Raw genomic sequence first — 54,247 nt, 5'->3', positions numbered from 1 at the left:
GGCCGAGGGCGGCACGAGCCCGGAGTTCCGTTTCCCGGTCCTCGAATCCGGTGGCGACGGCGAGCAGTCGTCGCAGCGCGCCGGCGAGCTGCCCGGATTGCGGCGAGGGGTCGACGGCCTCGCTGATCAGCATGGCCACATCCACGCTGGACGGCGCCAGGGCCGGATGGTCGGCGGCGACCTGCCGGTACAGGGCGATCAGCGCGGTGCGTTCGGCGTCCAGCCAAGCGTGCGCGTCCGCTTCGGATTCGATGGCGGCGCCGGGATGCTCGGTCGCCGGGACATAATCGAGCCGATGCCCCGGATAGCGCAGCGCGACAATATTTTTCGCGGTCGCCAGGTAATAGTCCAGCAGGCGCGACAGTACCCGCACCCGGTCCAGCTCCGGATCGACCGTGCGCGCGTACAGGCGCAGCAGGTCGTGATACCCGTAACGATCGATTCCCGTGGATTGCAGCAGCCCGAGGTCGACCAAGGACTCACAGACCTGGGCGGCGGCCCCGATGTCCGTCCCCAGTATCGCCGCGGCGGCGGCGACCGACAGCTCGGGCGCGGCGGGGACCGCCAATTCCGCGAAGGCCCGTGCCGTCGCGGGCGGCAGGTCCCGGTATCCGAAGGCGAAGCAGGCGTCGACGGCGAGATCGCCGCACCGTAACTCCGAGAGCCGATTCCGCTCGTCGGCCAGCCGTCGCGCCGCCTCGGCGATACTCCATCGCGGTCGCACCGCGAGCCGCGCGCCGATGATCCGGATGGCCAGCGGCAGCCGTCCGCACGCCGCGATCACCGCGTCGACGGACTCCGATTCGGCGGCTGCGCGTTCTGCACCGACGATGCCCGCCATGAGGTTTCGCGCCTCATCGGTGGACAGCAGATCCAGCTGGCGGTGGGTGGCGCCCGGCAGCGGCAGTACCGCACGGCTGGTGACCAGGACCGCACAACCGGGTCCGCTCGGCAGCAGCGGCGTCACTTGATCCAGCGTGCCCGCATTGTCCAGCACGATGAGCAGGCGCCGGTCCGCCGACAGGCTGCGCAATAGGGCGGCGCGTTCGGGCTCGGTGGGTGGAATGTCGCTGTCCGGGATGGCTAGCGCGCGCAGGAAGCCGCCCAGCACACCGACGGGTTCGGCGGGCCGGTCGTCGACGCCGCGCAGGTCGGCGTAGAGCTGACCGTCCGGGAAGCGGTCTCGGATCGTCAGGGCGACGCGGGTGGCCAGGGTCGTCTTGCCGACTCCGCCCATGCCGGTGACAACCACCACCGGTGGGGCGAATCCGGTCGGAGTCAGGGCGGTGCCGAGTTCTGTCAGCAGCGTCTCGCGTCCGGTGAAATCGGCTATCCCTCTGGGTAATTGCGCGGGTCGTATGCCGTCGCGCAAGTCACCGTGCGTGCCGTGCCATCCCGCCCGCCCGGCCTCCGATGGCATCGGCATCGGCATCGGCATCGGCTGCGGCTGCGGCTGCGGCTGCGGCTGCGGCTGCGGCTGCGGCTGCGGCTGCGGGGATACAGGTAGCAGGGGCGGGAGTTCGTCGTCGAGGATTCGCCGGTGCAGCTCGGTCAGTTCGGGCCCGGGTTCGATGCCGAGTTCATCGATCAGCAGCCGACGGGTGTCGGTGTAGACGGCGAGGGCTTCGCTGCGACGGCCGGAGCGGTACAGGGCCGTCATCCACAGGGCACGCAAGCGTTCCCGGAGCGGGAATTCGGCACTCGCGGAGGCTATCTCGCCGATCACCCGGGCGTGACGGGACAGCTGCAGGTCGGTGTCGAGGCGAGCTTCGAGCAGGTTTACCCGCAGCTCGGACAGGCGTCGGCGATGATCGGTCGCGGCCGGGCCGGGCACCCCCGCCAAGGGTTCGCCGTGCCACAGCGACAGCGCCTCGGTCAGCAGGATGTGAGCATGTTCGAAATCTTGTGCAGCTCTGGCATTCTCGGCGGATTCGGCGAGCGCCTGCACGCGGAAAGCGTCGATGGAGTCGCGCCCCACGCGAAGTTCATAGCCGTCGCCGACCGACACGAGCACGGAGGGCGCGGTCCGCGGGGCGCGATCCGGCTCGACGAGCTTGCGCAGCAGCAGCGCGTGGGAGCGAAGGGAAGCGATGGGGTCGCCTGGAAGTTCCTCACCCCAGACCGCATCGACCAGCTGCGCCGCGGTGAGCGGGCGACCACCCGCGAAAAGGAGCGCGGCGAGCACGGCCTGGGTGCGCAGCCGCCCGGACGCCAAGGTCAGCGGGCCGCGCCGGACGGTGACGCGGCCCAGCACCGTAAAGCTCAGTTCCGCGGGATCCATCGGCTTCTCTCGGTAAAAACATGGGATCAGCCGATCTTATGCGGGAGGTTCAGCTCACCCGCGCGACGAGGTCCTTGACGGCGAACACGACATACAGGCCGGCCCCGTACAGCAGGACCAACATCCATTTGGCGAAACGCCGGGTCTCGGGCCAAGCGGGAGGGTTTCGATTCGTCATGCCCGGAACCGTAGGTAGCGTCCCTCACCAGCCAATTCCCCCGAATGAACACCCGATCAACGCCGCTGGTCAGCGAACCGCAGCGGCCTGGCCCTCACCGGGAGAGCCCGTCCGTATCCGGGACCTTGCCGACCCAAGCCCAACCGGCTTGTATAGCGATGCCCATGAGCTGCCGTCGCGCACTGCAGGACCGTGGTGAAGTACCCTCCCCCGCAATGCATCCCATATGCGAATGCATGAGCGCCTCCACACTCCGTGAATACTTCAGCGCGGCGACGTCCTCCGGGAAGCGTTCGTGCTTGATCTGCGAAACGATGTAAGGCATTGCGTCACCAGCCCGCTCGATGGCGGCCGTGATGCCAGCGTCCGGCTCCGCCTGAGGCGGGGACGTAGAGGTGCCCTTCGCCTTCGATATACGCGAGTCGGAGAAATCGGGCGTCCCGACCGTTTGGAATTCCAGCGAAACCCCAAATCGACAGGGCCAGTAGCGAGACTGCAAGAACGACCAATACGCATGTTTCCCAAGACATTTCGATCACCCCGACCTGGTTGTGGCGGACTCGAAGACTTCTCCAGTAGACACCTCCGGGACCTTTCATGAAACGCACACGCTGCATATTGCTCCGAAATACACTGGAATTACACGGTGACTCATTTCACGCTGAAGCAACCCGAATAGCGAGGCTAACGAAATGGTCGGATCCACCATTCCCCGAAGGGGTTTCGGTCGTTTTCTCCGCTCCCTCCGGGAGAACGCCCACAAGAGCATGCTGGCGGCGGGGCTCGCGATCGACGTGTCCTCGCCGACGATCATGCGATTGGAAGACGGTCTGCCGTCGAAGATTTCGACGCCGCAGATCGAGAAGCTGCTCGACCTCTACCAGGTGTCGGCCCAAGAGCGTTCCGATGCGCTGGAGATGTGGGCGGTCGTCAAGCAGCAGACCAAGCTGGCGAAGGCGCAGGGCCGGGGAAAGGGCTGGTGGCAGGGGTACAGCGACCTGTACGACTCGTTCTTCGATCACTATCTGCGCCTCGAGGCCGCGGCGAACCACATGACATCCCATCAGCTCGTATTGATGCCCGGCATCCTGCAATCTCCCGAATACCGGCGCGCGTTGATCGGGACGAGAGCACCCGGCCTGTCGGCGGTGGATACCGAACGCCTGCTGGAACTTTCGGCGCGCAGGCAGGAGCGCCTCACCGAAGACGGCTTCGGCTTGGACGCGCTGATCTCGGAGTCGGCCCTGCTGCATCAGCCGGGCGGCCCGCTCGTCCTCGCCGAACAGCTGCGCCAGATCGCCGAGATCGGCGAGCGTCCCAATATCTCGATCCGGGTAGTGCCGCACGGGGTCGGTAGCCATCCCGGGCTGGTGATCCAATCATTCACCCTGCTCGACTTCCCGCCCACGAGCAGCCGGCTCACCGAGCCTCCCGTGGTGTACACCGAGGGCGCGGAAGGTGCGCTCTACCTGGAGCGCGAGGACGTGATCAACCGCTACAGGGAGGCTGTCACGGGAATCCAGGCAGTAGCGTTGAGTGAAGGCGACACCCGGGATCTGGTGTCGAAGATGGCGAAGGAGTACACCCCGTGATCAGCCAGTCGCCAGCGGGTAAGTGGTTCAAGTCTTCTCGGTCCCCGACCGCGAACGAGTGCGTCGAGGTCTGTCACGAGTCCGAACGGACCGGCGTGCGCGACAGCAAGCAGCCCGGCGGGCCCGAGCTGTTCTTCTCCCCCGAGGAGTGGGCCGGGTTCGTCCGCTTCGTCAGCGAGTAGGCCCGAGACCCTCTCGCATGTAGGTGAGACGCACGGCGATGTTCGCGGGGACCGGGGATTGACAAACTGAATTCACCTTCAAGACAACGAAATTCGAAAGGTGAATGCAATGCGAATCGCAATCTTCGGAGCTACCGGGACCGTCGGCCGCAAGGTCACCGAGCAGGCTTTGCAGGCCGGGCACGAGGTCACCATTCTCACTCGGTCGGCGGGCAATTCGACTGTGTCGCATCCGAATCTGACGGTCGTCGTCGGTGATGTGCTCGATCCTTCGGCGGTCGAGCAGACCGTGCTCGGGCAGGACGCCGTGATCGTCACGCTGGGTGCGGGGCGCAAGGGGGTGCTGCGGGCCGAAGGGACCAAGACGGTCATCCAGGCCATGGAGCGGACCGGGGTGAAGCGGCTGGTGTGCATGTCCTCGCTGGGCGTGGGCGATTCCCGGGGGAACCTGAACTTCCTGTGGAAGTACATCCTGTTCGGCATGCTGCTGCGGCAAGCGTACGCCGACCACGGGGTGCAGGAAACCTATGTGCAGGCCAGCGATCTGGACTGGACCATCGTGCGGCCGGCCGCGTTCACCGACGATCCGGCCACCGGCGGCTACCACCGGGATGTGCCGGCCGGTGCCAAGGGCTTGACGCTGAAGATCTCCCGGGCCGATGTCGCCGCGTTCCTGCTGGAGCAGGTCAGCGACGCCACCTACCTGCGCCGCACCCCCGGCATCTCGAATTGAGCCGGATCAGGCGTGGGAGTGGGCATCGCCCCAGGACGGGAAGGGATCCGGGTACCGCAGCCAGGACTGCGGCCCGGATGCCAGCTCGGCATCGGTGAGCAGGGCCGAATTCAGCAGGTCGCGGACGTGCGGACGGTCCAGGTGGACGCCGATGAAAACGATCTCCTGCCCGGGTTCCATATCCAGGGCGGTCCAGTAGGCGGCCGGTTCGAAAGTCAGATTGGGGCCGGCCTGCGACCAGAGCGCGGCCAGGTCGGGACGGCTGGCCAGCCAGAAGAAACCCTTGGAACGCAGCAGGCGCTGCATTTGCGCGAGGGCATTGTTCAGACGTTCGGGATGGAACGGGCGGTCGGCGGTGAAAGTGATGCTGCTGATGCCGTATTCCTCGGTTTCAGGCGTGTGGCCGCCCGCCAGTTCCTCGTCCCAGCCCTCGAATTGGGCGGCGATATCGGGGTTGTAGAGGCCGGTGCCGAGGATGTGCTCCAGATCCACCACGCCGTGCGCGGATCGCACGATGCGGGCGTTCGGGTTCAAGCGGCGGATCGTCGCCTCCACGCTGCCCGCCGCGTTCGCGCTCACCAGGTCGGTCTTGTTGAGCACCAGCACATTCGCGAACTCCACCTGATCCACCAGTAGATCGGCGATGGTGCGGGCATCCCCGTCGCCCGCCTGCATGTTGCGTTCGGCCAGCGCCTGACCCTTCACCACTTCCACCAGGAAGGTGGAGGCGTCGACCACCGTCACCATGGTGTCGAGTTTCGCGATCTCGCCCAGTTTGAAGCCGTCCTCGAATTCCCATTCGAAGGTGGCGGCGACCGGCATGGGTTCGGAGATACCGGTGGATTCGATGACCAGATGGTCGAAGCGGCCCTCGCGCGCCAGCTTCCCGACCGATTCGATGAGGTCCTCGCGCAGCGTGCAGCAGATGCAGCCGTTGGTGAGTTCGACGAGTTTCTCCTCGGTGCGATCCAGGTGACCCTGGCCGGCGACGAGCGCGGCATCGATGTTCACCTCGCTCATGTCGTTCACGATGACCGCCACGCGGCGGCCTTCGCGATTGGCGAGCAGGTGGTTGAGCAGGGTGGTTTTGCCCGCGCCGAGGAAGCCGGAGAGCACGGTCACGGGCAGCGGGGCGGGGCGCTGGGCTGAGGTCATACCGTAATGATAATGGTTTTCATTAACTGAAGAGTTCGCGGGTCACCAGGCCGGGGCCGGACGGCTCCCGCAGGCCCGGGACACACAGGTCACACCGGCCGCCCGGCCGCGTAGGGTCACGGGCGTGGAACTGCTACCGCTCACCCCCAATGGGCAGACGCCCGTACGCGCGCTGACGATCGCCGGAACCGATTCCGGTGGCGGCGCGGGCATTCAAGCCGACTCGCGCACCATGGCGCTGTGCGGCGTGCACGCGTGCGTCGCGGTCGCCGCAGTGACGGTGCAGAACACCCTGGGCGTCAGCGGTTTTCACGAGATCCCGCCGCAGATCGTCGCCGATCAGGTGCGCACCGTGGTGAGCGATATCGGCATCGGAGCCGCCAAGACCGGCATGCTGGCCTCCACCGCCATCATCGAAGCCGTCGCGCAGGTGTGCCGGGAGGTCGGCATCGGACGCGACGGAACCATTCCGCTGGTGGTGGACCCGGTAGCGGCCTCCATGCACGGCGATCCCCTGCTGCACGCCGAAGCCCTGGACGCGGTGCGCCACACCCTGATTCCCCTCGCCACCGTCGTCACCCCCAACCTCGACGAGGTCCGCCTCATCACCGGCATCACCGTCGTCGACGACGCCAGCGCCCGCAAAGCCGCCGAAGCCCTGCACGCCCTCGGCCCGCGCTGGGCCATCGTCAAGGGCGGCCACCTGCGCACCTCCGAACAGAGCACCGACCTGCTCTTCGACGGCGAAACCTTCCACGAACTCCCCGCCCGCCGCCTCGCCACCGGCAACGACCACGGCGGCGGCGACACCCTCGCCGCCGCCATCTGCTGCGCCCTCGCCCACGGCTACACCGTCCCGGACGCAGTCGCCTTCGCCAAGGAATGGACCTTCCGCTGCCTGGAAGCCTCCTACGATCTGGGCGCCGGCCACGGCCCGGTCTCGCCGCTGTGGCGACTGCACCTCGGAGCGCGGTAGCCCGCTGCTCGCAATCGCCGGAACGGGCGATGGCGTGAACGCCTCCCAGTAACCTCCCAGGGAAGGTCCAGGTCGGCTGGAGCGTGGTCGTCGAAGTTGGACACCATGATCGATACAGCGATCGCCGTGGGGGCGGCGGAATCAGTGGAGGCAGTGACCGCGCCCATTGTGGATATTGTGGTGCCGGTCTACAACGAGGAACAGGATCTGGGGCCGTGCGTGCGGAGATTGCACGCGTTCCTGAGTACGAGTTTTCCGTTCTCGGCGCGAATCACGGTGGCGGACAACGCATCCACCGATGACACACTCGCGGTGGCGCGGATCCTCGCGGGCGAGCTGGACGGGGTGCAGGTGGTGCACCTGGATCGCAAGGGGCGCGGGCGGGCGTTGCGGGAAGTGTGGCAGCGGTCGGATGCGCAGGTCGTGGCGTACATGGACGTGGATCTGTCGACGGATCTGAACGCGCTGCTGCCGTTGGTGGCGCCGCTGGTTTCGGGGCATTCGGATCTCGCCATCGGCACTCGGCTGGCGTCGTCGGCGCGGGTGGTGCGCGGGCCGAAGCGGGAGATCATCTCGCGGTGCTACAACCTGATCTTGCGGACCTCGTTGCAGGCGCGATTCACGGACGCGCAGTGCGGGTTCAAGGCCATGCGCGGGCCGGTGGCGAAACTGGTGCTGCCGCTGGTCGAGGACGGGGAATGGTTCTTCGACACCGAGCTGCTGGTGCTGGCCGAGCGGATCGGGCTGCGGATTCACGAAGTGCCGGTGGATTGGATCGACGATCCGGACAGCCGGGTGGATATCGTCGATACCGCGCGGAAGGATCTGCGCGGGATCTGGCGGGTGGGGCGGGCGCTGGCTTCCGGGCGATTGCCGATCAATGAACTGCGGGCCGCGATCGGGAGGGAGCCGCTGGTGGAAGGCGTGCCGCTCGGGATGGTCGGGCAGCTGGTTCGATTCGGCATCGTCGGCGTTGTTTCCACGCTCGCCTATCTGGCGCTCTATGTTGCGCTGCAAGGGATTACGGGCGCCCAGGTCGCCAACTTCCTGGCCCTGCTGATCACCGCCATCGGCAATACCGCGGCCAACCGGGCCTTCACCTTCGGGGTGCGCGGGTCCACGCGGGCGGTCTCGCATCACTTCCAAGGATTGGTGATCTTCGGGGTCGGGCTGGCACTCACCAGTGGATCGCTGTTCGTGCTGCATCACTGGGCTCCGGAGGCCGAAGTGCATCTGGAACTGCTGTTCCTGGTGCTCGCGAACCTGCTCGCCACCCTGCTGCGATTCGTCGGCCTGCGCTGGGTATTCCGGCAGGCCGGAGCGCCGGAAGTCCGGAATGCGCCCGCCGCCGCGGAAGGAGCGGCGGAATGACCGCGACATTGACCGAACCGCCGCAGACCTCGCCACCCGCCGCTACCGATGCGACCGGCATGAGGGGCCGGCCGCGCTGGGAGTTGCCCGCGCTGGCGGCGCTGCTCGTCGCGACCACCGTCGCCTACCTGTGGAATCTGTCCGCCAACGGCTGGGCCAATTCGTTCTATTCCGCTGCGGTGCAGGCCGGTTCGGTGTCGTGGAAGGCGTTCTTCTTCGGCTCCTCCGATGCGGCTAATTCCATCACCGTGGACAAGACGCCGCTGTCGCTGTGGCCGATGGAGCTGTCGGTCCGGGTGTTCGGGCTGTCCTCGTGGGCAATGCTGCTGCCGCAGGTGCTGTTGGGGGTGGCGTCCGTCGCCCTGCTGTGGGCGACCGTGCGGCGCAATTTCGGCGCGGCCGCCGGACTGCTCGCCGGGCTGGTGCTCGCCGTGACACCCGTTGCAGCGCTGATGTTCCGGTTCAACAATCCCGACGCCATGCTGGTGTCCCTGATGGTCGCGGCGGCCTGGGCGATGACGCGGGCCGTGGCGGACGGGCGCTGGCGGTGGCTGGTGCTCACGGGGTTGTTCATCGGATTGGGGTTCCTGGCAAAGCAATTGCAGGTGCTGCTGGTGGTGCCGGCGCTGGCATTGACCTATCTGATCGCCGGGCCGCCGAAGCTGGGCAAGCGCATCGCGCAATTGTTCGCGGCGGGTGGGGCGATGATCCTCGGCGCGGGCTGGTGGGTACTCATCGCCGAGCTTTGGCCGGTGTCCGACCGACCGTATTTCGGTGGTTCACAGAACAATTCGATCATCGAACTGACCCTCGGCTACAACGGGCTGGGGCGGCTCAACGGTGAAGAACACGGCAGCGTCGGACCCGGCGGCGATATGCCCACCGGCGGCAACGGCATGTGGGGCAGCACCGGCATCACGCGCCTGTTCGAACCCGCCCAGGGTGGTCAGATCGCCTGGTTGATCCCGGCGGCACTGATCCTGCTCGCCGCCGCACTCCTGTTGCGCGGCAAGGCTCCTCGCACCGATGCGCGCCGCGCCTCCTTCCTCCTCTGGGGCGGGTGGCTGGTCGTCACCGGCCTGGTGTTCTCGTTCATGAAGGGGATCTTCCACCAGTACTACACCGTCGCCTTGGCTCCGGCCGTCGCCGTGGTCACCGCGACCGGCGCGGTCCTGCTCTGGCGCGAACGCGATCGAGCCTGGGTCCGCATCGCCCTCGCGGCGGCGCTCGCGGCCACCACCGCGACCGCATGGATGCTGCTGTCCCGCAGCAGCTCCTACCTGCCGTGGCTGCGCTGGACAGTACTCGTCGCGGGCATTCTCGGCACCGTCGCCCTGCTCGTGAAGCTCCCACGCAAAGCCGCCGTCGCGGCAGCCTGCACGGCGGTAATCGTCGGGCTCGCCGGACCGGTGGCCTACGTCGGCCAAACCCTCACCGCAAGTCACGAAGGCCCGATCCCCAGTGCGGGCCCCAGCGTCGGGCACGGGTTCGGCCCCGGCGGCGGGCGGTGGCCGAGCGGCGACACCACCGACGGCCGCAATGGCGGCGCACGCCCCGACGGCGGTCCCAGGAACGGAAGCAACCAGAACGGCGGCAACGGAATCGGCGGCAGCTCGACCGGCGGCAAACCCGGCGGCGGGACCATCCCAGGTGGAGCCCCCGACGGCAGCAAAACCGGCGGCGGGATGATGGGCGGCGGCCCGGTCGGCGGCGTCATGGGCGCGAGCAAACCCAGCGACCAAGTGACCGCGCTACTGAAGGACGGCGGCACCGACTACACCTGGGTCGCCGCCACCGTCAGCTCCAACAGCGCGGCCGGCTTCCAGCTCGCCACGCAATTGCCGGTAATGCCCGTCGGCGGCTTCAACGGCAGCGACCCCTCCCCCACCCTCGCGCAATTCCAGCAGTACGTGGCGGACAAGAAGATCCACTACTTCATCACCGGCAGCTCGGAGAGCGAAGACGGCGGCTTCGGCCGGTCCAGCACCAGCACCAGCGGCCAAATCGCCAGCTGGGTAAAGGAGCACTTCGCCTCCCAGGAGGTGGACGGCGTCACCCTCTACGACCTGACAACTCCCCTCTCCTGATTCACCAAGACCATCCGGTGGAAGCCGCCTTCCACCGGATGGTCCGGTCCTACCCTGAAACAAGCACCGGACCAGCGAGTTTCAGGCAGTAACCATGACCCCTCCCATGCCGCTCAGCGACGAACACCGAGAAGCCTTCTGGCGCACCGTCGGCTGGCGACCGGACCTCCCGGACCAGGAGCGCGAACGCATCGAGCGTTGCTGGGACGACCAATCCATCGAACTGGCAGAGGCTTTCGGCTTCTGAAGGAACCCTGGCGGTGACACCATTTCTTCCGGCAGGCGCCGAGGCGGGCCAATTCCTAAGATCTAGGGATTGATTCGCGTGTCGTCACGGGGGTGTCGTCGCAATGACCGAGCCAGAACAAAGCCCCGATTCCGGTTCCGCGCAGTCGCCGTGGGCGCGGCCCGGCGCCGAGCCCGAGTACGCGATCCAGATCGGGCCGCCCGCCTATGCCGAGGTGCCAAGCACCGGGAAGGCGGCCGGAGCGCGGTTTTCGAAGCGAAAGGTGGCCTTGATCCTGGGAGCGGTCGGTGCACTCGTGGTGGCGGCGGGGACGGCGGTGGTGGCAGGAACGTGGAGTTCGGACCGGACCACCACTGCCGCAGGCACTTCCGGGAGCAGGGTGGCGGGTGGGTTCGATGAGCCGGCGTCCATCGATCCGTGTTCGTTCGTGGAACCGTCGATGTTCACCGGGATCGCGGAGAGGGATTCGGGTGGTGATTTCGCGATAGGGATCGAGCCGGACAGTTTTTCCGGGTGCACCGTGAAGTTGGGGCTGCCGGGTGGTGCGCGGTCCGCCGTGACGGCGAAGTTCGATATCGCGCGGTTTCCGGCGGAATTTTTGTCCCGCAATACCGATATCCCGATGGTTCAGCGCGGGCCGGTGCAGGTCGCCGCTGTCGAGTTGGGCGGGTCCGGCAAGTGTGTGCAGCTCATCATGCGGGCCGACGGGGTCGGCGTGACCTTGGAGGTGACGTCGAAGGCGCAGGATTCGGCCGAAACACTTTGCCGGGTAAGGGATGTCATCACCGATGCGGCGGTGGCGGCATTCACCGGCAATACCGCGAAGCGCTTGGTCTATCCATCCGATTCGGTGGGCGGACGGGACCTGTGCGGGATGTTGAACGACGCCGAGCTGCGGGCCTCGACGGGTGCGGCGACCGCCCGTGCCGCAAGCGATTCGATCGCCTATCACTGCCGGTGGGAGGCGGACGGCAGCAGGATCGATCTGCATGCCACATTGATGCCGCGATCGATGCCGGGGGCGAAGGGCGACACCGAGACCATCGCGGGGCGCAGGACGATAGTGGACGATGATCACGCCGGACGGTGCCAGCTGACGCTCACCGGGCGGACCTGGGATCCGTGGCTCGGGGCCCACTACGAATACAAGGCCGACGGCGACACTTCGCGATTCACCGAGCAGATCACGATGACCGTCTACCAGGGCGTCGGCGCGTGCGATACGGCGAAAGCGCTGGCCGCGACGGCGTGGCCGAAGCTGCCGCACAGCTGATTCAGCGCGGGGCGTTCAATGCCGTGTGCAGGGTGGCGGCCCACTGCTGGACGATGTCCTTGCGGCGCAGGGAATCGTCGGTGAGGACGTCGGCGAGGCCGAGGCCGCGGGCCATGTCGAGGGTGGCTTGGACCAGGTGATGCGCCACCGGGTCCTTGTCGTCCACGCCCAGGGCTTCGACGGCCAGGCGGTGCTGGGTGCGGCCGAAGTGGGCTTCCAGGGGGACGATTCGCTCGCGCAGGACCGGGTCGGCGGAGGCGTGGGTCCAGACCTGGAGGGCGGCTTTGAAGAAGGGCGTGGTGTAGCCCTCGACCAGGGAGGAGACGACGGCTTCGGTGCGGCCGACGCCTTCGGCGATCTGGTCGAGGGACTGCGCCTCGGTCATGGCCTGCACCATGCGGGTTTCGAACATGTACTCGAGGGCGGCGGTGATCAGGTCCTCGCGGGTGGGGAAGTGATGCTGGGCCGCGCCTCGCGACACCCCGGCGCGTTCGGCGACGACGGCCACCGTGGCGGCCGCCCAGCCGTTCTCGGCCAGGCAGTCGATGGTCGCCTCCAGCAGCCGCTGCCGGGTGGCCCGGCTGCGGTCCTGCTTGGGTTCGTGGGGTGTCGCCATGGTTGCCTATTCTGCCCAGCTGGGCGGGCGGCGCTGCATGAAGGCCGTGATGCCCTCGATGACCTCGGGGGTGCCGAAGAAGCTCGCGGAACGTTTGGCCAGGTCCTCGGCGGAACGGTCGAACGCGGCGAGCAGGTCGGCATTGACGAGCTGCTTGGCCTCGGCCAGGCCCTGCGGCGCGCCCTTGCGCAGTTCACCGCACAGGCGGGCGGTCTCGGCGACCGGATCGTCGGCGGCGACGGTGATGAGGCCGATGCGTTCGGCTTCGGCGGCGTCGAAGGTCTCGCCGGTCTGGAAGTAGCGGGCGGCCGAGCGGCCGGTCATGCGCGGCAGCAGGGTCAGCGAGATCATGAACGGGGCCAGGCCGATCCGGACCTCGGTGAGGGCGAAGCTGCTGTTGCGGCCGGCGATCACCAGATCGCAGGCGGCGATGATGCCCATGCCGCCCGCGCGCACATTGCCGTCGACCTGTGCCAGTACCGGCTTCGGCATGGCGATGATGTCGCGCAGCACCGAGATCATCCAGCGGGTACGGATATCGGCGGCGGCGGCCGGGTCGGCGTCCACCGCCTCCTTGAGGTCCGCGCCCGCGCAGAAGGTATTGCCGGTGTGGGTGAGCACCACCCCGCGCACCGCGTCGTCGGCCGCCGCCCGGGCCAGGCCGTCGAGCAGTTCGGTGACCAGGCGCGAGGACAGGGCATTGCGATTGTGCGGGGAGTCCAGGGTCAGCACCGCGAACCCGTCGCGCACCTCGTAGCGCACGTACGGTGCGTCGGCGGCGGCTGTGTCGGTCATCGAATACTCCTGCTGCTGTGCGGATTTCACGTTCGGGAGGGACGGGTGGCGGTGGCCGCGCACCACCGCCACCCGGCGGCCCAGGTCAGTACGACCGGGGCAGGCCCAGCGAGTGCTGGGAGACGAAGTTGAGGATCATCTCGCGCGATACCGGGGCCACCCGGGCGATGCGGGAGGCGGCGAGCATGCCCGCCAGGCCCACATCGGAGGTGAGGCCGGAACCGCCGTGGGTCTGGATCGCCTGATCGAGGGCCTTGATACTGGCTTCCGCCGCAGCGTATTTCGCCATATTGGCGGCCTCGGCGGCGCCGAAGTCGTCACCGCTGTCGTAGAGGAACGCGGCCTTCTGCATCATCACCTTGGCGAGTTCCAGCTCGATCTTCACCTGGGCCAGCGGATGCGAAATGCCCTGGTGCGCACCGATCGGCACGCCCTTCCACACCGCGCGCTCCTTGGCGTACTGCACGGCGCGATCGATGGCGTAGCGGCCCATGCCGACCGCCATGGCCGCACCCATGATGCGCTCCGGGTTCAGCCCCGCGAACAGCTGCGCGATGGCGGCGTCCTCCTGGCCGACCAGGGCGGTGGCGGGCAGGCGCACGTCATCGAGGAACAGCGTGTACTGGTTGTCCGGTTCGATGATGTCCATCTCCTGCTTCGTCTTCACGAAGCCGGGGGCATCGGTGGGGACGATGAACAGGGCGGGCTGCAGGTTGCCGGTCTTGGCGTTCTCGGTGCGCGCCACGATCAGCACCGCCTCGGCCTGATCCACGCCGGAGATGAAGATCTTGCGTCCGGTGAGGATCCAGTCCTCGCCGTCGCGGCGGGCGGTGGTGGTGATCTTGTGCGAGTTGGAGCCGGCGTCCGGCTCGGTGATGCCGAAGACCATCTTGCCGGAACCGTCGGCCAGCTTGGTCAGCCAGTGCTGCTTCTGCGCGTCGGTGCCGTACTTGGTGATGATGGTGCCGCAGATGGCCGGCGAGACCACCATGAGCAGCAGCCCGCAGCCCTGCGCGGCGAGTTCTTCCTGCACCAGCGCGAGTTCGTAGATGCCCGCGCCACCGCCGCCGTACTCCTCGGGCAGGTTCACGCCCAGGAAGCCGAGTTTGCCCGCCTCGTCCCACAATTCGTCGAACGGCTCGTTGCGGCGCGCCTTCGGGCCCGCGTAATCCTTGAAGTTGTATTTGGCGGCGAGCTTCGCGACGGCGGCCCGCAGCGCCTTCTGTTCGTCGGTTTCGATGAAGCTCATGACCTACTCCTGATTGTCGTTCGAAGCCGCGGCGGATTCGTCGGTTTGCACGATGGCGAGCACCGCACCCACTTCGACCTGCTGTCCGGCGGTCACATTGAGTTCGGTGAGGATGCCCGCGGCGGGGGCGGCGATGGTGTGCTCCATCTTCATGGCCTCCAGCCACAGAATGGGCTGGCCCTTCTCGACCCGGCTGCCGGCCTCGGCGCCGAGCCGGATGACCGCGCCCGGCATGGGCGCCAGCAGCGAGCCCTCGGCCACCTGGTCGGCCGGATCCTCGAAGCGCGGCAGCCGGCGCACCGCGACCGGGCCGAGCGGGGAATCGACGGCCACCAGATCGCCGTAGCGGGCGATGCGGAAGGCGCGGCGCACCTTGCCGCGCTCCCCCGGCACCAGCAGGGTGACGGAATCCGGTGTGGCATCGAGCAATTCGAGACCCTCGAAGCCGTCCACCTCCAGCCCGGCGCGGGTGAGGCGGTAGCGCACCTCGTGCTTGCCGGTCAGGCGGCTGTCATAGGACTTGGTCTGGGACTGCGACGGCAGATTGCGCCAGCCGGAGGGCAGCCCGCCGCCGACCCGGGCCGAGCGCCGGTTGGCGGCGGCGTCGGCGAGCGCGGCGGCCACGATGGACAGCTTCTCGTCCGCCTCGGAAATCAAAGGCGCGGAGAGCTTTTCCAGATCGTGGGTGGCAAAGAAGGCGGTGTCGGTGTCCCCCGCCAGGAACGCCGGATGCCGCAGCACCCGCACCAGCAGATCACGGTTGGTGACCAGGCCGTGAATCTGGGCGCGCTGCAAGGCCGAGGCCAGCAGATGCGCTGCCTCGTCACGGGTTTCGGCGAAGGAGATGACCTTCGACAGCATCGGGTCGTAGTGCACGCCGACCACGGAACCGTCCACCACGCCGGTGTCCAGGCGCACGCCCGGTTCGGTCAGCACGGTGAATTCGCCCGCGGTACCCGGGATGTCGAGCTTGTGCACCGGACCGGACTGCGGCTGCCAGTCGTGCGCCGGATCCTCGGCGTACAACCGCACCTCGATGGAATGCCCGCGCATCTCTGGCTGCTTCGCGGGCAGCGGGCGACCCGCGGCCACCTGCAACTGCAACCGCACCAGATCCAGGCCGGTGACCTGCTCGGTGACCGGATGTTCCACCTGCAGACGGGTGTTCATCTCCAGGAAGAAGAAGTCGCCCTTCTCGTCGGCCAGGAATTCGACGGTGCCCGCACCCTCGTACCCGATGGCCTCGGACGCCAGCTTGGCGGCCTCGAACAGCCGCGCCCGCATCCCGTCGATCTTCTCGACCAGCGGGGAAGGCGCCTCCTCCACCACCTTCTGATGGCGGCGCTGAATCGAGCACTCGCGTTCGCCGACCGCCCACACGGTGCCGTGGGTATCGGCCATGACCTGCACCTCGATATGACGGCCGGTCTCCAGGTAGCGCTCGCAGAAAACGGTGGGATCGCCGAAGGCGGAAGCGGATTCGCGCTGCGCGGCCTCGATCTGATCGTTCAGGTCGGCCAGTTCGCGCACCACGCGCATACCGCGACCGCCACCACCGGCGGACGCCTTGATCAGCACCGGCAGCATGTCGGCGGTGACCTCGGCGGGGTCCAGCTGCTTGAGCACGGGCACGCCCGCCGCGTCCATCATCTTCTTGGACTCGACCTTGGAGCCCATCTGCTCGATGGCGGCGACCGGCGGGCCGATCCAGGTCAGCCCGGCTTCCTGCACGGCCTTGGCGAATTCGGCGTTCTCGGAGAGGAATCCGTAACCGGGGTGAATCGCGTCGGCGCCGGCGGCCAGCGCGGCCTCGATGATCAGATCGCTGCGCAGGTAGGTCTCGCCGGGCGTATTGCCCGGAAGGCGAATGGCCGCATCGGCTTCCGCCACGTGCGGGGCGTTCGCATCGGCATCCGAGTACACGGCGGTGGTGGCGATGCCCATGCGGCGACAGGTCGCGAACACCCGCCGTGCGATCTCGCCACGGTTGGCGACCAGAACATTGGTGATTTCCATATCTGGCCTCACATCCGGAAGACGCCGAAGCCCTCGGCGCCCTTGATCGGGGAATTGTGAATGGCGGACAGGGCCATTCCCAAGACCGTGCGGGTGTCGCGGGGATCGATGACGCCGTCGTCGTACAGGCGGCCCGACATGAACATGGGCAGCGATTCGGCCTCGATCTGCGCCTCGATCATGGCGCGCAGCCCGGCGTCCTGCTCCTCGTTGAACGGAATCCCGCGCGCCTCGTTGGCGGCCCGGCCCACGATGGAGATGACGCCCGCCAGCTGCGCACCGCCCATGACGGCGGATTTGGCGCTGGGCCAGGCGAATACGAAGCGCGGATCGTAGGCGCGACCGCACATGCCGTAGTGACCGGCGCCGTAGGAGGCGCCCATGAGCAGCGAGATGTGCGGCACCTTCGAATTCGACACCGCGTTGATCATCTGCGCGCCGTGCTTGATGATGCCCTTCTGCTCGTACTCCTTGCCGACCATGTACCCGGTGGTGTTGTGCAGGAACAACAGTGGCGTGTTCGACTGGTTGGCCAGCTGGATGAACTGGGTGGCCTTCTGCGCTTCCTCGCTGAACAGCACGCCGCGGGCATTGGCGAGAATGCCGACCGGGTAGCCGTGCAGCTCCGCCCAGCCGGTGACCAGGCTGGAACCGTACAGCGGCTTGAACTCGTCGAAGTCCGAACCGTCCACCACGCGGGCGATGACCTCGCGCGGATCGAACGGGATCTTGAGGTCGGTCGGCACGATGCCGAGCAGTTCCTCCTGGTCGTAGAGCGGCTCGATGATCTCTTCGAGCGGCCGCCCCGCCGGGCCCTGCTTCTGCCAGTTCAGGCGCTTGACGATATTGCGGCCGAGCCGGATCGCGTCCTGCTCGTCCACGGCCAGGTAGTCGGCGAGACCCGAAGTGCGGGCGTGCATTTCCGCGCCGCCCAGGGATTCGTCGTCGGACTCCTCACCGGTGGCCATCTTGACCAGCGGCGGGCCGCCCAGGAACACCTTGGACCGGTCCTTGATCATGACCGTGTAGTCCGACATGCCGGGGATGTACGCGCCGCCCGCGGTGGAATTGCCGAAAACCAGTGCGATGGTGGGAATTCCGGCCGCCGACAGCCGAGTCAGGTCACGGAACATGCGCCCGCCGGGGACGAACACCTCTTTCTGCGTGGGCAGATCCGCGCCGCCGGACTCCACCAGGCCGATCACCGGCAGGCGGTTCTCCAGTGCGATGTCGTTCATGCGCAGGGTCTTGCGCAGCGTCCACGGGTTGGAGGTGCCGCCGCGCACCGTCGGATCGGGCGCGGTGATCATGCATTCGACGCCCTCGACGATGCCGATGCCCGCGATGACGCTCGCGCCCACATGGAAGTCGCTGCCCCAGCCGGCCAGCGGGGCCAGCTCCAGGAACGGCGAATCCTCGTCCAGCAGCAGTTCGATGCGCTCGCGAGCGGTCAGCTTGCCGCGCTTGCGATGCCGCGCCATCTTGTCGGGTCCGCCGCCCGCGATGTTCTTGGCGTACTCGGCCTCGACCTCGGTCAGCTTGGCGGTCATGGCTTCGGCGGCCGCCCGATAGTCGGCCGAATTCGGGTCTACGGTGCTACGCAGAGTGGTCAAGACTGGAACCCCAATCGCTTGGCCGCGAGGCTGGTCAGGATCTCGTTGGTGCCGCCGCCGATGCCGAGGATGCGCACATCCCGGTAGTGGCGCTCGACCTCGGACTCACGCATGTAGCCGAGGCCGCCGAACAGCTGCACCGCCTGGTGGGCGACCCATTCCGCGGTTTCCACGGCGGTGTTCTTGGCGAAGCACACCTCGGCGATCAGATCGGTTTCGCCGTGTGCGGCGCGCTCCACCACATGGTGGGTGTAGACGCGGGCCACATCGATGCGGCGCGCCATCTCCGAGAGGGTGTTCTGCACGGCCTGGCGGGAGATGAGCGGGCGGCCGAAGGTCTCGCGGTCGCGGACCCACTGCAGGGTGAGGTCCAGGCAGCGCTGGGCGTGGCCGTACGCCTGGGCGGCGAGGCCGACGCGCTCGCTCACGAAAGCCTGGGCGATCTGGGCGAATCCGGAGTTCTCCGGGCCGACCAGGTTCGAAACCGGCACGCGCACATCGATATACGACAGCTCGGCGGTGTCGGAGCACAGCCAGCCCATCTTCTCCAGCTTGCGGGAGACCGTGAAACCGGGCGTGCCCTTCTCGACCACCAGCAGCGAAACACCGGCCGCGCCCGGGCCGCCCGTGCGCACGGCGGTCACCACGTAGTCGGCGCGCACGCCGGAGGTGATGAAGGTCTTGGAGCCGTTGACGATGAACTCGTCGCCGTCACGCACCGCGGTGGTGCGCAAGTGACCGACATCGGAACCGCCGCCGGGCTCGGTGATGGCCAGCGAACCGATCTTCTCGCCCGCCAGAGTCGGCTTCACCCAGCGCTCGATGTGCTCCGGGTTGCCCGACGCGACAATGTGCGGGACCGCGATGCCGCAGGTGAACAGCGAGGCGAACAGACCGCCCGAACCACCCGCGTAATGCATTTCCTCGCACACGATGGCGGCGTCGATGCCGTCGCCGCCGGAACCGCCGACAGCCTCCGGGAACTGGATGCCGAGCAGGCCCAGCGCGCCCGCCTTCTTGTGCAGATCGCGCGGCAGCTCGCCCTCGCGCTCCCAGCCGTCCAGGTTGGGAAGTACTTCCCGCTCCACGAAACCCCGTACGGTGGCGCGCAATTCACGCCGCTCAGGGGTGGTCCACGGGTTCACATATCCGGTGCTCACAGCAGCTCCACGGGGATATCGACGTGCCGGGCGCGGAGCCATTCCCCGAGCCCCTTGGCCTGCGGATCGAAACGGGCCTGATAGGCCACGCCCTCGCCGAGCAGGCCCTCGACAATGAAGTTCAGCGCCCGCAGATTCGGCAGCACGTGCCGGGTGACGGGCAGTTTCGCGGTTTCCGGCAGCAGCACGCGGAGTTCGTCGACGGTCAGGGTGTCGACCAGCCACGCCCACTGCTCGTCAGTGCGCACCCAGACGCCGATATTCGCGTTACCGCCCTTGTCGCCGGAGCGGGCCAGCGCGATGGCGCCCAGCGGCAGGCGCTTGGTCTCACCGGCTGGAAGCGGCGGCGGGGCAATGGGTTCCGCCACATCGGCGAGGGTCAGGGTCTCCGCTGCCGGGGCGATCGCCACCTCGGCGCCGTCGGGCAGCACGGCCGTGTGCGGAACTTCCTTCGCATCCACGTAACCGGGCTTGAACACGCCGTACGGGCCGCCGTTGCCGGGCGGTGTGGTCATCGAGAAACCCGCGTAGCTGGCCAGCGCCAATTCCACTGCCACACTGGAGAAAGCGCGGCCGACCTTGTTGGGGTCCGGGTCGCGGACCACGCAGCGCAGCAGCGCGCTGGCCTGCTCCTCGGTCTCGGCGTCCGGGCGGTCCAGGCGGGCCAGGGTCCACTCCAGCTCAGCCGGGCGCACCGGCAGCCAGGATTCCAGCTGGCGTTGCGCCAGTTCGGCTTTCGCCTCGATATCGAGACCGGTGAGAATGAACTCCATCTCGTTGCGGAAGCCGCCGATGGTGTTCATCGAGACCTTGGTCTGCGGCGGGGGCGCTTCGCCCAGCACGCCGCTGATCAGCACCCGGTCCTCGCCCTCCTGGCTGACGCGAATGCTGTCCAGGCGGGTGGTGACGTCCGGTCCGGCGTAGCGCGCGGACTGGATCTCATACATGAGCTGGGCTTTCACCGTGTCCACGGTGACCGCGCCGCCGGTACCGGCGTGCTTGGTGATGACGGTGGAGCCGTCGCGGCGGACCTCGGCGATCGGGAAACCCGGGCGGCCCAGATCCTCGATCTCGGTGAAGAAGGCGAAATTGCCGCCGGTGGCCTGGGTGCTGCATTCGATGACATGACCCGCGACCACGGCTCCGGCGAGCGCGTCGTAATCCGTACGGCTCCAGCCGAAGTGGGCGGCGGCGGGGCCGACCACCAGTGAGGCGTCGGTGACGCGGCCGGTGACGACGATGTCCGCGCCCGCGTTCAGGCATTCCGCGATGCCCCACGCGCCCAGGTAGGCGTTGGCGGTGAGCGGCGCGCCCAGGCCGAGTTCGGCGGCGCGCGGCAGCAGGTCGTCACCGGTGACATAGGCGATCTTCGGTGCGAGACCGAGCTTTTCGGCGACCTCGCGCACGCGCTGCGCCAGCCCGGCGGGGTTCAGGCCGCCCGCGTTCGCGACGATCTTCACGCCGGATTCCAGGGCCAGGCCGAGGCTGCCCTCCAGCTGCTTGACGAAGGTCTTGGCGTAGCCGAGGTTCGCGTCCTTCATGCGATCCCGGCCCAGGATCAGCATGGTGAGCTCGGCCAGATAGTCGCCGGTGAGAACGTCCAGGTCCCCGCCTTCGAGCATCTCGCGCATGGCGCTCAGCCGATCACCGTAGAAGCCGGAACAGTTGCCGATCCGAAGAAGCTCCGGATTTTCGGCGAGCTGACTCATACTGGGCCTCCCTGTGCACCCGAGTCCGGGGCGCGGCCTCTCCGCCGCGGTCGGATCAAGGGTCACATCGGGGGCAGAAAAAATCAAGCCTGCGTGCTTGTTAATTTCGGGAGGTGCAGGTCAAAGCCGGTGTACGGCGATCCGGCACGCTTCCTGCACACTTGAGCGATGTCCTCGAGCGTGATCTTCGTGCTGCTACTGGCCCTCGCCGGATTCCTGCTCGGCGGGGCCTACACGACCTGGAAAACAGCCAAGCCCCTGGCCGTGGCGCTCGCCCTCGCGGGGGCGCTCGCAGTGGCCGGGGCTTTCCTCTGGATGTGAGCCGTTACTCGGCGTCGAGACGGAAGATGCGCAGGTCTTCGGGGACTCCGCTCAGGGGGGCCGCGAAGAAGCTGCGGCGGTAGGGCTTTACGCCGAAGCCGAGTTCTTCCAGGGTTTCCGGGTCGAGGGAATCGAGGGTGGCGGCGGAGAGCATGGTGTTGCCGTTGCCGCCGGCTTCCATGACGCGGGCCGCGATGGTGACGTCCACGCCGAGCCAGTCGCCGCCGATCTCGCGGGGGGAACCGGTGTGCAGGCCCATGCGCATCTGGGGGCGGTAGCCGTCGATGCTGACGCCCGAGAGGTTCTCCTTGGCCGCCACGGCTGCCCGTACGGCCCGATCGGCGGACGGGAAGACCGCCATCACCCCGTCGCCCATCCGCTTCACCACGGAGCCGCCACGGTCCACGATGGGCGGTTCGATGGCCTTGGCCACGCGGCGCAGCAGTTCCAGGGTCGCCTCGTCACCGGCGGCGAGGGACCAGCTGGAGAAGGCCACCAGGTCGGTGAACATGATGGTGATCTCCTGGGTACCGCGGCCCCGGCCGACGCGTTCCAGCATGGCCTGCCACACCTGGAGCGCACCCAGGCCCAATTCCTTTGCCGCGCTGGGCGTATCGCCGACCAGCTTGTCCGCGGCGCGGGCCACCGCGCGGGCGCTGCCGGGACCGGAGACCGAGAGCGGGTCGCCGAAGGCCGGGTCGCCGGGCAGGTTCTCGCGGGCCTTGCGGATGGCGCCGATCAGATCGCCACGCTGATTCGCGGCCGCCATCAGAGAAGAGAGCTGACCGGGGAAGCGGCCCCGGCGCCGATTGGCCTCGTTCTCGTCGAGATCCGCCGGAACCAGCGGAATGACCACGTCCGGGTCGATGGGACGCGGTTCACGTGCGCGCGGACCGGTCGCGTCCTTCGACCGGTTGCGATCGGTGCCCAAACCTTCGGTGCGGTTCGCGTCGGACGCGCGGTCTCCGCCGTCGGAGGGTCGTTCGCTCACGCCCAGAGCGTATCTCAGGCCTTGATCCTCGGATGGATGAATGATTGCCACCTGACACCTCCCGATCGGTGCGAGCGGCCACAACGTTGAGCCCGCCGATGTTTGAGTGCTTTGGTTGCTGAGGCGATGCTACCGACGGTTCAGTTCCGCGGCTAGGCCCTTCCGGATGGAAGCGACAGTTTTCACACAGCGTTCTTCTTCCGCACAGGGTTCTCCCGGCCAACGTACCTGGAATCCCGGCCGCGACCGGGTAAAGACAGGCCACGGAAAAAGACATCGGCCCGATACGGAGGTCCGTATCGGGCCGATGGCGCTACCGGCCGGGCAGTGGCCGGCAGCTCCCCGGGCAGGGTCTAGGCGTCGCGCTGGTTGGTCACGTACAGCGCGGCGGCGAACACGATCACGACGAAGGCCGTGAAGTAGACGAGCGAGCCCCACTGGCCCCAATGCCAGGGTGCGTTCTCATCGGCCGAGAGACCGAGGAAACGGGAAGCGTTCTGGAAGGGCAGGAACACCCGGATATTGCTGCCCACCTTGCCGAACACGCTCACGATCGGCTCGATCAGGGTCGGCCAGACGATCAGCAGCGACAGTGCCGCCGCCGACTGGCGCAACAACGCGCCCAAGCCTACCGACAGGAACACCACCAGCGCGATGAAGATCGGGACGCCGTAGAAGACGCGCAGGTCGCCGCTGAGGCTCAGACCCTCACCCACATCGGACTTGGTGAGGCCCTTCAGGATGAAGAAGCTCAGGAAGGTCAGCACGGCCGAGAACACCGCCATCACCACCGCGATGAAACCGGCCTTGGCCGCCAGCACCGCCGCGCGATTCGGGACCGCCAGGAAGCTGGCCTTGATGGTGCCGAAACGGTATTCGCTGGTCACCGCCAGCGCCGCCACGATCATGACGAGGATGTAGCCGAAGCCGGGGATGAACGGCGGCACGCCGATGAAACCCAGTCCGGCGACGGCATTGTCGGCGCTCGGCGGCTCCGACATGGTCACGTTCCCGCTCGCGACCTGCTTGTTGTACTCGCTCATCTCGAAGTTGAGCAGGAAGGCGAAACCCACCGCCAGCAGCAGCGCCCAGACGGCGATCAGCACCGAACACCACCAGGGCGAACGGGTCGAGGTGAGCTTGATACGTTCCGCGGCAAGCACTCCCATCAGAGCGCACCTCCCATCACCTGTTCGAAGCCCGCGGCGTGGTACTGGACCGCGCCGCCCGTCATGCTCATGAACGCTTCCTCCAGCGAGGCCCGCTGCGGGGACAGCTCGAAGAGCGTGATGTCGTTGGCGCCGGCCAGTTTTCCGACCGCGTCGCTGCTCACGCCGACCACGATCAGCGCCGGGCCGTCGCCGTCCTCGCGCACCGTCATCCCGTTCGAGGTGAGCAGGCTGCGCAATTGATCCAGCTGCGGACTGCGCACGCGCACAGACGCTTCCGACGACTTCTCGATGAAATCCTTGGTGGGCGTGTCGGCGATCAGGCGGCCCTGGCCGATCACGATGAGATGGTCCGCGGTCTGCGCCATCTCGGCCAGCAGATGGCTCGACACCAGTACGGTGCGGCCCTCGGACGCCAGCCGCTGCATGAAACGGCGGATCCACAGAATGCCCTCGGGATCCAGGCCGTTCACCGGCTCGTCGAACAACAGCACCTGCGGATCGCCGAGCAGGGCGCCCGCCAGGCCGAGACGCTGGGACATGCCGAGCGAGAAACCGCCCGCCTTCTTGCCCGCGACCTCCGAGAGACCGACCAGGCGCAGGACTTCCTCGACCCGGTTGCCGGGGAGGTTGTTCGAGGCCGCCATCCAGCGCAGATGGGAACGAGCCGAACGGTTCGGATGCACCCACTTGGCATCCAGCAGGGCGCCCACCTTGGTGAGCGGATTCGCCAGTTCGCGGTACGGCTTGCCGTCGATCAGCGCGGTACCCGAAGTCGGCTGGTCCAGCCCGAGAATCATGCGCATGGTGGTCGATTTGCCGGCACCGTTCGGGCCCAGAAAGCCGGTCACCTGGCCCGGGCGGACCGAGAACGACAGATCCTGCACCGCGACGGTCTGGCCATAGTGTTTGGTCAGGCCCCTCAGTTCGATCATGGGGACCAGTCTTCCTCGAGAACCGGTCCCGGGCCATAGCTCACAGGTCGCGCGTCCCGTCCTCCTCGAGGATGACCCGTCCCCCACCACACACCGGGCATACCCTCACATACGAGTGACGGGGGTCACGGGTTCACCGTTCGGGGGCGATTCAGAGCGACGGGGACGACGCCTGCGCCCAGAAGCGCTTGGGGATGCGGCCCGCTTCCCTTGCCAGCCAACCGGCTTCCACCGCGTGCGCCATGGCGGCGGCCATCAGGGCGGGTTGCCGGGCGCGGGTGACGGCGGTGGCGAGCAGGACCGCGGAACAGCCGAGTTCCATGGCCAGGGCGGCGTCGCTGGCGGTGCCGATGCCCGCGTCGAGGATCACCGGGACCTGCGCGGCGGCCACGATCATCTCGATATTGTGCGGATTGCCGATGCCCAGGCCGGTGCCGATCGGCGCGCCCAGCGGCATGACGGCGGCGCAGCCGATGTCCTCCAGGCGCTTGGCCAGCACCGGATCGTCGGTGGTGTAGGGCAGGACGGTGAAACCGGCGTCCACCAGTTGCTCTGCGGCGCTGACCAATTCGATGGCGTCCGGGAGCAGGGTGCGTTCGTCGGCGATGACTTCCAGCTTCACCCAATCGGTTTCGAGCGCCTCGCGGCCCAGCTGCGCGGTCAGCACCGCCTCGGCGGCCGAACGGCAACCGGCGGTGTTCGGCAGCGGGGCGATCTCCAGGCGCTTGAGCAGATCCAGCACGCCGGTGCCGCCCGCCGCGTCCACCCGGCGCATGGCGACCGTGGTCAGCTCGGTCTTGGAGGCGACCAGGGCCTCCTCCAGCACGTGCAGATTGTCCGCGCCGCCGGTGCCCATGATCAGGCGGGAACCGAACTCGCGGCCCGCGATCACCAGCGGGCTAGCCACCCTGCACCGCCGTCAGCACCTCGAGCTCCCAGCCGCGGCCGACCGGCTCGTCCCAGCGCGACTTGGGGAACAGCGCGCCGTCCACGGCCACCGCCACGCCCTGACACGGGAGATTCAGGGTCTCGAGCACCTCGCGCACCGAGGTGTTCTCGGCGAACTCGTGATCGACACCGTTCACGGTGACACCGACCGGAATCGCGGTCATCTAGTTTCCTTCCGGAGAAGACGGGTCGGCGGTGGACCGCCGCTCCGCGGTTGCGGACAAAGCGAGCGCCTCGGCCGGGCGGGGAACCGCGGCGACCTGATCGAAACGCTGCGGGGCGGCCGCGCGGGCCTCGGGGAGTTCGGCGTCCGCGAGCAGGGCCGTCACCGCGGCGGCGGTGACGGGGGTGTCGAGAATGCCGTTGCGGCCGTGGCCGGTCGCGGCGATCACGCGGTCGTCGAGGTGGCCGATCAGCGGGAGATTGTCCGGGGAACCCGGGCGGGAACCCGCTGTGGCCTCGGCGAATTCGTATTCGCCCAGGCCGGGGAACACCGTCTCGGCATCGGTGATCAGGTCGCGCACGCCGGCCACGGTGACGGCGGTATCGAAGCCCACTTCGTATTGTGTTGCACCCAGCACGATTCCGTCGGCGCGAGGCACAAGATATATAGGACGGCCGTGCACGCGGGCGCGGATGACGTGGTTCGGCACCGGAGGCGCGCTGGGGCGACGGCGCAAGCGCAGGATCTCCCCCTTCACCGGACGCACCGGCAGGCCCGGCCACAGCTGGGCGGATGCGGCTCCGGCGGCGAGCACAACGCGATCGTGCGGGAGGTCGGCCAGCTCTTCGACCCGCTCGGCCCGGAATTCCACTCCGGACGCCGCGCAAGCAATCCGCAGGGCATCGACCAGCGCCCGATTGTCCACGGCGGGTTCAGCTTCCGACCGCAGCGCCGCCCGAATCGCCCGCCCCAGCCCCGGCTCGGCAGCCCGTACTCCGGCCCGATCCAGCAGTTCCAGCACGGAGGAGTTCGCAGGGAGTGTGTGGGCATTGACCCAATCGGCGATGGTGCGCAGATCAGCGGCGTCGGCGGCATCCAGCGCGACGGTCAACGTACGGTCGGCGGTGAAGAGCGAGGCGCCGGTGATCGCTGCCAGGTCGGCGGCGAAGGCAGGCCAGCGGGAGAGGGAGGCCGCGCCGAATTCGAGGGCGGCGTCTTCGCCAGGCCAGCCTTCGGACAAGGGGGCGAGCATGCCGCCCGCCACCCAGGAAGCCCCCGAACCCACCGCCGGGTCGTACAGCGTGACCGTCCAGCCCGATTGCGCGGTACGCCACGCCACCGACAGCCCGATCACACCGCCGCCGACGACGGCCAGAGTCCGCATTCGTATCCACCTCACTCGGTCCGGACCTACCGGACCTGCACCGATATCGCACGAGAACGCGTATCCGGCGGGGCGTCGCGCATCGTCGCGGCCAAGACGCGCCCGCGGCTCGTTTCGCCTCACCACGGTAGCGCGACTAGGTTCGGAGGCGTGCAGCCCTCCCATCCGAACCGGCCCGTACCACCGCGTGAACGTCTCGCCGACGCGCGGCTGTACCTGTGCACCGACGCCCGGCGTGAGAAGGGGGATCTGGTCGAATTCGCCGACGCGGCGCTGGCCGGGGGCGTGGACATCATCCAGCTCCGGGACAAGGGGTCGGCGGGCGAGAAGCAGTTCGGCACTCTCGAAGCCAAGGCCGAGCTGGGCGTTCTGGCCGAACTGAAGGCCGCCGCCCGCCGCCACGGGGCGCTGGTGGCCTGCAACGATCGCGCCGATATCGGCCTCGCCGCAGGCGTCGACGTCCTGCATCTGGGCCAAGGCGACCTACCGCCCTGGTACGCCCGCCGCATCCTGGGACCGGACGTCGTCATCGGCCGCTCCACCCACAACCGCGCCCAGGCCGGCCTCGCCGCCATCGACGAACACATCGACTACTTCTGCACCGGCCCCGTCTGGACCACCCCGACCAAGCCCGGCCGCACCGCCGCCGGCCTCGACCTGGTGCGCTCCACCGCCGACTCCCACACGCGCCGACCGTGGTTCGCCATCGGCGGCATCGATGACGTGCGGCTGCCGGAAGTCCTCGACGCCGGAGCCACCCGAATCGTGGTGGTGCGGGCCATTACCGACGCACGCGATCCCGAAGCCGCCGCTCGCGCGCTCAAGCAGCGGATTCTGGACAACACCGCCGGCTGAGTCGTTCAGCCGGCTGCGACCGGTTCGATGCGGACCGGGATGCCGTTGAGGTTGGACATGCCGGCGAGGCGTTCTATGTCTTCGAGGTTGGTCGAGGTCAGGTCGTTGACGTTGGCTCCGCCGGCGGCGTTGGCCAGGTGCCAGCCGCCGCGGTGGCCCCAGCCGTGGGGGATGGCGATGGTGCCGGGGGTCATGTCCTCGGTGAGGAGGATGGGGACGGTGATGGAGCCGTGGGGGGAGGTGATGCGGCAGGGGGCGCCGTCGGGGATGTTGGCGGCGGCTGCGTCTTTGGGGTGGATGCGGGCTTGCTGGCGGCGGGAGCCGCGCATGAGGGGTTCGGCGTTGTGCATCCAGGAGTTGTGGGATTTGAGTTCTCGCATGCCGATCACCCGGAGGGGGTAGGACGGGTCGGCCGGGGGTGCGGTGAGGGCTGTCAGTTCGGCGGTGATTTCGGGTGGGGCCAGGTGGACTCGGTTGTCTTTGTGTTGCACCACTTTTCGGAGGACTCCGGTGGGGATGGAGTCGGACAGCACCAGGCCGTGGGGGTGGCGGCGGAGTTTCGCCAGGGAGAGGCCGTCGCGGCGGAGGCCGAAGCGGTCGCCGTACGGGCCGGTGCGGAGGGCCAGGTCCACCAGGAGGGTGGGGGTGGGGCGGAGGGTGGAGCCGCCGGGGACTTTGCGGCGGAGGGTGCTGAAGAGGCGGCCCAGCGGGCGAGCGGGGCCGGCGGTGAAGGGGGTGACGCCGATTCGGGTGGCCAGGGCGTCGATGATCTGCCATTCCTCGCGGGCTTCACCCGCCGGTTCCAGGACCCGTTCCGTGTATTGGGTGTACGGGGTGGGAGACAGGGCGGCGAACGGGAGAGGGATGTCGTCGCGTTCCAGGAAGGTGGTGGCGGGGAGGATGTAGTCGGCTTTGCGGTTGGTGTCGTTGATGTAGAGGTCGATGGAGACGAACAGGTCGAGTTGGTCCAGGGCGGTGGACAATTCGCTCGGGTTGGGGACCGAAGAGACGGGATTGCCCGCCGAGGTGAAGAGGGCGCGGAGCTGACCGGGGCCGGGAGTGGTGATCTCCTTGGCCATGATGGCGGCGGGGAAGGTGCCCAGGACATCGGGGAAATCGCCTATGCGGGAACGGGATTTGCCGTAGCCGATCAAGCCGAGGCGGGCGTTGAGTTCGGAGACGGCGACGAGCTCCTTGCCGAAGACGGAACCGCCTGGGGCGTCGAGGTTTCCGGTGACCACGGCGAGTGCATCGATGAGGAAGGCGACCAAGGTGGCGTGGCGGCCCAGGCAGGTGCCGGTGCGGCCGTAGACGGCGGCGGAACCAGCGGTGGCCAGATCACGGGCGAGGGTGCGCACGCGGTCGGGCTGCAAGCCGGTGACCTCGGCGGTGGCTTCGGGGGTGAAACGGGCTACGGCGGCGCGTAATTCGCGCACACCGGCGGCCTGGCGGCGCAGGGCGTCCGTGTCTTCCAAGCCCTCGGCGAATATGACCTGGAGCAGCGAGGCCAGCAGCCAGGCGTCGCCGTCGGGGCGGATGCCGACATGCTCGAAGAGGCGGGCGGTCTCGGTGCGGCGCGGATCCACCACGACCACGCGGCCGCCGCGCTTGGTGATGGCAGTGAGTTTCTCGCGGATACGCGGGACGCTGATCACACTGCCGTGCGAGACAACGGGATTCGCGCCCAGCATGAGCAGGAACTCGGTGCGGTCCAGATCCGGCACGGGAACCGAGGTGAGCGAGCCGTAGAGCAGATGGCTGGCGACGAAGCGGTTGTTCACATCCTGCGACCCCGCCGAATAGACGTGGCGCAGGCCCGCGGCCAGCTGGAAACCGACTATCCAGAGGGTGTGCGAATAGGAGAAGGAGGACGGGTTGCCGAAATACCAGCCCAGACTCTCCCGGCCGTGCTCGCGCATGATCCCGCGCAGGCGCGCGCCGATATCGTCCAGGGCCTCGTCCCAGCCGACCCGTTCGAAGCCGGCGGCGGTGCGGCGCAGCGGATGCAGCACCCGGTCCGGATCGTTCTGGACGGCGGTGAACGCGATGCCCTTCGGGCAGGCATTGCCCCGGGAGAGCGGATGTTCCTTGTCGGCGCGCAACTGCAGCAGCTTGCCGTCCTCGACGGTGGCGATCAGGCCGCAGAGCGGTTCGCAGATCCGGCAGTACGTGGGAATCTCACGTGGGCTCACGCCCTCAAGACAACACCTGCGCCAGGGTGAGGAACAACACATTTCCGGTCAATCCGGCGCTGGCGGATGCCGTTTCACCCGCGCCGATCCGCACCCGGCGGCCATTGCCCAGACCCTGGGTCTGCAACCAGAGGAACCCGTCGCCCGCCAGATCCACGGTCCGCGGCAACGCCGCCGCCACGGCGTCCGGATCGGGCAGATCCTCCAGATCGATCAAGGTGGGCGTGGCGCGCAGGGCCGGCCAGGCCGCGGCGAACCCGGGATGCAGCTGCCGGGCGTCCACCTCGGCCTCCGGCACCCAGGCCAGCGCCTCGCTCTCCAGGTTGCCCTCGGTGGCCAGCTGTTCGGCCGCATCGGCGACCACCGTCGTATAGGTCCAGCCGCTCGGCGCGGTCGCCGTCACGCGGGTGCCGCGCACCCGGATCGCCCCGGCCGCGATGCCCGCTTCTTCCTCGGCCTCCCGGACCGCGGCGTGCACGGTGGTCTCGTGACTGTCGCGCGCCCCACCGGGTAATGCCCAGGTGCCGCCCTGATGGCTCCACGCCGCTCGATGCTGCAACAGCACGGCAGATCCACCACCCGCCAGCGGAGCCCGCAGCAACAGCCCGGCAGCCCCGAATCGACCCCATTGGCGCGTGCCGTCGGGGCTTTCGGACCAGCCGTCACCGTCACCACGCATGCTTCGCTCCATCCTCCGAACCGGGACGTGGCGCAACGCATCGTGTTCCCGCGTCACGGCACCGGTACGTCCACAATAAGCTCATTCGACATCAACAAGTCGATCGTTCGGTTTCGGTCAGTGGGAGGTGAGCATGGCTCGCACGGAGCAGTTGCGGCTCGACGAGCTGTCGCCTCGTGCCGCCGCGGCGGCCGTGCGCCAACGGCTGGCGACCACCGAGATGCGGGCGTTCGCGCAGTCCTCACCGGCGAAACTGATCGCCGTCGGGCTGATCCTGCTGAGCCTGTGCGTGGCCGCGGGCGTGGTCACGGCGACCGCGGTGACCAATCGGCAACACGCGCTGGACGTGCTTTTGGATCAGGCCGAGCCGGATGCCTATTCGGCCCAGCGGCTCTACACCTCGCTCTCGGTGGCCGACGCCTCGGCGGGCACCGCGTTCATCTCCGGCGGGCTGGAGCCCAAACCGGTGCGGGACCGCTACAACCAGGCGGTCGGCGAGGCGGGGGCCGAGCTGGTGACGCAATCCAATCGCAGTGACCGCGACACCGACACGCATTTGCGCACCGTGATAGCCACCGGGTTGCCGGTGTACACCGGAATCGTGGAGACCGCGCGGGCCAACAATCGCGGCGGGCAGCCGGTGGGCGCGGCATACCTGAGCGAGGCGTCCAATCTCATGCAGGCCACGCTGCTGCCGATGGCGCAGGAACTGCAGGAGCATCGCGAGAGCGCCATCGCCGCGACGCAGCACAATCACGTGCGCCCGCCGTGGCCCGCAATCGCACTGCCGCTGCTGGCGGTGGCGGCGCTGGTGGCGGCTCAGCTGTTCCTGTTCCGGCGCTGGCATCGCGTGCTGAATCTCGGTCTGCTGCTGGCCAGTACGACCATGGTGGCGCTGCTGGGCTGGACCGTGATCGCGGGCGTGATCTCGGCGGTGGCCACCACCGATTCCCGCGACAGTGGCAGCGTGCCCGCGGCCAGCCTGACCGAGAGCCGGATCCTGGCGCAGCAGGCGCGCACCGCCGAGACCCTGAAGCTGGTGCGGCGCGACACCAGCGCCGGCTACGACAACACCTACGACGCGGCCATCGCGAAGCTGCGCGGGATCCTGGCCGACTACCCTTCCGGCGCACCGGGTTCCGCCGAGGTGAAGACCGCGAACGCCGCCCTGGACCGTTGGAAGGCGGCGCATCAGCGGATGAACGACGCACTGTCCAAGGGTGATTTCATCGGGGCCGGGGCGGTCGCCACCGGCCCGGGTGCGAACGAGGCCACCGCGCAGGTGGACGCGCTGGACCGGGCGCTCGGCGACGGCATCGCCGATACCCGGAACACGCTGCGCGCCAATACCTCCCGGGCGGCTCGCGCACTGGACCTGCTCGCGCCCGGCGCACTGGTGCTGAGCACGGCGGCGGCCGTGCTCATCGCGGCCGGGCTCTGGCCTCGACTACGGGAGTACCGATGAGCCGAAGACCCGTCCGGATCGTCTCGGCCGCCGCGCTCGCCACGGTGGCGGTGGTGCTGACCGGCTGCGGCGAGGACGCCACCGCGCCGCCGGTGTCCACCCGGGCGCCGAGTTATGTGGAACCGCCGCTGCCGTCGGGCGCGGTGGCGGCGCAGACCCACGCACCGTTGCCGCCGGATACCGAGACCTGCGCGGATCCGACGGCGAGCCTGCGGCCCAACGGGATTCGCGCCGGTTCGGCCATCGATGCCATCCGGGCGCGCGGGCGGCTGGTGGTGGGGCTGGATCCGGGCAGCAATCTGTTCAGCTTCCGGGATCCGACGACGGGCGCGCTGGACGGGTTCGATGTGGACATCGCCAAGGAATTGGCGCGGGATCTGCTGGGGAATCCGGAGCTCATCGAATACCGCATTCTCGGGTCCGCGGACCGGGAGCGGGCGTTGCAGGAACACACCGTGGACGTGGTGGTGAAGACCATGACCATCACCTGTGAACGGCGGCAGCGGGTCACCTTCTCCACGTCTTATCTGCAGGCTCATCAGCGGGTGCTGACCACCCATGACTCCGGGATAGGCGGGCTCACCGATCTGGCCGGGCGGCGGGTCTGCGTGGTGCGCGGGACCACCTCGCTGGACCGGATCCGCCGGCAGCAGCCGGCCGCCTCGATTCTCACCGTGCCCAGCTGGGCCGATTGCCTGGTGGTGTTGCAGCAGCGGCAGGTCGAGGCGGTGAGCACCGATGACACCGTGCTGGCCGGGCTGGCCGTGCAGGATCCGGCGACCGAGGTGGTGGGGCCTAACCTGTCCACCGAGCAGTACGGGATCGGGATCGCGCAGGGCGCCGACGATCTGGTGCGGTTCGTGAACGGGACCTTGGAACGGATCCGGAACGACGGGACCTGGAACCGGCTGTACCGGCGCTGGCTGGCCGCCGCGCTCGGGGACGCCGCCGTGCCCCCGCTGCCGAGGTATCAGGACTGACATGACCGAGACCCCCTCCCCCGGACCCGGACCGGACCGGGACGCCGAGCCGCCGGTCCCGGATCACGCGGCGGCGCAGGATGTTCCGGCTGAGGCCGAGGACCCGACGGACACCGAGCACCCGGCGGGCACCAAGCACCCGGCCAACCCTGAGTTTCCGGCCGACTCCGAGTTTCCGGCCGACGCCGAGTACCCGGCCGACAGCACGGCGGCCTTCCATCGCCCGATCGGCACCGAGACGTTCCTGCGGACCGAGGCGCATCCGCGGGCGGGCGAAGGCGGTGCGGCGGAAGCGGATTCCGAGCACGCGCCGGGGACCGAGGCGGTCGCGGGGACGCAGGGGTGGGCCTGGACCGAGGCCGCGCCGCGCGGCACCGGGCCGAGTACGCAGGGCATCGCGGGGCCACGCCGGGGCACATGGACCGATTCCACGCCGCGAGAAGCGGTTTCGGGGCGCGGCGGCTCCGAAGGCGAGGTGCGGACGCCGACGCGGCCCTCGCAGCGGACGGCGCGGATGGCGCGGACGCGGCCGGTGGTGCGGCGGCTCGGGGCCGGGCTGGTGCAGATTCCGGCGGTGGAACCGGTCGATCCGGAAGCGGCGGTACTGGCCGATCCGATGGTGGCGGAGGGCCGGCGGTTCTGCTGGCGTTGCGGCAAGCCGGTGGGGCGGGCCACGCCCATGCACGCGGCGAACACCGTGGGCACGTGTGAGACCTGTGGCGCGCCTTACGATTTCCGGCCCTCGCTGTATCCCGGCGATCGGGTGGCAGGTCAGTACGAGATCCAGGGCTGTATCGCGCACGGCGGGCTGGGCTGGATCTACCTGGCCATCGACCGGAATGTGAGCGACCGGTGGGTGGTGCTCAAGGGCCTGTTGCACGCCGGTGACGCCGAGGCGCAAGCGGTGGCGCTGGCCGAGCGGCAGTTCCTGGCCGAGGTGGCGCATCCGAGCATCGTCAAGATCCACAATTTCGTGGAGCATCCGGGGCCGGACGGGACGCCGGTCGGGTACATCGTGATGGAGTACGTGGGCGGGCATTCACTGCGCGATCTGCTCGATCAGTACGCGAAACCGGCGCGCATGCCGGTCACCGAGGCCATCGCCTACATTCTGGAGATCCTGCCGGCGCTGGACTATCTGCATTCGGTGGGGCTGGCCTACAACGATCTCAAGCCGGACAACATCATGGTGACCACCGACCGGGTGGAGCTCATCGACCTGGGTGCGGTGGCGCAGTTCGAGGCGTACGGAAACCTGTACGGCACCAGGGGTTTCCAGGCCCCGGAGATCGCGCAGACCGGGCCCACGGTGGCCTCGGACATATACACGGTGGGCCGCACGCTCGCGGTGCTGGTGCTGAACATGCCGATGGTGAAAGGCGCGTACGTGGACGGGATCCCGGATCCCGCCACCCAGCCCGTGCTGGCGAAACACGAGTTCCTGCACCGGCTGCTGCTGCGCGCCACCGACCCGGATCCGGATCGGCGTTTCCCGTCCGCGCGGGTGCTGGCGGGACAGCTCACGGGCGTGCTGCGGGAGATTCTCGCGGTCGAGACCGGGAGCGAGCATCCGCAGCTGTCGACGCTGTTCAGCCCGCCCCGCACCAGTTTCGGGACCGGTGAGCTGGTGGCGCAGACCGACGGGCTGATCGATGGGCTCGATCGCGGGACGCTGCTGCAGCCGCGCGATGTGGTGTCGGCGCTGCCGGTGCCGATCGTCGATTCCGCCGATCCGTCCGCGCCGCTGCTGGCGGGCGCGGCGCATCCGGAACCGCGGCACGCGCTCGACGAACTGCGGCACGCGCGGCAGCGAGCGGCGGCCGAACCCGGCGGCGCGCCCGAGAGTTTCGAGCTGGAGGTGACGCTCGCCGAGGTGCGGGCGCATCTGGATCTGGACGAAGCGGCGGCGGCGCGCATGCTGCTGCGGCGGCTCGACGACCGGCCGGAACCGCCCGCCGTGGATTGGCGGATCGACTGGTATCTGGGCATGTCCGAACTGCTGGAACAGGATTACGAGCGGGCATTCAGCCGGTTCGACGCGGTCCTGGAGGCGCTGCCGGGCGAGATCGCGCCCAAGCTGGCGTTGGCGGCGACGGCGGAATTGATTCTGCAGCACTGGGATTCGGAGGATCCCGAGCAGTGGCGGTGCTATGCGGAGAAGTATTACGACACCGTGTGGCGCACCGATCGCGGCGTCGTGAGCGCGGCGTTCGGGCTGGCGCGGCAGCTGGCGGCGGCCGGGCGCACCGAGGACGCGGTGCACGCGCTGGACGAAGTGCCGCCCGCCTCACGGCATTACGCCGAGGCGCGGATGACGGCGGTGCTGATGCTGCTGGCTTCGGCCCCGGTGCATGAACTCGCGGAATCGACGCTGCACGTGGCGGCGGCCCGGGTGCAGGCGCTGCCGCCCGGGGAGAGCCGGGCCGCGCAATTGCGGGTGCTGGTGCTGGGGACGGCGCTGGGGTGGCTGCAGGCCGGGAACACGCCGAAGTCGGCCGATACCAAGCTGTTCGGCGCGCCGTTCACCGAACGGGTGCTGCGGCAGGGGATCGAGACCGGATTGCGCGGGCTGGCGCGGTCGGCGCCGGAGCGGGGGCATCGGTACAACCTGGTGGACCTGGCCAACGCGGTGCGGGCGAAATCCTGGTTCTGAGCCCGGAAGGGCCCCGTGTCGCTACCGCGGTGACCCTTGGGGGCAGCCTTCGGGTCATGGGATCGGCGAGGGAAGTTCGTTCCCACCGCGGTTGTGCGTATGCGACACGGGTTCCGGTGGACCCGGACCGGAGGAACCGGATCCGGGGACTACCTTGCCAAGCGCATCGTGATGTTTTCGTGAAGCGTCAGGCGACCAGCCGCGCCGACGCCCGGGCGATGGCGAGTTCCTCGTTGGTCGGCACCACCAGCACCTCGATCTCGGAGTCGTCGGCGGAGATGCGGCGGGCGGCACGGTCTTTCGCGGTATTGCGGGCCTCGTCCACCCGGATGCCGTAGCGCTCCAGCCCCGCCAGCGCGGCGGCCCGCACCTTGGCGTCGTTCTCCCCCACCCCGGCGGTGAAGGTGATGGCGTCCACCCGGCCCAGCTCCACCAGGTACGCCCCGATGTAGCGGCGCAGGCGGTGGATGTAGACCTCGAAGGCGAGTTTGGCGGCGGTGTCGCCGTTTTCGATGAGGCGGCCGAGCACGCGGAAGTCGTTGACGCCGGACAGGCCCTTGATGCCGGAGTGCCGGTTCAGCAGGGCATCCACATCGTTCACATCCATATCGGCGGTGCGAATCAGGTGGAAGATGATGCCCGGATCGAGATCACCGGAGCGGGTGCCCATGACCAGGCCCTCCAGCGGCGTGAGGCCCATGGTGGTGTCCACGGCGCGACCGCCGCGCACCGCCGACATGGACGCGCCGTTGCCCAGGTGCAGCACGATCTGGTTCAGGTCGGTGCGCTCCCGGCCCAGGAAATCGGCGACTTTGCCGGATACGTACTCGTGCGAGGTGCCGTGGAAGCCGTACTTGCGAACACCGTGCGCGGCGGCGACTTTCGCGTCGATGGCGTAGGTCTTGGCGGCGGCGGGCAGACGATGGAAGAAGGCGGTGTCGAACACCGCCACTTGCGGCACCCCCGGCAGCAGCGCGCGGGCGCTCTCGATGCCCACCACATTGGCCGGATTGTGCAGCGGCGCAAGCGAAGACAGATCGGAGATGGCCCGCACCACGTCGTCGGTGATCAGCGTCGGTTCGTAGAACACCTCGCCGCCGTGCACCACGCGGTGCCCGACCGCGCCCAGTCCCTCGGCGGCCAGGTCGTGCCCACTGGCGGTGAACAGCTCGAACACCGCCCGCAGCCCGGCCGCGTGATCGGCGATCTCGCCTTTGTACTCGAAAGTCTCACCGTCGCTCTGATGTTCGATGGTCACCGCGTCGGCCGGCAGGCTCTCCCCGATCCGGGACACCATGCCCGAAGCCACCACATCGGCCGAATCCGGTTCCAGCAGCTGGTATTTGATCGACGACGACCCGGAATTGATCACCAGGACCTTCACTGTGCTGCCTCCTGCTGCGCCTGGATCGCGGTGATCGCGACGGTGTTCACGATGTCGGCGACCAGCGCGCCGCGCGACAGGTCGTTGACCGGCTTGCGCAGACCCTGCAGCACGGGGCCGATGGCGACCGCGCCGGCGCTGCGCTGCACGGCCTTGTAGGTGTTATTGCCGGTATTGAGGTCCGGGAAGATGAAAACCGTTGCCTGCCCGGCCACTTCGGAGTTCGGCAGCTTGGTGCGCGCCACCGTCGGCTCGATGGCCGCGTCGTACTGGATGGGGCCTTCCACCAGCAGCTGCGGGGCGCGCTCGTGCACGTACTTGGTGGCCGCGCGCACCTTGTCCACGTCCGCGCCGGAACCGGATTCGCCGGTCGAGTAGGACAGCATGGCCACCCGCGGGTCGATGCCGAACTGGGCGGCGGTGCGGGCCGAGGAGATGGCGATATCGGCCAGCTGCTCGGCGGTCGGGTCCGGGACCACGGCGCAGTCGCCGTAGACCAGGACGCGATCGGCCAGGCACATCAGGAACACCGACGACACGGTGGAGACGCCCGGCTCGGTCTTGATGATCTCGAACGACGGGCGGATGGTGTGCGCGGTGGTGTGCGCCGCGCCCGAGACCATGCCGTCGGCGACGCCCATGTGCACCATCATGGTGCCGAAATACGAGATGTCGCTCATGAATTCGCGGGCGCGGTCGACCGTCATGCCCTTGTGGGCGCGCAGCCGCGCGTACTCCTCGGCGAATTCGTCGCGCAGCGGGCAGGTGCGCGGATCCAGCACCTCGGCGGCCTCGATGTCCACGCCCAGCTCGGCGGCCCGGCCGCGCACGGCGGCCTCGTCGCCCAGGATGGTCAGATCGGCGATCTTGCGCTGCAGCACCCGGCCGGCGGCGCGCAGGATGCGGTCGTCGTCGCCCTCGGGCAGCACGATGCGCTTGCGGTCGCCGCGCGCGCGTTCGATGAGCTGGTATTCGAACATCTGCGGGGTCACGATGTTCGGGATCGGAATCTCGATCTGCTCCAGCAGATCTCGCGGATCCACATGCTCTTCCATCAGCGCCAGCGCGGTGTCGACCTTGCGGATGCTGGACAGCGAGACCCGGCCGCGGGTGCGGGCGGCGGCCTTGGCGGTCTCGAAGGTGCCCAGGTCGGTCGACAGGATGGGCAGGCGGGGCTTGAGGCCCTCCATCAGCCGGGCGATGGTCGGCGCGGGCTGCATGCCGCCGTTCATGAGAATGCCGGCCAGCGACGGAAAGCCTTCCGCCTCATGGGCGTTCACCAGGGCGAGCAGCACGTCGGAGCGGTCGCCGGGGGTGATGACGGCGACGCCGTCGGTGAGGCGCTCCAGAATGTGCTCGGCGGTCATGCCGCCGACGATCACGTCCAGGGCTTCGCGCTGCAGCAATTCCGGGTCGCCGCTGTAGATTTCGCCGTCGATGGCCTCGCACAGCTCCGCCATGGTGGGGGCCTGCAGCAGCGGGACCTCGGGCAGGGTCCAGGACGGCACCAGCGCGACCTGCTTGAGCACGGCCGCGTCCTGCGCCATCTGCTCGGGCTCGCAGCGGTTGGCGATGACCGCGACCAGCTTGGCGTGCTCGGAGACCAGTTCGCTGCGGCACAGCTCGACCAGCTGGCCCAGTTCGGCCGGGGTGCGGTCGGATCCGCGCACCACCAGCAACACCGGCGCGCCGAGGTTCACCGCGATGCGGGCGTTGTAGCGGAGTTCGGAAGGGCTTGCGACATCGGTGTAATCGCTGCCCAGGATGAGCACGGCATCGCAGAGTTTGGCGACCGCGTGGTACCGCATCACGATCTCGCTGATGGCGGCGTCCGGGTCCGCGTGCACCTGCTCGTAGGTGACGCCGATGGCCTGGTCGTAGTCGATATCCGCGGTGGAATGCTCGAGCAGCAGTTCCAGGATGTAGTCGTGCCCGTCGGCATCACGGGTGATGGGCCGGAACACCCCGACGCGGGGCGTGGTGGCGGCCATTGCCTGCAACACGCCGAGCGCCACGGTGGACTTGCCGGTGTCGCCCTCGGGCGACGCGATGTACACACTCGATACCGGTGCGGCAGCCATGATCAGAAGACTACCGACCGCTATGTACTGATTTCCGTGGCACGCGGCATTCGTGCCGAGTGCCACAGAAACCGAGTCGGTAAACCGGTTACAGGGCGCGCAGGCGCGGGGCGATATCGGCGGCGAACAGGTCCAGGAAGCGGCGCTGGTCGTGGCCGGGGGCGTGGAAGACCAGGTGGTTCAGGCCGGCGTCCAGGTACGGCTTGATCTGGTCGACGGCCTGATCCGGATCGCTCGCCACGATCCAGCGCTTGGCGATCTGCTCGATGGGCAAAGCGTCTGCGGCGGCTTCCATTTCGATCGGGTCGGTGATCGAGTGCTTCTGCTCGGGGGTGAGCGAGAGCGGGGCCCAGAAGCGCGTGTTCTCGAGCGCCAGTTCGGGATCGGTGTCGTAGGAGATCTTGATCTCGATCATCCGGTCGATGTCCTCGACGGTGCGGCCGACCTTGGCCGCGCCCTCGGCCACCGCGGGCATCAGCTTGTCGTTGTAGAGCTCCATGCCCTTGCCCGAGGTGCAGATGAAACCGTCGCCGGCGCGCCCGGCGTACCGCGCCACCAGCGGGCCGCCCGCCGCGATGTAGATCGGGATGCCGCCCTTGGGAACGTCGTAGATCGACGCGCCGACGGTCTTGTAGTACTGGCCGTCGAAGTCGACGCGATCACCCGTCCACAGCGCGCGCATCAGATCCACCGACTCGCGCAGCCGCGCGAAACGCTCCTTGAATTCCGGCCATTCGCCCTGGAAGCCGGTGGCGATCTCGTTCAGCGCCTCGCCGGTGCCGACGCCCAGCATGATGCGGTCCGGGTACAGGCAGCCCATGGTGGCGAAGGCCTGCGCGATGACCGCGGGGTTGTAGCGGAAGGTCGGGGTCAGCACCGAGGTGCCGAGCTGAATGCGATTGGTGCGCTCGCCCACCGCCGCCATCCAGGCCAGCGAGAACGGGGCGTGCCCGCCATTGTGCCGCCAGGGCTGGAAGTGATCGCTCACCGTCGCGCTGTCGAGGCCGTGCTCCTCGACCGAAACCGCGAGTTCCACCAGTTCCCGGGGACCGAACTGCTCCGCCGACGCCTTGTATCCGAGCTTGAGGTCCTTCACGCGCCACTCCTGTCGCTGTACTGCGCTTGTGTCATGCGGGCCAACCTCCCGCCCGGATGGCCCACCCGTGGTGAACCATCTCTCATCGCACGATATGTCCAAAAGCGGGGAACGAATGTGGCAGGGGTGACTTCACCCGACAGCAACGCGAAGGCAAATTAGACTCGGGCGGGTGACCACCACAGCTGATCCCATCCTGTCCTATCTCACCGACATGGACGGCGTCCTGGTGCACGAGAACCACATGGTGCCCGGGGCCGACAAGTTCCTCGCCGAACTGCGCAGCAATGACATTCCGTTCCTGGTGCTCACCAACAACTCCATCTACACCGCGCGCGATCTGCAAGCGCGCTTGAAGCACACCGGGCTGGAGATCCCGATCGAGTCCATCTGGACCTCGGCGCTGGCCACCGCGACCTTCCTGAACGAGCAGCGGCCGGGCGGAACCGCCTATGTCGTAGGCGAATCCGGGCTCACCACCGCGCTGCACGAGATCGGGTACGTGCTCACCGACAGCGATCCGGACTACGTGGTGCTGGGCGAGACGCGGACGTACTCGTTCGAGGCCATCACCACGGCGATCCGGTTGATCGCGGCGGGGGCGCGGTTCATCGCCACCAATCCCGACGCCACCGGGCCCTCGCGCGAGGGCATCCTGCCCGCCACTGGTTCGGTGGCCGCGCTCATCACCCGGGCCACCGGCAAGGAGCCCTACTACGTGGGCAAGCCGAATCCGCTGATGATGCGGTCGGCGCTGCGGCGGATCGGGGCGCACTCGCAGTCCTCGGTGATGATCGGCGACCGGATGGACACCGACATCATCTCGGGCATGGAGGCCGGGATGCGGACGGTGCTGGTGACCACCGGCATCTCCAGCCGCGCCACCATGGAGCAGTACCCGTACCGGCCGACCCTCATCCTCGACTCCGTCGCGGAACTGGTGGGGCACACCAGGGATCCGCTCTCCTTGCTGGGCTGATACCGCGTCATCCCGGCGAACCGTGTGGATTCCGACTGAGAACATGCCGGAATGACGGGGGGTCAGTCGATTTCGGGTAGACCGACTGCGTCGAGCGCGGCCGAGAGGCGGGTGAGGGCGGCGGCGATGTCGCGCATGGCATCGACGCCGAGCTCCGCCGCCAGCCTTTTCGCGTAGGCGGCGTGCTGGGGGTTGATGCGCTCCACCGCCGCGCGGCCCTCCGGAGTGACCGCCACCAGCTTGGCGCGCTTGTGCGCGGGGTTGGGTCGGTATTCGGCGAAACCCTTGTCCACCAGCAGATCCGCCACCCGCTGCACGCTCTGGCGGGTGATGCCCATCTCCCGGGCGATGCCCGCGACCGGCAGCGGCTCGCGCAGTACCGCGCCGAGCACCATCCACCAGGCCACGGTGATACCGGCCGGGCGGGCCAATTCCTCTGCGATGGCGAGGAATTGGCCGTTCAGCTTGAACGTGGTGACCGCCGAGGTGGCGAAGAGGTCCTGCTCGGGCGGCATCATCCGGCGACCGCCGCGCGGCTCTCCTCGTATTCGGCGAGGGCGAAGAAACCGGCCGGATCGTTGTCCCTGTACAGCTTGACCCAGGCTTCGAGGACCTGCGGTTCGTAGATGTCCAGCTTCGCGAAGATCGTGGCGGCGAAATCGACCGGGGCGACGCCGCTTCCGGTGATCAGCGCGCCGTCCGCGACGGCGGGTTGGTGGACGAAGTTCGCGCCGCCCGAATAACCGCTGTAGGCAAGGTATTCCGCGGCATTGCTGGTGTGCTTGCGGTCGTCCAGCAGGCCCGCGGCGGCCAGGCCGAAGGTGGCTCCGCAGATCGCGGCGACCGGGACGCCGGCGGCGAGGAATTCGGCGGCCTTGTCCGAGAAGTCCTTCAGCGCACCGGTTTCCCAGGTGTCGGAACCCGGCAGGATCAGCAGCGCGCTGTCGGCGGGTGACAGGTCCGCGAGCGCGAGATCCGGGACGACGCGCATGCCGCCCATGGAGGTGACCGGTTCGGTCGTCAGGCCGACGGTCTTGACCTGCCAGGTTCCCGGCTCGCGATGCCACAGGCCGCGATTGAGGTGCGCGGTCGCGTGGCCGGTCTCCCAGTCGGAGAAGGTGTCGTAAACGGCGAGGTGCACTGTCTTGGTCATGACAGCATCCTGTCATCTTTGACAGGATGCTGTCAATAATGGGGGTTCGGGGGCTTGGCCCCCGCCTGCCTACCCGGGACAAAAGAAAGCCGGGACCGTCACGCGGACGGTCCCGGCTTGCGAGGTTCGATGGATCAGCCCAGCGCGCGATCCAGATCGCCGATCAGGTCCTCGACATCCTCGAGGCCGATGGAAATACGAAGCACCCCGTCGGTCAGGCCGATGGCCGCCCGCCCCTCCGGCCCCATGGCCCGGTGCGTCGTGGTGGCGGGGTGCGTGATCAGGGTCTTGGCATCGCCGAGGTTGTTGGAGATGTCGATGATGCGCAGCCCGTTCAGCACCTCGAAAGCCCGCTTCTTGCCCTCGGATTCGGGCGCCTTCAGCTCGAAGGTGATCACCGTGCCGCCGCCGGACATCTGCCGCGTGGCCAGCTCGTATTGCGGATGCGACTTCAGGAACGGGTACTTCACCCACGCCACGGCCGGATGCTGCTCCAGGAATTCCGCGATGCGCAGCGCCGAATCGACGGACTGGCGCAACCGCAACGGCATCGTCTCCAGGCCCTTGAGCAGCGTCCAGGCATTGAACGGGCTCAATGCCGGGCCGGTGTGCCGCATGAGGTTCTTGACCGGGCCGTCGATGTACTCCTGCGAACCCAGGATGGCGCCGCCGAGCACGCGGCCCTGGCCGTCGATGTGCTTGGTGCCGGAGTAGACCAGCACGTCCGCGCCGAGGTCGAAGCCCTTCTGCAGCAGCGGGGTGGCGAAGACGTTGTCCAGCACCACCTTCGCGCCGGCGGCATGCGAAAGATCCGCCACCGCACGCACATCCACCAGGGTCTGCATCGGATTGGAGGGGGTTTCGAAGAACACGGCCTGGGTGGGCACCGACAGCGCCTGCTCCCACTGGTCCAGATCCTCGCCGTCGACGAAGACGGTCTCCACGCCCCAGCGCGGCAGGATCTCGTTGGCCACCACGAAGCAGGAGCCGAAAAGCGAACGGGCGGCGACCAATCGGTCACCCGCGCCGAGCAGCGCGCCCAGCGCGGTGAAGACCGCGGACATGCCGGAGGCGGTCGCGAAGGCCGCTTCCGCGCCGTCGATCAGGCGCAGCCGCTCCTCGAACATGGCGACCGTGGGATTGCCGTAGCGCGAGTACACGAAGTGCTCGATATCGCCGGTGAACGACGCCTCGGCCGCTTCGGCGCTCTCGTAGACGAATCCGGAATTCAGGAACAGCGCTTCCGAGGTCTCCTCGAAACCCGAGCGCCGGGTGCCGCCGCGCACGCTGATCGTGGCGGGGCCGACGCCCTCGGGAAGCGGACGGTCGAACGAACCACCGGTGATCATGACTGTCTCCTATCGACCCGGACCGGTTACGACTGCCGCCAGGGCAGGCCGTCGGCACGCCAGCCGACGACGCCGCGATGGCCCTGCGCGTCCAGTGCGCCTTCGAAACCTTCGATCACATTGAACGACGGCTCGAAGCCGACGGCGGTGGCGGCGGTGGCCGCGCCTATGGAGCGCTGACCGGACCGGCAGATGAAGATGACCGGGGCGTCGGAGTCCGCGCCGCGCTCGGCCAGCACGCCCTTGAGCTGATCCACGAAGCGCGGATTGGGCGTACCGGTGACGTCCACCCACTCGATCAGCGCGGTCGGGCGGCCGATGCCGCTGGTGTCGGGCACGCCGACGAAACGCCATTCGGCTTCGGTGCGCACGTCGACCAGCACCGCATCCGGATTGTCACGCAACAGTTCCCACGCTTGCTTCGGCGTGATGTCACCCGCGTAGCTCACTTCAACCTCCTGTGAATCCGCACTTGCCGCATCGTTTTTCCGATGCACAGCCAGGTCGTCACCCGGAGCACCCCACCGCGGAGGAGGGTTGCCGACCAGCCAGCCGGGGCTTGGCGCTGGTACTCATGACCTGGGAGAAGAGTGCCGGGTACCGGGCCCGGCTGTCAAACTGTTCGCCGATCTCCGGAACCGTGTCACGAATCGCACACCAACCAGGCCGAACCCTGCTTGCTGAAGTGCCAGGTGGTGGTGGATTCCCGGTCACCGGCCCGCCAGGTGACCAGGGCGGTCGCCTTCTCGCCCTCGACCCGCGGGTCGACCAGCTTCACGTACGCGTACTTGCCGCCCTGTTCACCGGGCTTGCCCGCGAGCGGGGACTTGGCTTCGTCGAAACCCGAACAGGCCGTTGACTTGTCGATGACGTCGGTGCCGCTGCGGGAGTCGGTGAAGGTGCGGGCGGCGATGGCCAATCGATCGGAATCTGTGACATTCTTCTCAGCCGGGGACACCAGGGCGGCGATCACGATGCCGAGGATGACGAGCACGATCACCACCGCCGCCACCAGGAACGGCAGCATGGTCCGGGTTTCGTCCTGATCGATCGGAACCGGCTGGTCATCGACGTCACTCATGGGTAGATCATGCCTGCCCGGCGCGAGCGGATCGAGCACGGCACCGGCCTGTCGGATCGGCGGGCATTCGTGTGGTTCACCGCACCCTCGCGGGTACGGGTCCTTACCACCGATAGAATCAGCGCAATTCCCCCGCCGAAGCGGGAATAGCAACACCACGCAGCAACGCTGCAGCGTCGGGAGTCCCCGGGACCCCCGAACCCGGTCGCAACTTAGCCTAAGCTAAGAAAAGACCAAGACCTGAAGTATCGAATCAAAGGGTGCGCGTAAGAATGACCGAACAGAGTGCAGCGACCCGCCCGCTCCGCATTGCGATCGTGGGCGCCGGCCCGGCCGGAATCTACGCCGCCGACGCGCTGATGAAATCCGATGCCGATGTGAGCATCGACCTGTACGAGCGGATGCCCGCCCCGTTCGGTCTCATCCGCTACGGCGTCGCCCCCGACCATCCGCGCATCAAGGGCATCATCACCGCCCTGCACAAGGTGCTCGACAAGGAGCAGGTGCGCCTGCTGGGCAATATCGACTACGGCGTCGACATCACCCTCGAGGACCTGCAGCGGTTCTACGACGCGGTCATCTTCTCCACCGGCGCCAATGCCGACCGGGCCCTGGAGGTTCCGGGCATCGACCTGGACGGTTCCTACGGCGCCGCGGACTTCGTGTCCTGGTACGACGGGCACCCGGACGTGCCGCGCACCTGGCCCCTGGATGCCGAGAAGGTCGCCGTGCTCGGCGTCGGCAACGTGGCCCTGGACGTGGCGCGCGTGCTGGCCAAGACCGGTGACGAGCTGCTGCCGACCGAGATCCCGCCGAACGTCTACGAAGGCTTGAAGGCCAACAAGGCCCTCGAGGTGCACGTGTTCGGCCGTCGTGGCCCGGCGCAGGCCAAGTTCACGCCCCTCGAGCTGCGCGAGCTCGACCACTCGCCGACCATCGAAGTCATCGTCGATCCCGAGGACATCGACTACGACGAGGGCTCCGAGGCCGCGCGCCGGCACTCCAAGCAGGTCGACATGATCTGCAATACGTTGGAGCAGTGGGCGATCCGCGATGTCGGCAACCGCCCGCACAAGCTGTTCCTGCACTTCTTCGAATCCCCGTCCGAGGTGCTCGGCGAGGACGGCAAGGTCGTGGGCCTGCGCACCGAGCGCACCCAGCTCGACGGCACCGGAAACTGCAAGGGCACCGGCGAATTCAAGGACTGGGACATCCAGGCCGTGTACCGCGCGGTGGGTTACCTGTCGCAGAACATCCCGGCGCTGCCGTTCGACGACCAGGCCGGGACCGTGCCCAACGAGGCCGGGCGCGTGCTGGTGAACGAGGACGCCGACGGCGCGGATCGCTACATGCCCGCTACCTACGTGACCGGCTGGATCAAGCGCGGCCCGGTCGGCCTCATCGGCCACACCAAGGGCGACGCCAACGAGACCATCGCCTGCCTGCTCGACGACGCCGCGAACTTCACCCCGGCCGCCGAGCCGGAGCTGGACGCGGTCACCACCTTCCTCGAGGGCAAGGGCATTCCGTTCACCACCTGGGCCGGCTGGTACCGCCTCGACGCGCACGAGCGCGCCCTCGGCGAGCCGGAAGGCCGCGAGCGGGTCAAGGTCGTCGAGCGCGAGGACATGCTGCGGGCGTCGGAACCGGACAAGGTGACCAACCCGTCCTGACCGCACCAGCCTGACCAGGCTCGATCCACCAGGCGGACAAGGTCATCCACACTTGTCACCGTTCTGAGGCATGCTGATCAAGTGTTCGATGCCCATGTCCACATCATCGATCCGCGGTTCCCGCTGATCGAGAACGAGGGCTACCTGCCCGACCCGTACCCCATCTCGGCTTATCGCGACCGCATGCGGCGCTTCGATATCGACGGTGGGGCCGTGGTCAGCGGGTCGTTCCAGGGCACGGATCAGAGCTTTCTGCGGGCCGCCCTCGCCGAACTCGGCGAGGGCTGGGTCGGGGTGGCGAACCTGCACATCGACGCCACCGACGCCGAGATCATGGATCTGAATCGGGCCGGGGTGCGGGCGGTCCGGTTCAATCTCAAGCGCGGCGGCGGGGATATCGTCGGGCTGACCATGCTGGCGCTGCGGGCCTACGAGCTGGCGGGCTGGCATGTGGAGCTGTATATCGACGGGTCCATGCTGGGGTCGCTGGAACCGGTCATCACCAAACTGCCCAAGCTGTCCATCGATCACATGGGGATGAGCGACGACTGCCTGCCCTATCTGCTGAATCTGGTGGATCGCGGGGCCAAGGTGAAGGCGTCCGGGTTCGGGCGGGTGTCGATGGATGTGGGCATGGCGCTGCGCAAGATTCACGCGGTGAACCCCGAAGCGCTCATGTTCGGCTCGGATCTGCCGGGGACGCGGGCGGGACGGCCGTTCCGCAATACCGATATCGATCTGATCGCCAATGCGGTGGGCGGGGATCTGCACCGGGTGCTGGAAGACAATGCCCGGCTGTTCTACGGACTGCCCACCAAGGACCGCCGCGTCGAATCCGCGCCGGCCATGCCACTGTTCGGGCCCGAGGCGCCGACGCTGCGGCTGCATCGCTCGGAATTGCCGAAACCGCCTCCGCACGACACTCTTCCGCTGCCGATCATCGATCGCGGGCTGCGGCCGCCGATGCGCTAGACGGCGATGGCGGCGGCCAGCCAGACCCCCGCTGCCAGCAGGGCTCCCAATAGCTCGATCAGCATCGACAGCCCGACGCCTTTGAGCGCGTGCACCGTCGACTGCCACGCCGCTTTCTGCTGCTGGATGCGCTGCAGTTCCGAAAGATAAACGCCCAGTACGAATCCCAGGAACAGGCCGACCACCGGGACCACGAAGAACCCGATGATGCCGAGCACCGCGCCGATGAACAGCGAGCGGTTCGGCACCCCGGCCTCCTTGAGCTTGCGCCCCGGCCAGGTGTATTTGATCACCCCGCTGATCACCAGAAACGTTGTGCAGACCGCGAATACGGTCCAGGCCGCCGCTCCGCCGGTCATGATCGCCCAGACCAGGATGGCGCCGGCGATCAGGATCACCCCCGGCAGGATCGGCACGATCACCCCGAGCAGGCCCACCAGAATCGCGAGGCCGACCAGCACCTCACCCGACGCACTCACGTCACAGCCCTCCACTCTCGCTACCGCACATTGTGACCCAACATCCCGACACGCGGAGTCGGCGCGTTATTGTCATACCGTCAACACCGGGGTTGTGATCCGGTGCGCAGGATCGACGATGAACCGAGGCAGGGACGTGAGCACTCCATCCACCGCCAAGCAGGGCCCGCTCGCGGGCGTGCGGGTAGTTGAACTGGCCGGTATCGGCCCCGGTCCGCACGCGGCGCTGCTGCTCGCCGACCTGGGCGCGGACGTGGTCCGGGTACAGCGGCCCGGGCAGTTCCCCGGATTCATGGAGCGCCCGCAGTGGCGTGGGCGCACCATCGTCGAGGCGAATCTGAAGGATCCGGCCGATATCGAGAAGGTGCTCGGGCTGATCGAGAAGGCCGATGTGCTGATCGAGGGCTTCCGGCCCGGCGTCACCGAGCGCATGGGCCTGGGTCCCGAGCTTGCGCTGGAACGCAATCCGCGCCTGGTGTACGGCCGCATGACCGGCTGGGGCCAGGACGGGCCGCTGGCCGACCGCGCCGGGCACGACATCAACTACATCTCGCTGACCGGCGTGCTGAACGCCATCGGCCGCAAGGGTGAGCGCCCGGTGCCGCCGCTGAACATGGTCGGCGACTTCGGCGGCGGCTCCATGTTCCTGGTCTTCGGCATCCTGGCCGCGCTGGTGGAACGCCAGACCTCCGGCAAGGGCCAGGTCATCGACTCCGCCATGGTCGACGGCGCGCTCGCCCTCTCGCACATGATCTGGGGCATGAAGGGCATGGGCCTGTGGTCGGACGAGCGCGGCACCAACCTGCTCGACACCGGCATGGCGTTCTACGACACCTATGAAACCTCCGACGGCAAGTACATGGCGGTCGGCTGCATCGAGCCGCAGTTCTACGCGGAACTGCTCAAGGGCCTGGAGATCTCCCCCGAGGGCCTCCCCCACCAGCTCGACCCCGCCGGTCAGGACCAGCTGCGAAAGCTGTTCGCGGACAAGTTCAAGACCAAGACCCGCGACGAGTGGTGGGCCGTCTTCGAGCACACCGACGCCTGCACCACCCCCGTCCTCACCTTCACCGAGGCCGAACAGAACCCGCACATCCAGGCCCGCTCCGGCCTGATCGAGATCGACGGCGTCGTTCAGCACGCCCCCGCCCCCCGCTTCTCCCGCACCCCCGGCGGCATTCCGACCCCGCCGCCGAACGCGGGCACCCCGATCGACGAGGTGTGGGCCTAATCCCGCTGGAACGCCGAAGGGGCGGCACCCGGATCGGGTGCCGCCCCTTCGCATTTCGCGAACGAGATGCGATCAGGCCTGGGGCTCGACGAGCTGGATGTCGAGTTCGATGGCGATCTTGTCGGAGAGCATGGCGTTCGGGAGGGCCGGGGCGACCTCGAAATCGCTGCGCTTGATGGTGCCGGTGGCGGAGAAGCCGGCGTGGTTGGTGCCGTCCTGGAAGGTCTGCACGCCGCCCCACTCGACCTCGAGGGTGACCGGCTTGGTGATGCCGCCGATGGTGGCCTCGCCGGTGACCTCGAACTCCTCGCCGACCTTGACCGGCTCGGGGACGCGGAAGGTCAGGTGCGGGCGGTTGGCGATATCCAGGATCTCGGCGCTGCGGACGTGGTCGTCGCGGAACGAGTTGCCGGTGTCGAAGGAATCGAAGTAGATGGTGGCCTCGATGGCGGCCTCGCCGGACTCGTTCACGACGAAACCGGTCTCGAAGCGGTTGAAGCGGCCGCGGACCTTGGAGATGCCGAGGTGCTTGACGGTGAAGTTGACCGAGGAGTGGGCGGCGTCGAGGGTCCAGGAGCCGGCGGTGAGGGTCTGGGTGGAAGTCGTCATGCGAATGACGATAAGTGGACTTCGGTCCGCTTAACCACACCGTCGTTATCCTGGCATTGGCAGGGCTGGGATAAGCGGACTCCGGTCCAGGCATGATGGATGGGTGGCCCGTTCCGAATTCGCTGATTTTCTCATCGCCCGGCGCGCCCAGCTACAGCCCGAGGCCGTCGGGCTGCCGGCCGGGCGACGCCGGCGCACCCCCGGACTGCGGCGCGAGGAAGTCGCCGCGCTCGCGGGCGTGAGCGTCGACTACCTGGCCCGGCTGGAGCAGGGCCGGGACACCAATCCCTCCATGGCGGTGCTCGGCGCGCTCGCGGAAGCCTTGCGGCTCAATGAAGTCGAACGCCACCACTTCGGCAAGCTGGCCATGAACATGGAACAGAAGGCCACCTGCCCGTCCAGCGGGCAGGCCGGGGAACGCGTCACCGAGACCGTGCAGGCCGTCGTCGACGCCATGCACCCCACCCCCGCCTTCGTGGTCGGGCGCTGGCTGAACCTGCTGGCCTGGAATCCGGCCTGGAAGGACTTCACCGAACCGCTCGGCCTGCTCGGTGACGAGGGGCACGGCAACTTCGCCTACTACCTGTTCGCCCATCCGGACGCCCCGAAATACTTCCTGAACTGGTCCGATGCCGCCGATATGGTGACCTCGATCCTGCGCGAGAGCCGCTTCCGGTTCCCGGACGACCCCTCGCTGGAGACCATGATCACCACCCTGCAGCGCTTCCCCGAGTTCGAACGCCGCTGGCGCGAGCACGTCGTCACCTACGCGCGCTCGGGCGTGTTGCGTATCGACCATCCGCTGCGCGGCGAAGTGGAGGTCGAGGTCGAAACCCTCGATCCGGCCGCTGACCAGAGCGTCATGGTCTGGCTGGTGGACCGCCGGCAAGTCCGCAGCCCCGGATTGCGCCTGGTCAACGAGTAATCCACCGTCTCCGGGCCTTTCGTTTCCCCTGCTCACTATGGGTCGGCGCACTACAGTTGAGCCATGGCTCGGAATTGGCCGATGGTCGAACGCGAGGGCGAACTCGAATCGATCAGGTCGGCGCTGAGCGGCGGCGACTTCGTCGGCGCCGTTCTCACCGGTGATGCGGGAGTCGGAAAGACCACGCTGGCGCGGCAGGCCACCGCCGCCGTCGGCGGCAACGTTCGTTGGGTGGCCGGCACCGAATCCGCCAGATCCATCCCCTTGGGCGTGTTCGCGCACATGGTCGGGGTGTACACGGCCCACGATCCGGTGACCTTCATGGCCGCGGCGCGTGAGGCGCTGCTCGCGGACGGGCACACCATCATCGGCGTGGACGACGCGCACCTGCTCGACCAGCTGTCGGCGACGCTGCTGCTGCAGCTGGCCATCGACAAGGCGGCGCGGATCGTCACCACCGTGCGCAGCGGGGTGCCGGTGCCGGACGCGGTGACCTCGCTGTGGAAGGACGGGCATCTGCTGCGCATCGACCTGTCGCCGTTCACCCAGCGGCAGAGCGTCGAGCTGGTGGAATCCATGCTGGGCGGACAGCTGGAGGGGTTCACCTCCAACCTGATGTGGGAATCGTCCGGGGGGAACGCGCTTTTCCTGCGGCATCTGGTCGAAGGAGCGCTGGAAGCGGGGACGCTGCGGCAGGTCAACGGGGTGTGGCAATTGCGCGGGCGGGCCGCGGTCACCTCGGAATTGGCTGCGCTGCTGGAGGATCGGGTGGAGCAGCTGCCCGAGCCGGTGCTGCGAGTACTCGAATTGCTGACCTTCTGCGAGCCGATCGACCTGGATGTGCTGTCGGAGCTGGCGGGAGCGGAGGCGGTCGAGGCGGCCGAAAACCGCGGCGCCATAAGGATTGTCGAGAACAGTCACCAATTGCTGGTCCGGTACAACCATCCGCTCTTCGGCGAGGTGATCCGGCGACGGCTGGGGATCGCGTCGGCACGCCGGTTGCGCGGGCGGCTGTATTCGTCGCTGCGGGAACGGCCCATCCCCTCGGCGTCGGATCGAATCCGTCTGGCCGAATTGGCTTTGGACAGTGACAAATCGGCGGATCTGGAATTGTTCGAGGCGGCGGCGGCCGATGCCATCGCCTTGGCGAATCTGCCACTGGGCGAACGGTTCGCGCGGGCCGCGGTGGAACGGCGGGGCGGGGTCGAGGCGGCGGATCTGCTGGCGCGGGCGCTGCTGTGGCAAGGGCATCGCATCGAGGCCGAACGGACCCTAGCCGGGTTCGATCCGGATCAATTGAACGAAGTGCAGCTGGTGCGGTGGGGCAGCACCCGGGTGTCGAATCTGTTCTGGTCCATGGGCGATGCCGACCGGGCCGAGGAAGTCCTGGCCTCGGTGCGCAGCCGGGTCGAACATCCCAAGACCGCGCTCACCCTCGACGGGCTGGCCTCCGCGTGCGCCGTGCACGAGAACCGGCTCGACGACGCGTTCCAGCTCGCCGAACCCGTCATGAACGCGGAAGGCGCGCCGCCGTGGGCGGTGTGGTGGGCGGCCTTCGGGGGCGGGCTGGCGCTGGCGTTCATGGGGCGCGGGGAAGCGGCGCGGCAGTACGCCGAGCGCGGGCATCAGATCGAATCGCATATCGACGGACTGAATCGGTTCATGTCGACGCACGCGGAAGTGCTGGCGCTCACGCTCACCGGGGAGCTCGAGGACGCGAGGCGTTGTGCGAGCAGCCCTTACACGTATTCGTCGGCCGGGCAGTACCACGCGTGGGGGATGAGCCGGATCCTGCAGGGGACCGTCGACGTCGCGCAGGGGCGGTTCCCGCAGGGCATCGACAATCTCGAGCAGGCGCTCGCGGCGCTCACCATGGAGGGGGCGGCGACCTGGATGTATCCCGCGAGATTGCGGCTGGCGGAAGCGTATTCGGCGCTCGGGCGGGCGGCCGAGGCGGCGGAGTCGATCGCGCTCGCGGAGGAGCGGGGCGGGCGGCACAGTGCGGTGTATCAGCCGCAGCTGGAGATCGCGAAGGCGTGGCAGGCGGCGGCGGAAGGCACCGCGACGCCCGCCATCCGGCTCGCGCTGGGCGCGGCGGACGCGGCGGCGCGGTCGCATCAGCACGCTATCGAGGCGATGGCATTGCATACGGCGGCGCGGTTCGGGGATCACTCGGTGGCCGGGCGGCTCGCGGATCTGGCGGCGCGGGTGGACGGGCGGCTGGTGCAGGCGCAAGCCCGGCACGCGGTGGCGGTGGCGGCGCACGACGGGCCCGGATTGGATGCTGCCGCAGCGGAATTCGAGACGATCGGGGTGCTGTTGTCGGCGGCCGACGCCGCCGCGCAGGCCGCGTCCGCGCATGAGCGGGCGGGTGATCGGCGGCGATTGCTCGAATCGGCGGCCACCGCGAACCGGTTGGCGGCGGCTTGCGGTGGGGCCAGTACGCCCGCGCTGCGGCAGTCCGCGCAACCGCTGCCGTTGACGGCTCGGGAGCGGGAGATCGCGAATCTGGTCGCGGCCGGGTTGTCCAACCGGCAGATCGCCGATCGGCTGACGGTGTCGGTGCGCACGGTGGAGGGGCATCTGTATCGCGCGTGCATCAAGCTCGACGTGACGGATCGGGAGGCGCTCGCCGAGTTGATGCGGGGCGGGTCATCATTCGGCAAATCCGAAGCGTGAGATTCGCGGCCAGCATTTACGGCTCCCTGCCTGCATAGTGTGGGATACATCTCCCTCCACAACGTGGGGCACAGCTTCTCTCGAATCAGATCTGGAACCAACAGTTTCCAATCAGCTACCATCCTCGCGAACTGACCGTTCCAGGTCAGCCAAGCGGCCCTGTTCGAGCCGCGGGGGACAGTTCCAGATCTGATGAGGGTGGTGTTTCGGCGTGACTCGTCGGCATCGAGAAATGAATACCGGCGTGCTCCGCCACGCCCTGCGCCCCGCCATGGGCGCCCTCCCGCTGGCTATCGCCATCGCCTGTGCGGGCGTCGCCCAAGCCATCCCGCAGCCCGGCGTCACCAGCCCCGCCCAGCCCGGCGTCAACAGCCCCGGCAACTCCGGCGGCCGCCAGCCCGGCACCACCGTCGAACCCGCGGCCCCGGCCCCACAGGCCGACTACGCCGTCCCGCCCTCCCACCGCCCCATCCCGGTGGAAACCGAACCGGCCCCGGCCATCGACTGGCAGCAGCTGCACGCCCCCGAACCCGTCGAGCCGGTGGCCCCGATCGCCCCGCCGCCGCGCACCCTGCGCATCGGTGACTTCATGACCGAGGTCCCGGACGAGGTGCCCAACGACATCCTCAACCCGGTGAACGACTTCGCGGCCAATGCCGAAGCCGCCGTCGCGACCGGCGGAAAGTCCATCGGTATCAACCCGAGTCGCTCCGACAAGATCGCCGCCGCGACCGCGGCCGGCGCTGTCGGCGGCGCACTGGTCGGCGCCGCCGTGGCGGGTATTCCGGCCGCTATCGCCGGCGGTGT

At 68.3% G+C, this 54,247-nt stretch carries 47 protein-coding genes, 1 pseudogene and 1 riboswitch; of the genes and pseudogenes, 20 read left to right on the top strand and 28 right to left on the bottom strand.

The genetic code is table 11. The features are described 5' to 3' along the window. On the bottom strand, positions 1 to 2,281 hold a 2,281-nt coding region (locus NY1_RS33910), incomplete at its 3' end, for an AfsR/SARP family transcriptional regulator (RefSeq protein ID WP_067721245.1). Between the two features lie 49 nt (positions 2,282 to 2,330). Further along, positions 2,331 to 2,459 carry a hypothetical protein gene (locus NY1_RS45235; RefSeq protein ID WP_267888480.1) on the bottom strand — a complete coding sequence of 43 codons (129 nt, stop codon included), beginning with the start codon at positions 2,457 to 2,459 and terminating at the stop codon, positions 2,331 to 2,333. A 692-nt stretch (positions 2,460 to 3,151) separates the two neighbouring features. On the opposite strand from NY1_RS45235, the gene NY1_RS33900 reads away from it, so the two are divergent. The 3 genes from NY1_RS33900 to NY1_RS33890 all read left to right on the top strand — a co-directional run bounded on the left by NY1_RS33900 (position 3,152) and on the right by NY1_RS33890 (position 4,966). Beyond that, on the top strand, positions 3,152 to 4,051 hold the full coding sequence (locus NY1_RS33900; RefSeq protein ID WP_084535869.1) for a helix-turn-helix domain-containing protein: 900 nt from the start codon (positions 3,152 to 3,154) through the stop codon (positions 4,049 to 4,051). Further along, positions 4,048 to 4,233 carry a DUF397 domain-containing protein gene (locus tag NY1_RS33895; RefSeq protein WP_369690464.1) on the top strand — a complete coding sequence of 62 codons (186 nt, stop codon included), beginning with the start codon at positions 4,048 to 4,050 and terminating at the stop codon, positions 4,231 to 4,233. The genes NY1_RS33900 and NY1_RS33895 overlap by 4 nt, the downstream gene beginning before the upstream one ends. A gap of 109 nt (positions 4,234 to 4,342) precedes the next feature. Further along, positions 4,343 to 4,966: an NAD(P)-dependent oxidoreductase gene (locus tag NY1_RS33890; protein WP_067721242.1), complete on the top strand. Its 624-nt coding sequence runs from the start codon at positions 4,343 to 4,345 to the stop codon at positions 4,964 to 4,966. A gap of 6 nt (positions 4,967 to 4,972) precedes the next feature. Here the strand turns inward: NY1_RS33890 and NY1_RS33885 are convergent, their stop codons facing one another. Continuing rightward, positions 4,973 to 6,121 (bottom strand): GTP-binding protein, encoded by a 1,149-nt coding sequence (locus NY1_RS33885; RefSeq protein WP_067721241.1) that lies wholly within the window; start codon positions 6,119 to 6,121, stop codon positions 4,973 to 4,975. 124 nt (positions 6,122 to 6,245) lie between these two features. Here NY1_RS33885 and thiD point away from each other — a divergent pair, with 124 nt between their 5' ends. The 5 genes from thiD to NY1_RS33865 all read left to right on the top strand — a co-directional run bounded on the left by thiD (position 6,246) and on the right by NY1_RS33865 (position 12,075). After that, a complete protein-coding gene (gene thiD, locus NY1_RS33880; RefSeq protein ID WP_067721240.1) occupies positions 6,246 to 7,097 on the top strand; it encodes a bifunctional hydroxymethylpyrimidine kinase/phosphomethylpyrimidine kinase in 852 nt (283 codons plus the stop codon). A gap of 105 nt (positions 7,098 to 7,202) precedes the next feature. Continuing rightward, a complete protein-coding gene (locus NY1_RS33875) occupies positions 7,203 to 8,468 on the top strand; it encodes a bifunctional glycosyltransferase family 2/GtrA family protein (protein ID WP_067721239.1) in 1,266 nt (421 codons plus the stop codon). Continuing rightward, entirely contained in the window at positions 8,465 to 10,555 is a 2,091-nt protein-coding gene (locus NY1_RS33870; RefSeq protein WP_067721238.1) for an ArnT family glycosyltransferase, read from the top strand. The genes NY1_RS33875 and NY1_RS33870 overlap by 4 nt, the downstream gene beginning before the upstream one ends. A 94-nt stretch (positions 10,556 to 10,649) precedes the next feature. Then, a complete protein-coding gene (locus tag NY1_RS43875) occupies positions 10,650 to 10,802 on the top strand; it encodes a hypothetical protein (RefSeq protein ID WP_169815440.1) in 153 nt (50 codons plus the stop codon). 103 nt (positions 10,803 to 10,905) lie between these two features. Next, a complete protein-coding gene (locus NY1_RS33865) occupies positions 10,906 to 12,075 on the top strand; it encodes a hypothetical protein (RefSeq protein ID WP_067721237.1) in 1,170 nt (389 codons plus the stop codon). A 1-nt stretch (position 12,076) separates the two neighbouring features. On the opposite strand, the gene NY1_RS33860 is transcribed toward NY1_RS33865, so the two are convergent. The 7 genes from NY1_RS33860 to NY1_RS33830 form a co-directional block, all read right to left on the bottom strand. Next, positions 12,077 to 12,691, bottom strand: coding sequence for a TetR/AcrR family transcriptional regulator (locus NY1_RS33860; protein WP_067721236.1), 615 nt, complete (start codon positions 12,689 to 12,691; stop codon positions 12,077 to 12,079). Positions 12,692 to 12,697: 6 nt separating this feature from the next. Next, on the bottom strand, positions 12,698 to 13,486 hold the full coding sequence (locus tag NY1_RS33855; RefSeq protein WP_067721249.1) for an enoyl-CoA hydratase family protein: 789 nt from the start codon (positions 13,484 to 13,486) through the stop codon (positions 12,698 to 12,700). An 85-nt stretch (positions 13,487 to 13,571) separates the two neighbouring features. Then, positions 13,572 to 14,735, bottom strand: coding sequence for an acyl-CoA dehydrogenase family protein (locus NY1_RS33850; protein WP_067721235.1), 1,164 nt, complete (start codon positions 14,733 to 14,735; stop codon positions 13,572 to 13,574). 3 nt (positions 14,736 to 14,738) lie between these two features. Beyond that, the gene (locus NY1_RS33845) at positions 14,739 to 16,751 is read right to left on the bottom strand and encodes an acetyl/propionyl/methylcrotonyl-CoA carboxylase subunit alpha (RefSeq protein ID WP_067721234.1); all 2,013 of its coding nucleotides are present in this window, start codon (positions 16,749 to 16,751) and stop codon (positions 14,739 to 14,741) included. 8 nt (positions 16,752 to 16,759) lie between these two features. After that, complete coding sequence (locus NY1_RS33840) at positions 16,760 to 18,364, bottom strand: acyl-CoA carboxylase subunit beta (protein ID WP_067721233.1); 1,605 nt, start codon at positions 18,362 to 18,364, stop codon at positions 16,760 to 16,762. Continuing rightward, entirely contained in the window at positions 18,361 to 19,509 is a 1,149-nt protein-coding gene (locus NY1_RS33835) for an acyl-CoA dehydrogenase family protein (RefSeq protein WP_067721248.1), read from the bottom strand. Before NY1_RS33835 ends, NY1_RS33840 begins: the two co-directional genes overlap by 4 nt. 11 nt (positions 19,510 to 19,520) lie before the next feature. Continuing rightward, positions 19,521 to 21,233 (bottom strand): acyclic terpene utilization AtuA family protein, encoded by a 1,713-nt coding sequence (locus NY1_RS33830; protein ID WP_067721232.1) that lies wholly within the window; start codon positions 21,231 to 21,233, stop codon positions 19,521 to 19,523. Positions 21,234 to 21,401: 168 nt separating this feature from the next. On the opposite strand from NY1_RS33830, the gene NY1_RS43870 reads away from it, so the two are divergent. Further along, entirely contained in the window at positions 21,402 to 21,554 is a 153-nt protein-coding gene (locus NY1_RS43870) for a CG2302 family histidine operon protein (protein ID WP_169815439.1), read from the top strand. Positions 21,555 to 21,558: 4 nt separating this feature from the next. On the opposite strand, the gene NY1_RS33825 is transcribed toward NY1_RS43870, so the two are convergent. The 6 genes from NY1_RS33825 to thiO form a co-directional block, all read right to left on the bottom strand. Then, positions 21,559 to 22,323 (bottom strand): adenylate/guanylate cyclase domain-containing protein, encoded by a 765-nt coding sequence (locus NY1_RS33825; protein WP_067721247.1) that lies wholly within the window; start codon positions 22,321 to 22,323, stop codon positions 21,559 to 21,561. Between the two features lie 575 nt (positions 22,324 to 22,898). Beyond that, a complete protein-coding gene (locus NY1_RS33820) occupies positions 22,899 to 23,714 on the bottom strand; it encodes an ABC transporter permease (RefSeq protein WP_067721231.1) in 816 nt (271 codons plus the stop codon). Then, positions 23,714 to 24,649 carry an ABC transporter ATP-binding protein gene (locus NY1_RS33815; RefSeq protein ID WP_067721230.1) on the bottom strand — a complete coding sequence of 312 codons (936 nt, stop codon included), beginning with the start codon at positions 24,647 to 24,649 and terminating at the stop codon, positions 23,714 to 23,716. The genes NY1_RS33820 and NY1_RS33815 overlap by 1 nt, the downstream gene beginning before the upstream one ends. A gap of 151 nt (positions 24,650 to 24,800) precedes the next feature. Continuing rightward, positions 24,801 to 25,556, bottom strand: a complete 756-nt coding sequence (locus tag NY1_RS33810) for a thiazole synthase (protein WP_067721229.1) — start codon at positions 25,554 to 25,556, stop codon at positions 24,801 to 24,803. Then, complete coding sequence (gene thiS / locus NY1_RS33805) at positions 25,549 to 25,761, bottom strand: sulfur carrier protein ThiS (RefSeq protein ID WP_067721228.1); 213 nt, start codon at positions 25,759 to 25,761, stop codon at positions 25,549 to 25,551. Before thiS ends, NY1_RS33810 begins: the two co-directional genes overlap by 8 nt. Continuing rightward, a complete protein-coding gene (gene thiO, locus NY1_RS33800) occupies positions 25,762 to 26,925 on the bottom strand; it encodes a glycine oxidase ThiO (RefSeq protein ID WP_067721227.1) in 1,164 nt (387 codons plus the stop codon). A 150-nt stretch (positions 26,926 to 27,075) separates the two neighbouring features. On the opposite strand from thiO, the gene thiE reads away from it, so the two are divergent. After that, positions 27,076 to 27,780: a thiamine phosphate synthase gene (thiE, locus tag NY1_RS33795; RefSeq protein WP_067721226.1), complete on the top strand. Its 705-nt coding sequence runs from the start codon at positions 27,076 to 27,078 to the stop codon at positions 27,778 to 27,780. 5 nt (positions 27,781 to 27,785) lie between these two features. On the opposite strand, the gene NY1_RS33790 is transcribed toward thiE, so the two are convergent. Together NY1_RS33790 and NY1_RS33785 are read right to left on the bottom strand one after the other, a co-directional pair. Continuing rightward, the gene (locus NY1_RS33790; protein ID WP_067721225.1) at positions 27,786 to 29,972 is read right to left on the bottom strand and encodes a molybdopterin-dependent oxidoreductase; all 2,187 of its coding nucleotides are present in this window, start codon (positions 29,970 to 29,972) and stop codon (positions 27,786 to 27,788) included. Between the two features lie 4 nt (positions 29,973 to 29,976). After that, complete coding sequence (locus NY1_RS33785) at positions 29,977 to 30,651, bottom strand: NUDIX domain-containing protein (RefSeq protein ID WP_067721224.1); 675 nt, start codon at positions 30,649 to 30,651, stop codon at positions 29,977 to 29,979. A gap of 133 nt (positions 30,652 to 30,784) precedes the next feature. Between NY1_RS33785 and NY1_RS33780 the strand changes: the two genes are divergently transcribed. Genes NY1_RS33780 through NY1_RS33770 form a run of 3 tightly spaced genes read left to right on the top strand, consistent with a single transcriptional unit; the run spans position 30,785 to position 35,749 of the window. Beyond that, positions 30,785 to 32,116, top strand: a complete 1,332-nt coding sequence (locus NY1_RS33780; RefSeq protein WP_067721223.1) for a GlnX family signal transduction membrane protein — start codon at positions 30,785 to 30,787, stop codon at positions 32,114 to 32,116. Further along, entirely contained in the window at positions 32,113 to 33,096 is a 984-nt protein-coding gene (locus NY1_RS33775) for a glutamate ABC transporter substrate-binding protein (protein WP_067721222.1), read from the top strand. The genes NY1_RS33780 and NY1_RS33775 overlap by 4 nt, the downstream gene beginning before the upstream one ends. 1 nt (position 33,097) lies before the next feature. After that, entirely contained in the window at positions 33,098 to 35,749 is a 2,652-nt protein-coding gene (locus tag NY1_RS33770) for a serine/threonine-protein kinase (protein WP_084535863.1), read from the top strand. A 187-nt stretch (positions 35,750 to 35,936) separates the two neighbouring features. Here NY1_RS33770 and NY1_RS33765 read toward each other — a convergent pair whose 3' ends face one another. The 3 genes from NY1_RS33765 to fgd form a co-directional block, all read right to left on the bottom strand. Continuing rightward, on the bottom strand, positions 35,937 to 37,133 hold the full coding sequence (locus NY1_RS33765) for an acetate kinase (RefSeq protein WP_067721221.1): 1,197 nt from the start codon (positions 37,131 to 37,133) through the stop codon (positions 35,937 to 35,939). Next, entirely contained in the window at positions 37,130 to 39,214 is a 2,085-nt protein-coding gene (gene pta / locus NY1_RS33760; protein WP_067721220.1) for a phosphate acetyltransferase, read from the bottom strand. The genes NY1_RS33765 and pta overlap by 4 nt, the downstream gene beginning before the upstream one ends. An 88-nt stretch (positions 39,215 to 39,302) precedes the next feature. Then, complete coding sequence (gene fgd / locus NY1_RS33755) at positions 39,303 to 40,310, bottom strand: glucose-6-phosphate dehydrogenase (coenzyme-F420) (RefSeq protein ID WP_067721219.1); 1,008 nt, start codon at positions 40,308 to 40,310, stop codon at positions 39,303 to 39,305. Between the two features lie 214 nt (positions 40,311 to 40,524). On the opposite strand from fgd, the gene NY1_RS33750 reads away from it, so the two are divergent. Then, entirely contained in the window at positions 40,525 to 41,289 is a 765-nt protein-coding gene (locus tag NY1_RS33750; protein WP_067721246.1) for an HAD-IIA family hydrolase, read from the top strand. Positions 41,290 to 41,351: 62 nt separating this feature from the next. Here the strand turns inward: NY1_RS33750 and NY1_RS33745 are convergent, their stop codons facing one another. The 5 genes from NY1_RS33745 to NY1_RS33725 all read right to left on the bottom strand — a co-directional run bounded on the left by NY1_RS33745 (position 41,352) and on the right by NY1_RS33725 (position 44,872). After that, complete coding sequence (locus tag NY1_RS33745; protein WP_218028522.1) at positions 41,352 to 41,804, bottom strand: MarR family winged helix-turn-helix transcriptional regulator; 453 nt, start codon at positions 41,802 to 41,804, stop codon at positions 41,352 to 41,354. Beyond that, positions 41,804 to 42,442, bottom strand: a complete 639-nt coding sequence (locus NY1_RS33740) for a type 1 glutamine amidotransferase family protein (protein WP_067721217.1) — start codon at positions 42,440 to 42,442, stop codon at positions 41,804 to 41,806. Before NY1_RS33740 ends, NY1_RS33745 begins: the two co-directional genes overlap by 1 nt. Positions 42,443 to 42,576: 134 nt before the next feature. Next, a complete protein-coding gene (locus tag NY1_RS33735; protein ID WP_067721216.1) occupies positions 42,577 to 43,791 on the bottom strand; it encodes an O-succinylhomoserine sulfhydrylase in 1,215 nt (404 codons plus the stop codon). Between the two features lie 26 nt (positions 43,792 to 43,817). After that, entirely contained in the window at positions 43,818 to 44,240 is a 423-nt protein-coding gene (locus tag NY1_RS33730) for a rhodanese-like domain-containing protein (protein WP_067721215.1), read from the bottom strand. 14 nt (positions 44,241 to 44,254) lie between these two features. Next, positions 44,255 to 44,371, bottom strand: a riboswitch (SAM riboswitch). A 63-nt stretch (positions 44,372 to 44,434) separates the two neighbouring features. Then, a complete protein-coding gene (locus NY1_RS33725) occupies positions 44,435 to 44,872 on the bottom strand; it encodes an Rv0361 family membrane protein (protein WP_067721214.1) in 438 nt (145 codons plus the stop codon). A 272-nt stretch (positions 44,873 to 45,144) separates the two neighbouring features. Between NY1_RS33725 and NY1_RS33720 the strand changes: the two genes are divergently transcribed. Next, positions 45,145 to 46,545 carry an FAD-dependent oxidoreductase gene (locus NY1_RS33720; RefSeq protein WP_067721213.1) on the top strand — a complete coding sequence of 467 codons (1,401 nt, stop codon included), beginning with the start codon at positions 45,145 to 45,147 and terminating at the stop codon, positions 46,543 to 46,545. An 81-nt stretch (positions 46,546 to 46,626) separates the two neighbouring features. Continuing rightward, positions 46,627 to 47,517, top strand: a complete 891-nt coding sequence (locus NY1_RS33715; protein ID WP_067721212.1) for an amidohydrolase family protein — start codon at positions 46,627 to 46,629, stop codon at positions 47,515 to 47,517. Here NY1_RS33715 and NY1_RS33710 read toward each other — a convergent pair. Continuing rightward, positions 47,514 to 47,996: a DUF456 domain-containing protein gene (locus tag NY1_RS33710; RefSeq protein WP_067721211.1), complete on the bottom strand. Its 483-nt coding sequence runs from the start codon at positions 47,994 to 47,996 to the stop codon at positions 47,514 to 47,516. The genes NY1_RS33715 and NY1_RS33710 overlap by 4 nt on opposite strands. Positions 47,997 to 48,132: 136 nt before the next feature. Between NY1_RS33710 and NY1_RS33705 the strand changes: the two genes are divergently transcribed. Next, entirely contained in the window at positions 48,133 to 49,227 is a 1,095-nt protein-coding gene (locus NY1_RS33705) for a CaiB/BaiF CoA transferase family protein (protein WP_067721210.1), read from the top strand. A 72-nt stretch (positions 49,228 to 49,299) separates the two neighbouring features. Here NY1_RS33705 and NY1_RS33700 read toward each other — a convergent pair whose 3' ends face one another. Then, positions 49,300 to 49,836 (bottom strand): YceI family protein, encoded by a 537-nt coding sequence (locus tag NY1_RS33700; protein ID WP_067721209.1) that lies wholly within the window; start codon positions 49,834 to 49,836, stop codon positions 49,300 to 49,302. Between the two features lie 103 nt (positions 49,837 to 49,939). Here NY1_RS33700 and NY1_RS33695 point away from each other — a divergent pair, with 103 nt between their 5' ends. From NY1_RS33695 to NY1_RS33685, 3 genes and pseudogenes are all read left to right on the top strand, one after another. Then, a complete protein-coding gene (locus NY1_RS33695; RefSeq protein WP_067721208.1) occupies positions 49,940 to 50,761 on the top strand; it encodes a helix-turn-helix transcriptional regulator in 822 nt (273 codons plus the stop codon). Positions 50,762 to 50,824: 63 nt separating this feature from the next. Continuing rightward, entirely contained in the window at positions 50,825 to 53,440 is a 2,616-nt protein-coding gene (locus NY1_RS33690; RefSeq protein ID WP_067721207.1) for a helix-turn-helix transcriptional regulator, read from the top strand. 232 nt (positions 53,441 to 53,672) lie between these two features. Continuing rightward, positions 53,673 to 54,247 (top strand): annotated as a pseudogene (locus tag NY1_RS33685) (hypothetical protein); the annotation flags it as partial.

Source organism: Nocardia yamanashiensis NBRC 100130, from assembly GCF_001613325.1.
GTDB classification, from domain to species: Bacteria; Actinomycetota; Actinomycetes; order Mycobacteriales; family Mycobacteriaceae; genus Nocardia; species Nocardia yamanashiensis.
Note: the sequence above shows the minus strand (reverse complement) of the source record. Positions and strands in the feature narration are given on the sequence as shown.

Coding starts and splice junctions, on each gene's coding strand:
- NY1_RS43870 (WP_169815439.1), top strand. CDS start 21,402: ATGTCCTCGAGCGTGATCTTCGTGCTGCTACTGGCCCTCGCCGGATTC.
- NY1_RS33875 (WP_067721239.1), top strand. CDS start 7,203: ATGATCGATACAGCGATCGCCGTGGGGGCGGCGGAATCAGTGGAGGCA.
- NY1_RS33865 (WP_067721237.1), top strand. CDS start 10,906: ATGACCGAGCCAGAACAAAGCCCCGATTCCGGTTCCGCGCAGTCGCCG.
- NY1_RS33900 (WP_084535869.1), top strand. CDS start 3,152: ATGGTCGGATCCACCATTCCCCGAAGGGGTTTCGGTCGTTTTCTCCGC.
- NY1_RS33845 (WP_067721234.1), bottom strand. CDS start 16,751: ATGGAAATCACCAATGTTCTGGTCGCCAACCGTGGCGAGATCGCACGG.
- NY1_RS33860 (WP_067721236.1), bottom strand. CDS start 12,691: ATGGCGACACCCCACGAACCCAAGCAGGACCGCAGCCGGGCCACCCGG.
- NY1_RS33700 (WP_067721209.1), bottom strand. CDS start 49,836: ATGACGACTTCCACCCAGACCCTCACCGCCGGCTCCTGGACCCTCGAC.
- NY1_RS33785 (WP_067721224.1), bottom strand. CDS start 30,651: ATGCGTGGTGACGGTGACGGCTGGTCCGAAAGCCCCGACGGCACGCGC.
- NY1_RS33890 (WP_067721242.1), top strand. CDS start 4,343: ATGCGAATCGCAATCTTCGGAGCTACCGGGACCGTCGGCCGCAAGGTC.
- NY1_RS33690 (WP_067721207.1), top strand. CDS start 50,825: ATGGCTCGGAATTGGCCGATGGTCGAACGCGAGGGCGAACTCGAATCG.
- NY1_RS33725 (WP_067721214.1), bottom strand. CDS start 44,872: ATGAGTGACGTCGATGACCAGCCGGTTCCGATCGATCAGGACGAAACC.
- NY1_RS33775 (WP_067721222.1), top strand. CDS start 32,113: ATGAGCCGAAGACCCGTCCGGATCGTCTCGGCCGCCGCGCTCGCCACG.
- NY1_RS33885 (WP_067721241.1), bottom strand. CDS start 6,121: ATGACCTCAGCCCAGCGCCCCGCCCCGCTGCCCGTGACCGTGCTCTCC.
- NY1_RS33745 (WP_218028522.1), bottom strand. CDS start 41,804: ATGCCGCCCGAGCAGGACCTCTTCGCCACCTCGGCGGTCACCACGTTC.
- pta (WP_067721220.1), bottom strand. CDS start 39,214: ATGGCTGCCGCACCGGTATCGAGTGTGTACATCGCGTCGCCCGAGGGC.
- NY1_RS33735 (WP_067721216.1), bottom strand. CDS start 43,791: ATGATCACCGGTGGTTCGTTCGACCGTCCGCTTCCCGAGGGCGTCGGC.
- NY1_RS33815 (WP_067721230.1), bottom strand. CDS start 24,649: ATGATCGAACTGAGGGGCCTGACCAAACACTATGGCCAGACCGTCGCG.
- NY1_RS33850 (WP_067721235.1), bottom strand. CDS start 14,735: ATGAGCTTCATCGAAACCGACGAACAGAAGGCGCTGCGGGCCGCCGTC.
- NY1_RS33825 (WP_067721247.1), bottom strand. CDS start 22,323: ATGGCGGCCGCGAATCAGCGTGGCGATCTGATCGGCGCCATCCGCAAG.
- NY1_RS33780 (WP_067721223.1), top strand. CDS start 30,785: ATGGCTCGCACGGAGCAGTTGCGGCTCGACGAGCTGTCGCCTCGTGCC.
- NY1_RS33830 (WP_067721232.1), bottom strand. CDS start 21,233: ATGAGTCAGCTCGCCGAAAATCCGGAGCTTCTTCGGATCGGCAACTGT.
- NY1_RS33820 (WP_067721231.1), bottom strand. CDS start 23,714: ATGGGAGTGCTTGCCGCGGAACGTATCAAGCTCACCTCGACCCGTTCG.
- thiO (WP_067721227.1), bottom strand. CDS start 26,925: ATGCGGACTCTGGCCGTCGTCGGCGGCGGTGTGATCGGGCTGTCGGTG.
- NY1_RS33870 (WP_067721238.1), top strand. CDS start 8,465: ATGACCGCGACATTGACCGAACCGCCGCAGACCTCGCCACCCGCCGCT.
- NY1_RS33740 (WP_067721217.1), bottom strand. CDS start 42,442: ATGACCAAGACAGTGCACCTCGCCGTTTACGACACCTTCTCCGACTGG.
- thiS (WP_067721228.1), bottom strand. CDS start 25,761: ATGACCGCGATTCCGGTCGGTGTCACCGTGAACGGTGTCGATCACGAG.
- NY1_RS33750 (WP_067721246.1), top strand. CDS start 40,525: ATGGACGGCGTCCTGGTGCACGAGAACCACATGGTGCCCGGGGCCGAC.
- NY1_RS33720 (WP_067721213.1), top strand. CDS start 45,145: ATGACCGAACAGAGTGCAGCGACCCGCCCGCTCCGCATTGCGATCGTG.
- NY1_RS33855 (WP_067721249.1), bottom strand. CDS start 13,486: ATGACCGACACAGCCGCCGCCGACGCACCGTACGTGCGCTACGAGGTG.
- NY1_RS43875 (WP_169815440.1), top strand. CDS start 10,650: ATGACCCCTCCCATGCCGCTCAGCGACGAACACCGAGAAGCCTTCTGG.
- NY1_RS33770 (WP_084535863.1), top strand. CDS start 33,098: ATGACCGAGACCCCCTCCCCCGGACCCGGACCGGACCGGGACGCCGAG.
- NY1_RS45235 (WP_267888480.1), bottom strand. CDS start 2,459: ATGACGAATCGAAACCCTCCCGCTTGGCCCGAGACCCGGCGTTTCGCC.